This is a genomic window from Pectobacterium sp. IFB5596, from assembly GCF_021432585.1.
GTDB lineage: Bacteria > Pseudomonadota > Gammaproteobacteria > Enterobacterales > Enterobacteriaceae > Pectobacterium > Pectobacterium punjabense.
Genome location: NZ_LXFY01000029.1, coordinates 57,672 through 115,342, shown reverse-complemented (window position 1 = coordinate 115,342; position 57,671 = coordinate 57,672). Strand labels below are relative to the sequence as shown.

Below are 57,671 nucleotides of genomic sequence, written 5' to 3'. Positions count from 1 at the left end.
AGTGTTTGATAATCCCCCTGCTGAACCAGTCGACCTTCTTCCATCACCCAAATTGCGTCATAGTCGGTGATATCGTTGAGCTGATGCGTGACCAGTAGCGTGGTCTGAGAACGTGCTGCTGCGTTCAGCGCGCTCATAACCAACTCCTCGCTGTGGGCATCAAGGCTGGCTGATGGCTCATCCAGCAGTAATAAGTTGCAAGGGTGGATAAGGGCACGGGCAACGGCGACGCGTTGCGCCTGCCCGACGGACAAGCGGGCAGCGCCATCACCGAGCGTTGTTTCCAGACCCTGTGGGAGTTGCGGCAAAAATTCCTGTACATACGCGTGTTCAATCGCATATTGCAATTCCAAAGGACTGGCCTGCGGATTACCCAGCAGAATATTGCTGCGCAGCGTTGGTTCTGGTAAATGGGGATTTTGCCCGACCCAGCTCAACTGTTTCCGCCACGATTCAGACGTAAGTGAGTTGAGTGCTTTGCCATTGACGGTTAATGAACCGCGATAGGGCAGGAACCCTAATAGCGCATTAAGCAGAGAACTTTTTCCTGCTCCGCTGATACCGACTAACGCGATACGTTCGCCTGCGCGGATATCGAATGTTAACGGTTGGGTTAACGGCGTGCCATTGGGGGCGAGGACAACCAGATCTTCAGCGCGGACAGCAATGGCGGTATCGCTGCTGAATTTATATGTGCCAAAGCCTACTGATTCGCCTTCCTCGGCTAAAAAGGTTACCAGGGATTCCGCTGCGCCAATAGCTTGAGCTTTGGCATGGTAAAAGGTGCCGAGATCGCGTAAAGGTTGAAAGAATTCCGGTGCCAAAATAAGGACGAGAAAACCGGCGAAGAGCGTCACGCCCATTCCATAATGACCAAAATCGAGTTCTCCGAGATAAGAGAAACCGAAATAGACGGCGACAACTGCGATAGAAATGGAGGCGAAAAATTCCAGCACGCCCGAGGAGAGAAATGCCATGCGCAGCACTTCCATGGTACGGCTACGGAAATCTTCGGAGGCATGGCGGATTTGTTCGGTTTCAGCCTGGCCGCGATGAAACAGGCGTAGCGTTTCCATTCCGCGCAGGCGATCGAGGAAGTGTCCGCTTAGGCGAGCCAACGCCAGAAAGTTACGCCGGTTGGCATCCGCTGCGCCCATACCGACCAATGCCATAAACAAAGGGATGAGCGGTGCGGTGAGAAACAGAATCAGCCCTGCGGCCCAGTTGATCGGAAAGAGGGTGATCAAAATAAGCTGCGGGATCAGCGCGGCAAGATACATTTGCGGTAGATAGCGGGCGTAATAGTCCTGCATATCATCCACCTGCTCAAGAATCATCGTTGCCCAACTACCCGCGGGTTTACCCTGAACCCAGGCCGGGCCGAGCTGCTGTAATCGATCCAGTACCAGCTTACGAATATGCTGTCGAACCGCTTGCCCGCAAAGAAAGCCGACACGCTCGCGTAACAGGCTATTAAGCGCACGCAGAATAAAGGTGGCGATCAGCAGAAGGAAAGGAGAGAACAGGGATTCTCGGGGGGCATGCTCGATGATCAAAGCGTGGAGCAGAGTGGCTAAGAGCCAGGCTTGTGCGACGATTAGCGCGCCGCTCAGGAATCCGAGCAGCAGTGAAAGCCGTAACCAACGTTGTGCCAGCTTACTTTGCTGTTTCAGCCAAGCGGTTAGTTCTTGCTGTCTGGTTTTTTTCATCGGGCACCAGTTCGTTATGTTGCAGAAGTAGACTTAACAGAAAATAACGCTTATGTAACTGTTAGGTAACAAAATTATCTTCTATCATGCAGAATGTCGTCATGTTACCGCGACAGGGACGCGCTGAAAACGAAAAGGAGAGGTGAAATCGGTGAGACGATCAATTTTTGTGTTGCGGCAGGCAAATCGGAAGGAAGAAAACGGAACGGCTGCTGCCGCTCCGTTCCCGCATCGTACTATTTGCTGATGGTGAGCCCATCCAGGTAACGTTCAGCATCCAGCGCAGCCATACAGCCTGTACCGGCCGAGGTAATGGCTTGACGGTAAATGTGATCCATCACGTCGCCTGCGGCAAAGACGCCAGGAATGCTGGTTTGTGTCGCGTTGCCATGAATACCGGATTGCACTTTGATATAACCGTTTTCCAGTGCCAGTTGGTCGCCAAACACGGCGGTATTCGGGCTGTGGCCGATAGCGATAAACACGCCAGCCAACTCAAGCTCTTCTGCCGCGTCGCTCTGTGTATCGCGGATACGCACGCCGGTTACGCCCATATCATCACCCAGCACTTCGTCCAGCGTACGGTTAGTATGCAGGATGATGTTGCCGTTTTTAACTTTGTCCATCAGACGGTCGATCAGAATCTTTTCTGAACGGAACGTCTCGCGACGGTGAATCAAATGCACTTCCGCAGCGATATTAGACAAATACAGTGCTTCTTCTACGGCGGTATTCCCGCCGCCAACGACGGCAACTTTCTGATTCCGATAGAAGAACCCATCACAGGTTGCACAGGCGGAAACGCCTTTGCCTTTAAACGCTTCTTCAGACGGCAGGCCAAGGTAGCGAGCCGATGCGCCCGTAGCGATGATCAGTGCATCACAGGTGTATTCGTCGCTATCGCCAAATAGACGGAATGGACGGTTCTGCAAATCAACACGTTCAATATGATCAAAAATCACGTCGGTATTGAACTTGGTCGCATGTGCGTGCATACGCTCCATCAACAGCGGGCCGGTTAAATCGTCGGCGTCGCCTGGCCAATTTTCAACTTCAGTCGTGGTCGTCAACTGACCGCCTTTTTCCATACCCGTGATTAATACTGGCTGTAAATTCGCGCGTGCAGCATACACTGCGGCAGTGTAGCCAGCTGGGCCTGAGCCCAGAATCAATAACTTGTGATGTTTAACGGTACCCATGCTTTCCTCATTTCATGACGGCGAATGATGTTCATATAACCAGCCTTTACGACCAACTCGTTTCTTTAACGACGAACATATCTACCACGAACAATGAGAACGATTGTAAGGAAATTACAAGAGTAAAAAAAGTATGCAGAAAAGTTGCTAGCTATTTGTTTAATCGTTAATGGCGATGGAGATAATAAATTGCTGAAAAATCAGCCACATTCATAAGTAAAATGATTGAACCCACCTCGGAAGATGGCTCTGGCTTATCGAATCTGGCAGTTTCTTCTGATTTTCGTTGTTTTACTTTGACAATCGGCTGTGCATTTGCGAAAACATCTGGGTAAGAGGAAATTTTTTGTATGTGAACAGTTAAAAGCTCGGCTTTTTATTCGTTTTTGCGCAGGCAGGCCTTTAGGCCACGGATATGACGTGATGGCCTTCTTCGTTGGTTAGTAATACGTGGGGCGAGAACGGGAAGTTAATGACTGTTGATAGACAAAATAAGCAGCGTGTCTTCTTTAAGGGTAACTCTGATACATGAGGTCTATCGGGGTAAAGCGGGGGCAGGGAAAAGTGAAGAGAGACAATAATAATGGTAGACACTAAAAAGCGACCAGGAAAAGATCTCGATCGTATTGATCGTAACATCCTGAACGAATTGCAAAAAGATGGGCGTATTTCCAATGTCGAGCTTTCCAAACGTGTTGGGCTGTCGCCGACACCGTGTCTGGAGCGTGTGCGCCGTCTGGAAAGACAGGGTTTCATTAATGGCTACACAGCGCTGCTAAACCCGCATTATCTGGATGCGTCACTGCTGGTTTTTGTTGAAATAACGCTAAACCGTGGTGCGCCTGATGTGTTTGAACAGTTTAATTCTGCGGTGCAGAAGTTGGAAGAGATTCAGGAATGCCATCTGGTTTCCGGCGATTTTGACTACCTGTTGAAAACGCGAGTTCCGGACATGTCCGCTTACCGTAAACTCCTGGGCGAAACGCTGCTGCGTCTGCCGGGTGTAAACGACACCCGTACATACGTGGTGATGGAAGAAGTGAAGCAAAGTAACCGTCTGGTCATTAAGACTCGATAAACGCGTGGGTGCAAAACCCGATAAATTCAGCTACACTCCTGTGAATTTATACAGTCCCAGCGCCGGGTTTTCTCGGCGCTTTGTCATAAACCTTACAGGCCCCTGGAGAGACTCTTGAGCCAGGAATATACAGAAGATAAAGACGTTACCCTGAAAAAACTCAGTGGAACACGTCGTTTGCTTGAAGCGATTTTAATCGTTGTGGCACTTTTTGCGGTTTATCTCAGTGTCGCATTGCTCAGTTTCAGCCCTTCCGATCCCAGTTGGTCGCAAACTGCGTGGCATGAACCTATCCATAACCTTGGTGGTGTGGCGGGTGCCTGGTTGGCCGATACGCTGTTCTTTATTTTTGGCGTTCTAGCCTATGCTATTCCGCCGATCATGCTATCCCTGTGCTGGGCGGCTTTCCGTCAGCGTGATAACCATCAATCTATTGAATATTTTACTTTTTCGCTTCGTCTGATTGGAACGTTGGCGCTAATCCTGACTTCTTGTGGTCTGGCTGCGCTGAACATTGACGATCTCTACTATTTTGCTTCCGGTGGCGTATTGGGAAGCCTGTTGAGCAGCTCAATGATCCCGCGTTTTAACAGCATGGGCGCGACGCTGGTTCTGTTGTGCGTGTGGGGGGCTGGGCTAACGCTGTTTACTGGCTGGTCATGGTTAACCATTGCCGAAAAAATTGGCGCTGGAGTGTTGGGCTGTCTGACGTTCATGTCAAACCGTTCACGTCGCGATGAAGAGTATCGTGAAGAAAACGATCGTGAAGAGGATGAGAGCGATGTGCTTAACCTGCATCACGATGACGCATCAGATGAGGCGACAACACAACTGCGTGATGACGATGACGTCCTGTTTTCTGCACCTTCTGTTGCTAATGCCGTACACGATACGATGGCAGATCGCACGATAGAAGAGGTATCACCTTCAACGGAAAACGTGCCAGCCGCTACACAACCGATACTCTCAGCAGAAAGGCCCGCGGCAGCATTGTCTGACGCACCATTGTCTGGCACGGTGTCGCCAATTGTCCCCTCTGAGAGCGACTCGACGCCGACGCTGTATTCGTTTGAGGTTCCTGAACCGCCTATAACGACGCCAGACCCCCATGGCAGTGCGTCTATTCCTTACGGGAATGCTTACGAGAATCATGTTGTACCGCCGATCGTAACGCCATCAGTGATTCAACCGTTTGCTGAGCCAGCACAATCTGCACGCGATACCGATTTCAACGCGAATAACACCTTTATGCCGGCGTTTAGTGCTGATGCGGATGATAACCCGCAGATTAAACGCGGTGTAGGGCCGGAGCTGCCGCGCCCTAATCCGGTACGGATTCCTACTCGCCGCGAACTGGCGTCATATGGAATAAAACTACCGTCGCAGCGGCTGGCCGAAGAACAAGCAAGGTTACAGGCTCAGAGCAATAGCGCAGAGACGGAATTGACGAACGACGTGTATCAGGAAGAGACACCGGATGATATCGCCCTGCAAGAAAATGCGTTACAACAAGCGTATTTGGAGCAGCAGCGTCAGCGTTATGGCGACGAGTATCCGTTACAGGAAGACGATGAAGACGCACTCCTACAAGCGCAGCTAGCCAGCGATTTCGCTGCACAGCAGCAGGCTCGTTATGACGCCCGCGCGTCACAGCCTGATGAGATAACGCCTGTACCGACAGTATCGCCTGCGGGCAGTGAGTCGGTTCGTCCAACACCCGTGGCACCACATAACGCCTTTTCGTTTTCGCCGTTTAGTGTAGAGAATGAGCGCGAATCTGAACCGCATGTTTTTAGTGAGTCCCCGTATTCACCGCCGTCTTATCGCCCAGAACCCGCGCTTCCGCCGATGCATGCTGGTGAAGATGAGGACGACGACGATGAGCACGCTCCGCTGATGTTTGGCCAGCCTGTGCAACCGCCGTCAGCGCCTGTTGAGGCTGTAAAACAGGAAAATGCGGCGGCGCCAGCGCATCATCCGGCAATGGATGGCCTGATTCATCCGTTCCTGATGCGTAACGAACAACCGTTGCAGAAGCCAACTACGCCACTGCCAACGTTGGACTTGTTGACCCCTCCACCGGCAAGTGAAGCACCTGTTGATAATTTCGCGTTGGAACAAACCGCTCGATTGATTGAAGCGCGTCTGGCTGATTTCCGGGTAAAAGCGGATGTCGTTGACCACTCTCCAGGGCCGGTTATCACGCGCTTTGAACTAGACTTGGCTCCGGGTGTTAAAGCCGCGCGCATTTCGAATCTATCACGCGATTTGGCTCGTTCATTATCGGTTGTCGCGGTGCGTATTGTTGAGGTGATTCCCGGTAGGCCGTATGTCGGGCTGGAATTGCCGAATGCGCATCGCCAGACCGTTTATCTGCGAGAAGTGCTGGACTGTGACGCGTTCCGGGATAATCCTTCGCCGTTGTCGATCGTCTTGGGGAAAGATATCGCGGGTGAACCCGTGGTTGCCGACCTGGCGAAAATGCCGCACCTGTTGGTTGCCGGTACCACAGGGTCGGGTAAGTCGGTCGGCGTCAATGCCATGATCATCAGTATGTTGTATAAAGCCACGCCGGAAGACGTGCGCTTTATCATGATCGACCCCAAAATGCTTGAGCTCTCGGTGTACGAAGGCATTCCACATTTGCTGACGGAAGTCGTAACCGACATGAAGGATGCCGCAAATGCGTTACGTTGGTGTGTTGGCGAAATGGAGCGCCGCTACAAGCTGATGTCGGCGCTTGGCGTGCGTAATTTGGCGGGATACAACGAGCGGGTCATGACGGCAAATGCGATGGGACGTCCGATTCCCGATCCGTTCTGGAAGCCGGGCGACAGTATGGATATGACACCACCAGTGCTCGAAAAGCTGCCATATATTGTTGTCATGGTCGATGAATTTGCCGACCTGATGATGGCGGTAGGTAAGAAGGTTGAAGAACTGATTGCTCGACTGGCACAAAAAGCGCGAGCTGCGGGTATTCACCTGGTACTGGCGACGCAACGTCCTTCAGTTGATGTGATCACCGGGCTTATCAAAGCGAACATTCCGACGCGTATCGCGTTTACCGTTTCCAGCAAGATCGATTCACGGACTATCCTCGATCAAGGGGGCGCTGAATCGCTCTTGGGTATGGGAGATATGCTGTATATGGCCCCTAACTCCTCGATTCCCGTCCGCGTGCATGGCGCTTTTGTACGCGATGAGGAAGTGCATGCCGTGGTCCAAGACTGGAAAGCGCGGGGTCGCCCTCAATATATCGATAATATCGTCAGCGGTGGCGATGATGGAGAAGGTGGAAGCCTCGGCCTTGATGGCGATGAAGAACTCGATCCACTGTTCGATCAGGCGGTAGAGTTTGTGGTCGATAAGCGCCGCGCATCCATTTCCGGCGTACAGCGTCAGTTCCGAATTGGCTATAACCGCGCTGCGCGAATTGTTGAGCAAATGGAAGCGCAGGGCATCGTCAGTTCTCCTGGACATAATGGTAACCGTGAGGTACTGGCGCCACCATCAATGGAATAACAACACGGTATCCGTTGACATCACTCCATCATAAGGGCTGCGTGTGCAGCCCTTATGCAAAGAAGCGTAAAAGCGCTAATAAGCAGATAATTCACCTATCACTGTCCGAGTGGGTTCAGATAACATAGATTCATAAATCACAGTGCTTCACAAGTAACCGTGATCTACAAAGAACATCGACGCAACATTAAGCGTTTGGCCTTGATAGACAAGGCCTGTTATATCAGGAAATTCAAAGGATTATGCGTATGAAAAAGTGGTTAGCTATCAGTTGCCTGATTACGGGAATGACGTCAACCGCTGTCTATGCGGACGCAGCAAAAGATTTGCAGGGGCGCCTTAATAAAGTAAACAGTTTCCACGCAAACTTCAGCCAGACCGTCACCAGCGCGGATGGCGCAGCGGTGCAGGAAGGAGAAGGTGAACTGTGGTTAAAACGCCCTAACTTATTTAACTGGAAAACAACATCACCCGATGAAAGCGCATTGATTTCTGACGGAAAAACACTCTGGTTTTACAATCCGTTTGTTGAGCAGGTCACGGCAACCTGGTTGAAAGATGCAACAGGCAACACGCCGTTCATCCTGATTACGCGTAACGATACCAGCGACTGGGATAAATACGATGTGCTTCAGAAAGGCGATGATTTCGAACTTACGCCGAAGTCAGCCAGCGGCAATCTAAAGCAGTTCGCGATTAATGTGACGACAAACGGCACGATCAAACAATTTACCGCGACGGAACAAGATGGGCAACGCAGTACCTATGTGCTGAAAAATCAGCAAAACGGCGCTGTTAATGCCGCTCGGTTTACGTTTACGCCACCGAAAGGCGTCACGCTGGACGATCAGCGTCAGTGAGGCCAGCGTGAGTAACCTGTCACTTGATTTTTCCCATAATGAATTCCAACCGCTGGCCGCGCGTATGCGGCCAGCAACATTGGCGCAGTATATCGGTCAACAGCACCTGTTAGGTGTTGGTAAACCACTGCCACGAGCCATTGAGGCAGGGCAGTTGCACTCAATGATTCTTTGGGGGCCGCCAGGAACGGGAAAAACGACGCTGGCAGAATTAATTGGGCATTACGGGCAGGCGGATGTCGAGCGTATTTCTGCCGTAACGTCCGGCATCAAAGAAATTCGTGAAGCGATTGAACGCGCTCGGCAAAATCGTAATGCGGGTCGCCGCACTATCCTGTTTGTCGATGAAGTTCATCGTTTCAACAAAAGCCAGCAGGATGCGTTTCTGCCACATATCGAAGATGGAACGATCACCTTCATTGGCGCGACAACGGAAAACCCTTCTTTTGAACTCAATTCTGCCTTGTTATCGCGCGCCCGCGTCTATCTGCTAAAAGCATTAACGGCAGAAGATATCGAACAGGTGTTATTACAGGCGATGAGTGACCGCGAGCGCGGATATGGTGAGCAGAATATTGTGCTGCCTGCTGAAACGGGTCGAATGCTGGCAGAGTTGGTCAATGGGGATGCCCGACGTGCGCTGAATAGTCTGGAAATGATGGCGGACATGGCAGAGATTGATGCGCAGGGTATGCGTGTCCTGACGCCGGCTCTCCTCAATGAAATCGCAGGTGAACGCAGTGCCCGTTTTGATAACAAGGGCGATCGCTATTACGACCTGATTTCGGCTTTGCATAAATCGGTGAGAGGCTCTGCGCCGGATGCAGCACTTTATTGGTACGCGCGAATCATTACCGCTGGCGGCGATCCGCTGTATGTTGCGCGACGACTGCTGGCGATTGCCTCTGAAGATGTCGGCAATGCCGATCCGCGTGCGATGCAAGTGGCGATCTCTGCCTGGGATTGTTTCACCCGCGTTGGTCCGGCAGAGGGGGAGCGTGCGATTGCACAGGCTATCGTTTATCTGGCCTGCGCCCCTAAAAGTAACGCGGTATACAGCGCTTTCAAAGCGGCAATGCAGGATGCTCGCGATAAACCTGACTATGATGTCCCCGAACATTTGCGCAATGCACCGACTCGGCTGATGAAAGAAATGGGTTTAGGGGCTGAGTATCGATACGCGCACAATGAACCTAATGCCTATGCGGCGGGTGAGAGCTACTTTCCGCCTGAAATGGCGGATACGCACTATTATGCGCCTACCTCGCGCGGCCTTGAGGGCAAAATTGGTGAAAAGCTCGCCTGGCTTGCGACTCAGGATCAAAATAGCCCGACAAAACGCTACCGTTGAACTAAGCGTTGCGGTAAGGTTATCAAGGTATTTTCTGAAGCAGGCGCGCCTAGCGCGCCGTGTTCGCCATCATTTCATTTGATAATCATAAGCACAGGATTAGCATGCTCGATCCCAATTTACTGCGTAATGAGCTAGACGCAGTCGCCGAAAAGTTACTGGCTCGCAGAGGCTTTAAGCTGGATGTTGAGACCCTGCGTAAGCAGGAAGAACGTCGTAAAGTATTGCAGGTAGAAACCGAAAACCTGCAGGCAGTGCGTAACTCCCGATCGAAAGAGATTGGTGCAGCGAAAGCACGCGGTGAAGATATCGAGCCTTTGCGTCGTGAAGTTAACACACTAGGCGAAAAACTGGATGCTGCGAAGGCAGAGCTGGATCAGTTGCAGAATGAAATTCGCGATCTGGCGTTAACGATCCCGAACCTGCCAGACGACGCAGTACCGCTTGGTAAAGATGACTCGCAAAATCAGGAAGTTACCCGCTGGGGTGAGCCACGTAAATATGATTTCCCCGTGCGCGATCATGTCGAACTCGGCGAGATGGCTGCCGGACTGGATTTTGCCGCCGCGGTGAAATTAACCGGTGCGCGTTTTGTGGTGATGAAAGGACAGATCGCTCGTCTGCATCGTGCACTTTCCCAGTTCATGCTGGATTTACATACGCAGCAGCACGGTTATCAGGAAGCGTATGTGCCTTACCTGGTAAACCATGCCACGTTATACGGTACGGGTCAGTTGCCTAAATTTGGCGAAGATCTGTTCCACACCAACCCTTTAAGCGAAGAAGCAGAAAGCAGCCAATATGCGCTGATCCCGACGGCTGAAGTTCCGCTGACGAACCTGGTGCGTGACGAGATTCTCGATGAAGAATCCTTGCCATTGAAAATGACCGCACACACGCCGTGTTTCCGTTCTGAAGCGGGGTCGTATGGCCGCGATACGCGTGGGTTGATTCGTATGCACCAGTTTGACAAGGTTGAACTGGTACAAATCGTCCGCCCTGAAGATTCCATGCAGGCGTTGGAAGAATTGACGACTCATGCTGAAACCGTGCTGCAACTGCTGAAATTACCTTATCGTAAGGTCTTGCTGTGTACGGGTGATATGGGTTTTGGCTCCACCAAAACTTACGATCTGGAAGTCTGGTTGCCGGCGCAGGACACGTACCGTGAAATCTCTTCTTGTTCAAACTGTTGGGATTTCCAGGCGCGTCGTATGCAGACTCGCTGCCGTAGCAAGTCCGACAAGAAGACCCGATTGGTTCATACGTTGAACGGTTCTGGTCTGGCAGTTGGCCGTACGCTGGTGGCGGTTCTGGAAAACTACCAGCAGGCTGATGGCCGTATTGAGATTCCTGAAGTGCTGCGTCCGTATATGGGCGGGCTGGAATTTATTGGTTAATCGCCGATGACCTGAAAAAAGCGCCCGTTTAAAGGCGCTTTTTTTACGCCTCCGGTTCGGTAATATTTTTTCATCGTAAAAATAGCTTCTCTATCTTAAACAACCTGTACGACTTAATTTTAAAGTTAAAACTGATTTAAAATCAATCGAGTAAATTCTTTCTGTTTTCAAGCGTAGCGGTATTTCTGTGGACGTTGATGAATACTTTCAATCCATAATTTGGGAAAGGACTTTTAGCACTTTTTGCCCGGATTGACTTTTATATACGCAGTGTCATGATGCGCTCACTCTTCTCCGGTTGTTTGGTTATCCACTTCGCTATGTCTGCTTATTCCCGCCCAGTGCTGTTATTGCTCTGCGGACTTCTGCTGCTGACGGTTTGTATTGCGGTATTAAATACTTTAGTTCCACTTTGGTTAAGTTATCAGGCTCTGCCCGTCTGGCAGGTGGGTCTGGTTGGTTCATCCTATTTCGGTGGCAATCTGGTTGGAACGCTATTAGCCGGTAAATTAATCAAACTTTATGGGTTTAACCGCAGCTATTATCTCGCAGCTTTATTATTTGGCGTTGCGATTGTCGGGCTTGGTATTTCTACGGATATTGGCAACTGGTTATTCTGGCGTTTTCTTGCTGGGGTAGGCTGTGCATTGATCTGGGTTGTGGTCGAAAGTGCCTTGCTGTGTAGCGGAACATCGACGCAGAGGGGTCAACTGCTGGCTGCTTATATGATCGCTTATTACCTTGGTAGTGTGATTGGGCAACTGCTGCTTGGTGTGTTGCCTACGTCATTATTGAGCGTGCTGCCGTGGATGGCTGCATTAGTTATTTTAGCCGTATTGCCATTGCTGTTTACTCATCTCCCGACTCCACCAGAACAGCACGAAAAACCTGTCAATATGTGGAAAATGCTGACATATCGCAGTGCGCGTTTAGGCGTACACGGCTGTATTATTTCCGGCGCAATTCTAGGTTCGTTGTACGGTTTGATGCCGCTGTACCTCTCCCATCAGGGAATGAATGATGCGCAGGTTGGATACTGGATGGCGCTGTTGATCAGCTCAGGTATCATCGGCCAATGGCCTATTGGGCGCATGGCGGATCGTTATGGCCGATTGTTGGTTCTTCGGGTGCTGGTTTTTGTGGTGATTATCGGTTGTATTGCCATGCTAAGTATCAGCCACTATGCCATGGCTCCGTCACTGTTCCTGCTGGGATGCGCAGGATTTACGCTGTACCCCGTTGCTATGTCGTGGGCATGTGAAAAAGTGAGCCCTGATGAACTTGTGGCAATGAATCAAGCGTTGCTCCTCAGCTACACGCTTGGCAGCCTTTGTGGGCCAAGCGTTGCTGCGGTATTGATGCAGAGTTACTCCGATCGATTGCTGTTTGTACTGATCGCGGTCATTGCTATGATCTACTTGATGCTGTTGCTCAGAAAAGTCAACCACCATCCAACGCCATTAGCTGCCGCCTGAATTAGCGGTTTCGAGGCTGGCTAGTGAGCTTTGTCCTGCTTCAACCATGTTATTCCATAGCGCTTCGGCTACTGGGCTAAGGCGCTGTTTTGCGTTTCGCACCAGATAAAATATGCTGGTTAGCCCGAGTTTTTCTGGTGAAATGGCTGTAAGCTGCCCATTTTCAACCCATTTGGCTGCGTAGTGGTCGGGAAGAAAACCAACATGTGTGCCCGCTAACAAGAGTAATAAACTGCCTTCTACGTTCCATGCTGTATTTTGCAGACCTTTCTTTGCTACTGGGCCTAGCTGTTTACTAATTTCGTGCAGTGCGTGGCCACCAATCAGTAATCTGTTCGGATTAAGTGTCCCATCTTGCCACTCTTGTTCTATCCTTGCCGCATTTTCCGACGCGGAATAAAAATAGCTTTTCTCGACAAAAACAGGTTGGAAATAAATATCTGCTGGAACATCATCCGGCAAGACGCTAAGAATAATATCGATATGCCCATTTTTTAAACGTTCCATCAGCGGGGTGTAATCACCTATTTCCAACTCAACGGCGACGTCAGGGCTCTGAATGTACAACTGCCCAATCGCGTTGGAGATAACTTTAGCTGGGTGAGTGACGGTGTTATCCAGGCAACCAATACGAGCTTCGCCAATGAGTTGATGTTTTATCCTGGCTAATCTATTTGCAAAATCATCCAATGTAGCAATAACGGATTTGGCTTCCTGATAGACCACCTCGCCTTCCGTTGTGAGAGCAAATCCTCCACGTCCACGTTCACACAAAACAAGCCCAAGCGTGTCTTCAAGGCGAGACAAGTAGTGGCTAAGGACTGGCTGGCTTAAACCCGTTGCCACCTGTGCATTAGTAATCCCTTGCTTTTCAACGATTTTACAAAAAAGTTTTAACCAGCGAATCTCCAGCTTATCTAAGCGCATAGCATTTCCTTCGCATACATTACATATCTGAATGTTAACATCAAAATATATCTGTATTAATCGATATGAAACCCATTTATCTTGTTGTCACGCCACATCATTGATGTGGTCGCCACAAAAAAGTGTGGTTTTATGCGTCACATCAGGGTCTCTTATAAGCATAATGGTGTTGTTAGCTTGCTGGCGACACCATTGTTCTATACGTCGTCAGACAACCTCTATAAAATATCAGAACGCTAAAATAATTATTTGCTGTTTATTTGATGGAGGGGTTATGTCTCAAGGGAATGCTGTGCCTGAAAAACAACCACAGGGTCGGCAAATCTATGATTACGAATATGAACCTGTGCCTGCCGAAGCCAGAAAAAGTTGGTATGTCATTGCCTTAATATGGCTGGCAATGGGAATTGATATATCGGGTCTTTTCCTCGGTGCTTTCTTAAGTGGCGGGTTACCTTTTTCTCATGCCGTCAGTGCCACACTTATCGGATCTGCCTTTTTAGGCGTGCTGGCAGCATTATGTGCTAATGTCGGCTACGGCAGTGGATTATCAACAACCTTACTCAGTATTTCCGTTTTTGGACGCCTTGGTGGAAAAATCATCGGTGTTTTCTCCGCTGTCTCATTGATTGGTTGGTTTGCCTTTCAACTCGATTTCTTTGGTGTAATGCTGCAAAAGGCACTCCTACATTATCAATTTGAACCAGGTCGTTTTCTTATTTTAGTCTTTGGTATGGTGCTAATGACCTCTACTGCTATTTGGGGAGTCAGGGCATTGGGGAAACTGAGTATATTCAGTGTCCCGCTCATGTTGATATTGATAATTACAGGTCTGGTTCTGGCGGCCAATAACCACCCTGAAATACCTATTCAGATAATTAAAGCGCCAATTAGCATGGGGAGCGCGATTTCCTATGTTGTCTCTATCTGGATAGTCTCGGCAGTAATGTCGCCGGATATTGCTCGCTATGCTAAAACTCGTAAAGATGCGCTTCTTGGTGCAGGGCTAGGCTTCTTTTTAGGTAATAGTTCAACGATAGTCGTTGCATTAATTCTGACTCACTTGGTGGGTACAGAGGATTTGGTGGAAGTGTTCTTCAGTATTGGTTTGGGTATGTCCGCTATTGTGGTGCTTATTTTTGCTCAGTGGACCACAAACAGTACCAACCTTGTTTCTGCCTCACTGGGATTATCCGTTGTTATTCGAGCGCTATCACGGCCAATATTGGTTGTGTTAATGGCTATTGTTGGGTTGCTGTTAGCGTATAACGGCATGATTAATAATTTTACTCAATTCTTGTCATTGCTCGGCGTATTGATTTCCCCTATCGCGGGTGTCTATCTTGTCGAATATTATTTTATTAAGTCCTCGCGCTTGCAGAAAAATGTATCAGAAGCATCATTCTTGAATGTGGCGGCGGCTATATCTTGGTCACTTGGCAGTATTGTGAGCCTGTTAACCTCCCCAGATTTTTTCGATTTATTTACGATAAGCTCAATCTCTGCCTTGGATGGCGTAATTGTGAGTATGGTGATTTATATCGGCATACATAAAATTTTTCCTCAATTGGCAGATTGAACGTGTTACGCAGATAACACGAGATCTTGGATAGGGTATGTCTCGTTATATTAATGAACAAGCAATTGATGATATAGCACTAGGGGCTGCTGTTCTTGGTACTGGAGGCGGCGGCGATCCGTATGTCGGTTCCTTAATGGCAAAATATGCATTAAAGACGGCGACGACAGTATCTATATTCAGTTTAGATGAAATCAACGATGACGATGTGTTTGTGCCTTGTAGCATGATAGGTGCAACGACGGTTGTTGTAGAAAAAATAATGTCAGCGAACCAATTTGTTCAGGCATTTGATGCGATGGAGAAGGTACTTGAGCGACCTATATCCGCAACATTTCCAATCGAGGTTGGCGGCATTAACTCGCTAATGCCGTTTGTCGTTGCGGCTAAAAAAGGGCTGCCGGTTATTGATTGTGACGCAATGGGGAGAGCCTTCCCCGAAGCACAGATGGTGACCTTTTTCCTTGATGGTTTACCTTCGGCACCCAATACGCTGGCTGATGAGAAAGGTAACTCGGTTATCCTTAATCCGATTGATGGTGTGTGGTCTGAACGGTTAGCCAGAGCCATTACAGAACAGATGGGGGCCGCCTGTGCGATGTGTGATTATCCGCTCCGTGGGCACGAACTCAAGCGTAGCGCGATTAAAGGGACGCTGACACTAGCGCAGAATATCGGGAAAACATTGCGGGAGTCTCATCAGTCGGGTAGCCATCCGGTACAGTCTCTGCTCACCGTGTTGAATGGTCATATCGTTGCATCAGGAAAGATTGTTGATGTTGCTCGGCGCACAACCGGCGGCTTTGCTCGAGGTAAAGTAGTGCTGGATGGCATGGGGAGCGACAAAGGCGAATCGTTTACGGTGCTTTTCCAGAATGAGCTCTTGCTGGCTTATCGTTCTTCACAGACGGCAGAACCTACGCAGGATAATTTGCTGGCCGTCGTGCCTGATTTAATCTCCATAGTAGATAGTGAAACCGGACGTCCGATCATCACGGAACATTTACGTTATGGGCAACGAGTCGATGTTATTGCCTATCCGTGCAATGACAAATGGCGAACGCCGAAAGGGATTGACGTTGCGGGGCCGGGGTATTTTGGTTATCCGGTGCAGTATGTGCCGATAGAACAGCTTGCAAATCGCTGAGGCTTTCCCGATGTTACATAAAAATGATTACCGGCTCGGGATTGATGTCGGCGGCACCAACACGGATGCGGCAATTTTAGATGCGAATCTGCACTGTGTTGCGACGGCCAAATGTCCTACCAGCCTGGATATCTACAGTGGTATAGAGCGGGCGATTGCTGAGGTATTGGCTAAGTCTGGCATCGCGCCGCAGCATATTCTCTATGCGATGTTGGGCACAACCCAATGTACCAATGCGATTGTTGAGCGGAAAGGGCTGGATCGTGTCGGATTATTGCGCCTGAGCCTGCCAAGTAGCGATAGCGTCCCACCGCTGTTTGGCTGGGATGACGAGTGGCAAAAGACATTAGGCGAACATTTCTACCAGATTCATGGCGGCTATGAGTTTGATGGCCGAGAGATCCATCCTGTACTACACAATGAAGTACTCGCGGTTTGTGACAAGATGCGCGGGCATGTCGATAGCGTGGCGATCTGTGGCGTATTTTCTCCAGTAAATAGCGAGCAGGAATTGCAGGTTGCCCAGTGGGTGAATGCAGTATTACCGGATGTCTCCTTGTCGTTATCTCACCGGATAGGCAGTACGGGGTTACTGGAAAGGGAAAACGCGACCATCCTGAATGCATCGTTGCAAAGTACTGCGAACCGCTTTGTTAACGGCTTTACGCAAGCGCTAGTTCGGCACGGGATTAACGCTACGCCGTTCTTCGGGCAAAATGATGGCACATTGATGTCCGAGAGCATGGTGAAGCAATATCCCATTTTGACGATGGCCTGTGGGCCAACGAACTCGATTCGCGGGGCATGCCACCTTTCGGGATTGGATAATGCGCTGATTATCGATGTCGGCGGCACAACAACGGATATTGGCGTCTTGGTGAATGGCTTCCCGCGTGAATCGGCAATTGCTGTTGAAATCGGCGATGTACGGACGAATTTCAGAATGCCAGACATTATTTCTATCGGCATTGGTGGCGGAACCTGTGTGCGGCAGTCTCAGGATGGGACGCTCACCCTTGGGCCTGACAGCGTTGGCTATCGTCTTCTTGAACAGGGCGTCAGTTTCGGCGGGGAAACGTTAACGCTCAGCGATATTATGCTGCAACTTCATCGTGAGCGATGGACATCAGCGCTTTCTCACCCGTTGCCTGAGTTGGATAAAATACTTTGCCAGCAAGCTTATCGTCAGATGATTGATAAAGTGGAAAGTGCTATTGATCGGATCAAATCGTCAAGCGCGGCTATTCCCGCAGTGCTTGTTGGTGGTGGAAGTATTTTGTTGCCTGAGGTTTTATCTGGCATCAGCCAGGTTGTGCGTCCGCTGAACTTCGATGCGGCAAATGCGGTGGGTGTTGCGTTAGGGAAGGTTGGGGCGCAGATCGAGCGTGTGGTTAAAATGCCAGATCACGATCGTGAAAAGGTAAAAAGCGAATTGCAGCAGCAAACTATTTGTCTGGCTGAAGAGACGGGCGCTATGTCGGGCAGCGTTGAAATTATCGACTATCAGGAAATTCCTTTGGCCTATCTGCCAGGGAATGCGGTACAGGTGAAAATCAAAGCGGCAGGTAATCTGGCTTAGCACCGCATAACGATTTAGTGATGTTAGTCTGCTGAAATGAAAATAGCGCGCCGTGAGCGCGCTATTTTTGCAGAAAGCGTCCGAGATTAGTAGATGACCTTGTGACCGTAACTTTCAAGAATTGATTTAACGCGATCCATTGTATCGGCCTTCGGCGGTTTAACACCGTCTAATTTGTACTCTTCGCCCATTGCGATCCACTTGTGTTTACCAAGCTCATGATAGGGCAGAAGTTCAATTTTCTCGATGTTCGTCATATCCTTCGTAAACTCGCCCAGTTTATGCGCGGACGCGTCGTCGTCAGACCAGCCGGGCACGACCACATAACGTATCCAGGTACGCTGGTTACGTTTTGCCAGATAACGAGCGAAGTCCAGAGTACGATGATTCGATACGCCAACTAAATTCTGATGTATATCATCGTTCATTTGCTTTAAATCGAGCATCACCAAATCGCTGACGTCCAATAGCTCGTCAATAACGGGGTCGTAACGGCGCACGAACCCATTGGTGTCCAGACAGGTATTGATACCTTCTGCCTTACAGGCGCGGAACCAGTCGCGCACAAACTCGGCTTGCAGTATGGCCTCACCGCCTGATGCGGTTACGCCGCCGCCGGATGCATTCATAAAGTGGCGATAAGTCACGACTTCTTTCATGAGTTCTTCCACTGTCACTTCTTTGCCGCCGTGTGTATCCCAGGTATCACGGTTATGGCAATACAGACAGCGCATCAGGCAGCCCTGGAAGAAGATGATGAAACGGATGCCTGGGCCATCGACGGTGCCGCAGGATTCAAAGGAGTGGATGCGACCGATTACTGACATTGCGAGGTTTTCTCCAAATTTGACCGGACAATAGCGGTCTTTATGAGCGCAGTCATGAGAAAGTTGGCATCGATCTGGCAGACGTTTCTGACAGAAGAACACCGTGTGACAGATGCTGCGTCGAATCTGTTTTGCAAGCCATCCACAGAGTGGGGCAGCATAGCTGGCTGGCAAAACAGGCTAACAATTTGAACTACAAGCAAGGGTAAGAAAAAGGCCCCACTGACGTGGAGCCTTTATTTTACGCCTTTTCAGACAGCCATGGAAATTAGATTGACTGTGTGAAAGTACGGGTAATAACGTCTTGCTGCTGTTCTTTCGTCAGTGAGTTGAAACGCACTGCATAGCCAGATACACGGATAGTCAACTGCGGATATTTTTCCGGGTTTTCCATCGCATCAAGCAGCATTTCACGGTTCATGACGTTGACGTTTAAGTGCTGGCCACCTTCGATGCTGGCTTCATGATGGAAATAACCATCCATCAGACCTGCAAGGTTAGCTTTACGCACGTTATCGTCTTTACCCAACGCGTTAGGTACGATGGAGAAGGTATAAGAAATACCATCTTTCGCGTAAGCAAACGGCAGTTTGGCAACAGAAGTCAGAGACGCAACAGCACCTTTCTGGTCACGACCGTGCATTGGGTTAGCACCTGGTCCGAATGGTGCACCTGCACGGCGACCGTCTGGGGTATTACCTGTTTTCTTACCATATACCACGTTAGAGGTGATGGTCAGAACAGACTGCGTCGGGGTTGCGCCACGGTAGGTATTCAGTTTCTGAATTTTCTTCATGAAACGTTCAACCAGGTCGCAAGCCAGTTCATCTACGCGAGCATCGTTGTTACCGAATTGCGGATATTCGCCTTCGATATCAAAGTCGATAGCCAGGCCATCTTCATCACGAATCGGCTTAACTTTGGCATATTTGATGGCAGACAGGGAGTCAGCAGCAACAGACAGACCCGCGATACCACACGCCATGGTACGGAACACGTCACGATCGTGCAGTGCCATCAGCGATGCTTCGTAGCTGTATTTGTCATGCATGTAGTGGATGACGTTCAGCGCGGTGACATATTGCTTAGCCAGCCAATCCATGAAGTGATCCATACGATCCATCACTTCGTCGAAGTTCAGAACGTCGCCTTTGATTGGTTCTGATTTAGGACCAACCTGCATTTTCAGTTTTTCGTCCACGCCGCCATTGATCGCGTACAGCATGGTTTTCGCCAGGTTTGCACGAGCACCGAAGAACTGCATTTGTTTGCCAACGATCATCGGGCTTACGCAACAAGCAATCGCGTAGTCATCGTTGTTAAAGTCAGGACGCATCAGATCGTCATTCTCGTATTGCAGAGAAGAGGTATCGATGGAGACTTTAGCCGCATAGTTTTTAAAGCTTTGTGGCAGTTTTTCAGACCACAGAATGGTCATGTTAGGCTCTGGAGACGGCCCCATGGTGTACAGGGTGTTCAGGAAGCGGAAGCTGGTTTTACTTACCAGCGTACGGCCATCCAGACCCATACCAGCCAGAGATTCCGTTGCCCAGATTGGGTCACCAGAGAACAGCTCATCGTACTCAGGAGTACGCAGGAAACGCACCATACGCAGTTTCATGACCAGGTGGTCAATCATTTCCTGAGCTTCTTCTTCCGTGATTTTCCCCGCTTTCAGATCGCGCTCAAGGTAGATATCCAGGAAGGTGGAAACACGCCCGAAGGACATCGCTGCACCATTCTGTGATTTAACCGCAGCCAAGTAACCGAAGTAAGTCCACTGAACGGCTTCCTGAGCTGTTGCGGCTGGGCCAGAAATGTCACAGCCATATTTAGCAGCCATTTCTTTAATTTGGCTCAGCGCATGGTGCTGATCGGCAATTTCTTCACGCAGACGGATTGTTGCTTCCAGATCTTCGCCGTTTTCCAGTTTAGTTTGCAGAGAAGTGAACTGAGCAAACTTGTCTTTCATCAGATAGTCGATACCGTACAGCGCAACGCGACGATAGTCACCGATGATACGGCCACGGCCATAAGCATCTGGCAGACCAGTCAGAACGCCAGACTTACGACAACGCAGGATATCTGGGGTGTAAACATCGAACACGCCTTGGTTGTGCGTTTTGCGATATTCAGTGAAGATTTTTTTCAGTTGAGGGTCCAGTTCACGGCCATAAACTTTACATGAACCTTCAACCATTTTGATGCCGCCGAACGGAATCAACGCACGTTTCAACGGCGCATCAGTCTGAAGACCAACGATCTTTTCCAGACCTTTGTTGATGTATCCCGCGTCGTGAGACGTGATAGTCGCAGCAACATGGGTATCAAAATCAACAGGGGCGTGAGTACGGTTTTCCTGTTTGATGCCTTCCATGACGCTGTCCCACAGCGTTGAAGTCGCTTTGGTTGCGCCAGCCAGGAAAGACTCATCACCTTCATACGGCGTGTAGTTTTTCTGGATAAAGTCACGAACGTTGACGTTATCCTGCCATTCACCTTTGCTAAAGCCTTGCCATGCATTGGCCAATTTTTCATTCAGCTCGGTCATTTTACACCTACCTTTGATATGGATTTCTTAAAACCCGACGTTGCGGCCGATTGCACCTTAGTGGTGCTTGTCTCCACCGCGCAAATAAATTACCCAATATGTTAAACCGACCATTACGCCGCCGCCGATGATGTTCCCTAGGGTGACGGGAATCAGGTTATCGGTAATGAAGTGGCTAACGGTTAAATGTTCAAACTGAGACGGCGCCATGCCAATGGCATTCCAGAATTCCGGGGCCGCAAAATTTTTGATAACGATGCCCATAGGAATCATGAACATGTTGGCGATGCTGTGCTCAAAACCGCTGGAAACGAACATGGCGACAGGCAGAATCATGGCAAACATTTTATCGGTAAGCGTACGGCCAGAATAACTCATCCACACCGCCAGACAGACCAGCAGGTTTGCCAGGATACCCAGACACAGCGCTTCAACGAATGTATGTTCAAGTTTGTGTTCAGCTGTTTGCAGAACGTTCAGACCCCACGCACCGTTTGCGACCATATGCTCTCCCGAGAACCAGATAAGTCCAACGAAGAAAAGCGCGCCAATCAGGTTGCCGACATAAACATTAGCCCAGTTACAGGCTAGTTGTTTCCAAGTGATACGTCCACTGGCTTTGGCAATCACGATGAGAACGGTTGAGGTGAACAGGTCTGCGCCGCAGACGACAACCAACATAAGGCCAAGGGAGAAGCAAATGCCCCCGATCAATTTTGCGATACCGAAAGGAATCGTCGCTGTCCCTGTGGTGGCCGTAATATAAAAGACGAAGGCGATCGAAATAAATACACCCGCAGTGATCGCTAAATAAAACGTCGTGCACGGTTGTTTGGTAGCTTTATAGACTCCGGCGTCTTCAGCAACTTTTGCCATAGCGGCCGGTAGTAATAGAGTGAAGGGGTTGTCAGCTTTCACACTAACTCTCTCTTAAAAATTATCAGCGTTGAGATACTAACAAAGCAGTATACGGTAAAATTTGACGTGGATCATATTGCAAGAAATTAACAGGTCGGCGGGGAGGGGGGGATACCGTGATTTTATGCTTAATTTATTGAATTTTATGATAAAAAAATATTTTAATTTTTGCAAAAAGAGTTGAATGACAGACGTTAAACCTACCGATTTAGCGTTAATAAAAATCATGTTTTGTAGAATTTCAGTACCACCTTGTCGAGGTAATTTAATTAAAAATTCACCATTCAATAACAATATTCTGATTATGCATCACGAATAATAAATTATTGTCCCTTGGATAATAAAATAGCCCTTTAAAATAAAGGGCTATTAGGGTTGTTAACAACAGAGCGTAGCCATCAATATAAAATTGTACGATGGCTGTATCGCGTAGACATTATTTTGACTGCCAATAACGACGTTTAGCTTGTTGCAGCTTTTCATAGGCAGCCAGCAACGACTGATGTGCAGGTAAAGAGGCAAAGGTATCGTCTACGGCAAACAGGCCGTAGAAGCACGCTTCTCCAGCAACGGCGGCACTGGCGACATCAACTGTTTCCTGACCGTACATTTTAGTAAAGGCATCGTAGTATTCAGCGGGATCGCGCTCAGGCTCGAGTGCCAGCAGCAGCAAGGTTTGCAGGCAACGATAGTAATTGCTGCGCTGTGCGCTGAAGACGGAGTCGTTGAAATCCTGCGTCCATTCTGTCCAGGTCAACGCCTGATCCAGGTCACCGCCGGCCAGTGCCAACATCGCTTTCAATTCGCCAACGCGCAGAGTGAACCAGCCGTTATCTTTACCAGTGGCAATACCAAGCAGTTCGCGTACGCGGGTGAAATCGTCCAGCCCTTCGTCATCCAACTGTTGCAACAGGGCCAGATAGTCTTCTTGTTCCCACTTGCTATCAGGCAGTGCCAGCAGCGTGTCACGCAGGTGAGCGCCCATGCTGTTATTAGCCAACAGCAGATCGTCGGCAGGGTAGATGTCTGACATGCCAGGTACGATGATGCGGCAGGCATAAACGGCCAGATGCTCATAGTCAGCAATGTAGACTTCTTTATCTTCCTGCTTGAAGATCGCCATCAGCGTGGCGAATTCTTCTTCCGTTGAGCCTTTAAAGCTCCAGTCGGCAAATTCATAATCTGCTTCTTTCTTGAACATATCCCAGGAGATCAGACCGCTGGAATCGATAAAGTGGGTTTCCAGATTCGCGTGCTCGGCCACTTCTTCATCATCAAACGTTGGTGGAGTAAACACATCCAGATCTTTCAAACCGCGGCCTTGCAGCAGTTCGGTAACGGTACGTTCCAGTGCCACGCCGAAATCAGGGTGCGCGCCGAAGGAGGCAAAACAGGTACCGTTAGCAGGGTTAAACAGCACCACGCAGATGACCGGATATTTCCCGCCCAGCGAGGCATCGTAAGAGAAAATCGGGAAGCCTTCTTTTTCCAGTGTCGCAATCGCTTCGACCACGCCTGGGTAGCGGTTTAGCACCTCTTGTGGAATTTCCGGCAGGCTGATGGATTCTGCAATGATGCGATTTTTGATACTGCGTTCAAACACTTCTGATAGCCCCTGAACGCGGGCTTCGTTGGCCGTGTTACCTGCGGACATCCCATTAGAGACGTACAGGTTACCGATGATATTCATCGGAATATAGACGGTTTGCTGATCGGACTGGCGGGTAAACGGCAGCGCGCAAATGCCTCTGTCGACATTGCCAGATTGCAGATCGATCAGATCGCTAGCGCTCAGTTCCTGTTCAGGATCGTAGAACTGGTGCAGGCGGGCATCCAAAATCCCTTCCGGCAGGGCATCGTCTTCTGGAATAGGGAACCATTTTTCATTTGGATAATGAACGAAATCATCGTTAGCGATCGTTTTGCCGAGGTAGAAGTCAGCAAAGAAATAGTTGGTGGACAGACGTTCGAAATACTCGCCTAACGCAGAAGCCAGAGCCGCTTTCTTACTGGCACCTTTGCCGTTAGTAAAGCAAAGTGGGCAATCGCGGTCTCGGATATGGACAGACCAGACGTTTGGCACCGGGTTCAGCCATGACGCTTCTTCGATGTTAAACCCCAGGTCCTGGAGTTGCTGTTGAAAACGGGCGATGGAATCTTCCAGGGCGGCGTCTTTGCCTGGGATAAACGTTTGAGTCATGGTGTTCACTCTTGTCGAGATTAGCGGAAGCGGCATGATACGGATTTTTCTGTCTGGACTCTATTTATTCATAACAGATCGGCAACAGTGAAAAAGTACAGGCTGAGTAACGTGCCGTTTTGCATGATGAAAGCGCAATAAGCGTTGCAGCCGCGATGGACGAGTGATAAAACCGATAGCAGGGTAAAAGTAGTGTGGTTATGGCGGTCGTTCCGTTATAACTACAATCGTGTAACAGCGGTGTTTTTATAATCGGCAGGTTTATAAAAATGACATTTGTAACAACGGTGATAAAAACAATCGCTATTTTTCAGGTGTGGTGAGGGGAAATGACTCAGATTTTTAATTTTAGCGCCGGTCCAGCAATGCTGCCGGTTGAAGTACTACGTCGTGCTGAACAGGAATTATGTAATTGGAATGGCCTGGGTACATCGGTCATGGAAATCAGCCACCGTAGTAAAGAGTTTATGCAGGTTGCTGCTGAATCCGAACAAGATCTGCGTGACTTGCTGAAAATCCCCTCCAACTACAAAGTGCTCTTTTGCCACGGCGGCGCTCGTGCGCAGTTTGCGGCAGTGCCGTTAAATCTTCTGGGTGAGCGTTCAACGGCGGACTACATCGACGGTGGATATTGGGCTCACAGCGCAATCAATGAGGCAGAAAAATACTGCACGCCTAACGTGATTGACGTGAAAACGCGTGTAGGCGATTTGCGCGGTGTTAAGCCAATGCGTGAATGGCAATTGTCTGATGACGCTGCGTTTGTACACTATTGTCCAAATGAGACGATTGACGGCGTTGCGATTGAAGAAGAACCCGATTTCGGCGATAAAATTGTGGTTGCCGACTATTCTTCCAGCATCCTGTCCCGCCGCATTGATGTCAGCCGTTATGGTGTAATCTACGCCGGCGCGCAGAAAAATATCGGCCCGGCCGGTCTGACGTTGGTTATCGTGCGTGAAGATTTGCTGGGTAAAGCGCGCCGCGAGCTGCCATCGATTCTGGATTACAAGATCCTGGCGGACAATGACTCCATGTTTAACACGCCGCCGACCTTTGCCTGGTATTTGTCCGGCATGGTCTTTAAATGGCTGAAAGAGCATGGCGGCTTGGCTGAAATGGAAAAACGTAACCAAGAGAAAGCCGATCTGCTGTATAGCGCGATTGACGGTAGCGACTTCTATCGTAATGACGTCGCGGTGGCGAATCGCTCTCGTATGAACGTGCCATTCCTGCTGGCGGATTCTGCACTGGATAAAGTCTTTCTGGAAGAGTCGGTTGCTGCTGGCTTGCACGCATTGAAAGGCCATCGTGTTGTAGGCGGCATGCGCGCTTCTATCTACAATGCTATGCCGTTGGAAGGTGTGAAAGCGCTGACTGAATTTATGGCTGACTTCGCGCGTCGCCACGGTTAATTAAGACCGCCCTTCGATACATTTTGATCAGCCCCGGCCTTTCCGGGGTTTTTATGTCCACGTTGAAAGAATAGGCTTTACATGCAGGAATCCCTGACCCTACAACCCATCAAGCTGATTAACGGTACCCTTAACCTTCCAGGATCAAAAAGCGTCTCTAATCGTGCGTTGTTACTGGCCGCCTTGTCTGAAGGCAAAACCCGGCTCACTAATCTGTTAGACAGTGACGATGTTCGCCACATGCTTACTGCGTTAACGGCGCTAGGCGTGGAATATCATCTGTCATCTGACCGAACTGTCTGTGAGATTATCGGTCTGGGAGGCGCGTTTACGGCAACACAACCGCTGGAGCTGTTTTTAGGGAATGCGGGCACCGCGATGCGCCCGCTGGCTGCGGCTCTGTGTCTGACGGTTGGCGATATTGTGCTCACAGGCGAACCTCGAATGAAAGAGCGTCCGATCGGGCATCTGGTCGATGCACTACGCCAGGGGGGGGCAAAAATCGATTATCTGGAGCAGGAGAACTACCCACCGCTTCGTCTGCACGGTGGTTTTCAGGGCGGTGAAATCAGCGTAGATGGTAGCGTATCCAGCCAGTTTTTGACTGCACTGTTGATGACGGCGCCTCTGGCCGTGCAGGATACGCAAATCAGCATTCAGGGCGATCTGGTTTCTAAACCGTATATCGATATCACGCTGCATATGATGAAAGCGTTTGGTATTGAGGTGCGTAACGAGAATTACCAGCGCTTCTTTGTCACAGGTCGCCAGCAGTACCGCTCACCGGGTGATTATCTGGTTGAAGGCGATGCGTCGTCGGCTTCTTACTTTCTGGCGGCTGCGGCGATCAAAGGCGGTGTTGTACGCGTGACTGGCGTAGGCCGTAATAGTGTACAAGGTGATATTCGCTTTGCTGATGTCCTGGAAAAGATGGGCGCGACCGTGCGCTGGGGTGAAGATTATATCGAATGCGAGCGCGGCGAGCTGCGCGCGATCGATATGGATATGAACCACATCCCTGATGCTGCAATGACTATCGCTACAGCGGCACTTTTTGCCCAAGGCGGTACGACCACGCTGCGTAACATTTATAACTGGCGCGTGAAAGAAACTGACCGTCTGGCAGCCATGGCGATTGAATTACGTAAAGTGGGGGCGGAAGTTGAAGAGGGTAACGACTATATTCGCATTACGCCGCCTGCGAAACTGAAAGCGGCAGAAATCGGTACCTATAACGATCATCGTATGGCGATGTGTTTCTCGCTGGTAGCGCTGTCGGATACGCCAGTCACAATTCTCGACCCGAAATGTACGGCTAAAACTTTCCCTGACTACTTCGAGCAACTGGCGCGTCTCAGCGAGCTTGCTTAATTCCTTTCTAAGGCACGGTTTCCGTGCCTTTTCTCCCATTCTACGCGCTATTTTTTCTTTTGAACTTGCGTACTACGTTCAGAGAATGTCTTATTTTCCCGCCATTCCGGCATTAGGGTAACCTTTCTCTGTATTGATGCGTATAATAAGGCTCCGTAACGCCATAAAACGGCGTAAGCGGAACTTCCCAGTATTAAAGGAGAGAGAAATGACGGTGATGGCACCGGTAGTTACGGTTGACGGACCGAGCGGCGCAGGCAAAGGTACTTTGTGTAAGGCATTGGCTGAGGCTTTACAATGGAACCTGCTGGACTCGGGAGCTATCTATCGTGTTTTGGCTCTGGCAGCGTTACACCACCATGTAGATATCAGCTCAGAAGACGCGCTGGTTCCGCTTGCTTCTCATCTTGATGTGCGTTTTATTGCAGAAGATGGGCAACTGAAAGTTATCCTTGAAGGCGAAGATGTTAGCCACGAAATTCGTACTGAAGCGGTAGGTAATACGGCTTCTCAGGCGGCGGCTTTCCCACGCGTTCGTGAAGCATTATTACGTCGGCAGCGTGCTTTCCGTGAGGCACCGGGGCTGATTGCCGATGGCCGTGATATGGGAACCGTGGTCTTTCCTGACGCACCTGTGAAGATTTTCCTGGATGCCAGCGCGGAAGAACGAGCACAACGCCGCATGCTACAGTTGCAGGGAAAGGGCTTTAATGTTAACTTTGAACGTCTTTTATCTGAGATAAAGGAACGGGACGAGCGCGATCGTAGCCGCCCTGTTGCGCCGTTAGTGCCTGCTGCCGATGCGTTGGTGCTGGATTCAACGGAAATGACGATCGATGAAGTGATAGCGCGCGCGTTGGCTTATGCCCGCGAAATTTTAGCGTAATCACAGAAAATTGAATTTTTACCTCGCTGTAAGGATGCACAGCGGGGCATGTTAAACAACCCCATCGAGCAGGATGCCAGATGGACGTTAAATTGAAACCCTTAAGATTATCAAACATGACTGAATCTTTTGCTCAACTCTTTGAAGAATCCCTGAAAGAAATCGAAACCCGTCCTGGTTCCATCGTACGTGGTGTTGTTGTTGCTATTGATAAAGATGTCGTACTGGTTGACGCCGGTCTGAAATCTGAATCTGCCATTCCGGTAGAGCAATTCAAGAACGCACAGGGCGAACTGGAAATTCAGGTTGGTGATGAAGTTGACGTTGCTCTGGACGCTATCGAAGATGGCTTCGGTGAAACGCTGCTTTCTCGCGAAAAAGCTAAACGTCATGAAGCATGGCTGACGCTGGAAAAAGCTTACGAAGAAGCTGCAACGGTTACTGGTATTATCAACGGTAAAGTTAAAGGCGGTTTCACTGTTGAGCTGAACGGCATTCGTGCGTTCCTGCCAGGTTCTCTGGTAGACGTTCGTCCGGTTCGCGATACGCTGCATCTGGAAGGCAAAGAGCTTGAGTTCAAAGTTATCAAGCTGGATCAGAAACGCAACAACGTTGTTGTTTCTCGCCGTGCAGTTATCGAATCTGAAAACAGCGCTGAGCGCGATCAACTGCTGGAAAACCTGCAGGAAGGCATGGAAGTTAAAGGTATCGTTAAGAACCTTACTGACTACGGTGCATTCGTTGATCTGGGCGGCGTTGATGGCCTGCTGCATATCACTGATATGGCTTGGAAACGTGTTAAACACCCAAGCGAAATCGTCAATGTGGGCGACGAAATCACTGTTAAAGTGCTGAAATTCGACCGCGAGCGTACCCGTGTGTCTCTGGGTCTGAAACAGCTGGGCGAAGATCCATGGGTCGCTATCGCTAAGCGTTACCCAGAAAGCACGCGTCTGACTGGCCGCGTAACCAACCTGACTGATTACGGCTGCTTCGTTGAAATCGAAGAAGGCGTTGAAGGTCTGGTACACGTTTCCGAAATGGATTGGACCAACAAAAACATCCACCCATCCAAAGTTGTTAACGTTGGTGATGTAGTGGAAGTTATGGTTCTGGATATCGATGAAGAACGTCGTCGTATCTCCCTGGGCCTGAAACAGTGTAAATCCAACCCATGGCAGCTGTTCGCAGAAACCCACAACAAGGGCGACCGCGTTGAAGGTAAAATCAAGTCTATCACTGACTTCGGTATCTTCATCGGTCTGGACGGCGGCATCGACGGTCTGGTGCACCTGTCCGACATCTCCTGGAATGTGGTTGGCGAAGAAGCCGTTCGCGAATACAAGAAAGGTGATGAAATCGCCGCTGTTGTTCTGCAAGTTGACGCAGAGCGCGAGCGCATCTCTCTGGGCGTGAAACAACTGGCTGAAGATCCGTTCAATAACTACCTGTCTGTTAACAAGAAAGGTGCTATTGTTACTGGTAAAGTTACAGCTGTTGACGCCAAAGGTGCTACAGTTGAATTAGCGGATGGCGTAGAAGGCTACCTGCGTGCTTCTGAAGCCTCTCGCGATCGCGTTGAAGACGCAACGCTGGTACTGAACGTTGGCGACAGCGTTGAAGCGAAATATACTGGTGTTGATCGTAAGAACCGCGTTGTTAGCCTGTCTGTCCGTGCGAAAGACGAAGCTGATGAGAAAGATGCAATCGCAACTGTTAACAACAAGCCGGAAGAAAACAATTTCTCCAGCGCGATGGCAGAAGCGTTCAAAGCAGCTAAAGGCGAGTAATCACAACGGTAGAATGAGCAATGTAAGTTGCTCATTCTTGTAACGGTAGTCAGTTATCCTGGCTATTGATAGCCACGCATTTGGAGGCGCTATGACCAAGTCTGAACTTATTGAAAGGCTTGCTGGACAGCAATCTCATATCCCGGCCAAAGTGGTTGAGGATGCAGTGAAAGAAATGCTTGAACAAATGGCGTCTACGTTAGCCGAAGGCGACCGTATTGAAATCCGTGGGTTTGGCAGTTTTTCACTTCACTACCGTGCACCGCGTGTAGGTCGTAATCCGAAAACAGGTGATAAAGTTGAGCTGGAAGGTAAGTACGTCCCTCACTTTAAGCCAGGCAAGGAACTTCGCGACCGCGCTAATATTTATGGCTAATTATTAGTCCTAGATACCAGCCTTATAAAAGCACCCATTTGGGTGCTTTTTTACATTTATCGATATCGTCTTTTCGCGTAACGCGTTACCAATTACTGATAACGCGGGGAACGGCTTATTTATTGTGACGTTCTTTCAGGCGATTGATGATAGTCGCCAGATCTAAATCCTGATCCTGTAACAGCACCAGCAGGTGATACATTAAATCCGCCGCTTCGTTGGTCAGCTCTTCACGGTCATGCACCGTTGCCGCTAATGCCGCTTCCAATCCTTCCTCACCGACTTTTTGCGCAATGCGCTTAGTGCCGCTGGCGTATAGGCGTGCGGTGTAAGAGCTATCCGGGTCGGCATGCTTGCGCTCGGCCAACAGTTGCTCTAACTGATAGAGGAATGTCCAGTCGCTGGCAGCAGGCGAGAAACAGCTGCTGGTGCCCAGATGACAGGTTGGCCCGATAGGATTAGCCAGGATTAGCAACGTGTCGTTATCGCAGTCTGGCGTGATAGAAACGACATTGAGGAAATGGCCGGAGGATTCGCCTTTCGTCCACAACCGCTGCTTGGTTCGCGAGAAAAACGTAACCTTGCCGCTCTCTTCGGTAGCCTGCAACGCGTCCTGATTCATGTAGCCCAGCATCAGTACTTCACCGGATACTGCATGTTGCACGACAACCGGCAGCATACCATCCGTTTTTTCCCAATCGAGTTGGTTTCGTTGTTCGTCGTTTAGAAAGCACTCTTTGCTTAACACACTCGAATCTCCACGCCTTGTTGCTTAAGATATTGTTTCAGTTCGCCAATATTAATAATTTGCTTGTGAAACACCGATGCTGCCAGCGCGCCATCCACGTGGGCGGTTTGGAACGCATCCAGAAAATGCGCCATGGTGCCTGCGCCACCGGAAGCAATCAGCGGAACGTTGCAGACATCACGCACCAGATTTAACTGGTGTAAATCATAGCCGTTGCGTACGCCGTCCTGATTCATCATGTTCAGGACAATCTCACCCGCACCGCGCTTTTGCACTTCTTGTACCCAGTCCAGTGTTTCCCAGGTGGTGACCTTGGTTCGCGTTTCATCACCCGTATATTGGTTTACATGATAGCGGCCAGTAGCAGTATCATGCCAGGTATCAATCCCAACGACGATGCACTGCACGCCATAGCGATCGGCCAGTCGAGTAATTAACTCAGGGTCGGCCAGCGCCGGTGAGTTGATGGAAATTTTATCTGCGCCGAAAGAGAGAATCTGGCCTGCTTCTTCCACGCTTTTAATCCCGCCCGCCACACAGAAGGGAATATCAATCACTTCCGCAACGCGGGATACCCAGCTTTTGTCGACCACGCGACCGTCGGAAGAGGCGGTGATATCATAAAACACCAGTTCATCAGCGCCTTCTTGCGCGTAGCGCTGCGCTAGCGGCACGATGTCACCGATGATTTCGTGGTTGCGGAACTGAACGCCTTTGACGACCTGACCGTTACGCACGTCCAGACAGGGAATTATCCGTTTTGCCAGCATGAAATCGCCTCCGTGACATTAAATTTACCTTCTAACAGCGCACGTCCCACGATAACGCCCTGCACGCCACTGCCGCGCAAATTGGCGATATCAGTCAGATTACCGATGCCGCCGGATGCCTGAAAGGCAATCTGCGGGTAGCGTTGGCTGATTTCACGATAGAGCTCGACGTTGGAGCCGCTCAGCGTGCCGTCACGGGAAATATCGGTGCATAGAACGTGTTTCAGACCGAAGGGCAAATATTGTTCGACGACCTGCTCAAGCGTAGCGTCCGAATTTTCCTGCCAGCCGCTGATGGCGACGAACTTGGTGCCGTTGGCATCGATACGCACGTCCAGCGCCAATACCAGCGCTTCTGCGCCGTAGCGAGTGAACCATTGTTGGACGAGTTCTGGCTGCTTAACTGCGGTGGAACCGATGACGACACGGCTGGCACCGGCTTTTAGTAACGCTTCTACGTCCTGCTCAGTGCGGATACCGCCGCCAATCTGAACGGGTACGCTAACGCCAGCTAACAGTGTTGTTAATAGGGGAATCTGGCGGGCGGATGGATCTTTTGCTCCGGTCAAATCCACTAAATGCAGCACGCCAGCCCCTTGTTGCTGGTAATCCTGTAAACGGGGGAGCGGATCGCTGCCGTATTGGCGCTGTTGGCCATAATCACCCTGATGCAGGCGGACAACCTGTCCATCGATCAGATCTAATGCGGGAATAATCATGACGCTCTACATCTCCAGAAAATTTTTCAGCAACTGCGCGCCCGCAGCACCAGAACGCTCAGGGTGGAACTGCACGCCAAAGAAATTATCTTTCTCCAGCGCAGCGGTGAAGGCTTCGCCGTAGTTGGCTTGTGCAATCGTGTTTCCGCAGACCGGCATGGCGTAGCTGTGAACAAAATAGAAATAAGCGCCGTCATCGATATCACGGAACAAACGATGCCCTGCTTTCGGCGTCACCTGATTCCAGCCCATATGCGGCAGCGGCAAGCCGTGATCAATCATCTTTTTCACGGGAGCATCGACAATCCCCAGCGTGGGGATGCCACCGTTTTCGTCGCTGTTTGTGCCCAGCAACTGCATGCCGAGGCAAATACCGAGAACGGGCTGGGTACAGGCCTTGATCAACGCAATCAGGTCACGCTCTTCCAGTTGATTCATTGCCGCCTGCGCAGTGCCAACGCCTGGCAGAAATAACTTATCCGCTTGCAGGACAATCTCGGCCTCACGGCTCACAACGGGCGTATACCCCAACCGCTGCACGGCGTAGGTCACCGAAGAGAGGTTAGCGCAGCCAGTATCAAGAATGACGACCTTCATCAGAGCACTCCTTTCGAACTCGGCAGCGTATCACCCTCAACGCGAATTGCCTGACGCAGCGTGCGTCCGAAGACTTTAAACAGGCTTTCCACACGGTGATGATCGTTGCGCCCTTTGGTTTTCAGGTGCAGCGTACAGGCCATTGAATAAGACAGTGAACGGAAGAAGTGTTCAACCATTTCCGTACTCAGATCGCCAACGCGCTGGTAGCTGAACTCTGCTTTATATTCCAGATGCGGACGCCCTGAAATATCCAACGCACAGCGTGCCAGGCACTCATCCATCGGCAGAACGAAACCAAAACGGCCAATCCCGCGTTTGTCGCCCAATGCTTTATTCAGGGCTTCGCCCAGTGCTAAACCGGTATCTTCTACCGTGTGGTGATCGTCAATGTACAGATCGCCTTTCACTTCAATGTTCATGCGGAAACCGCCGTGCGTGGCGATTTGATCCAGCATGTGATCGAAGAAACCGACGCCGGTGTTAATTTTGCTGCCGCCTTCCTGATCCAGCCAGACGTTCACATCAATCGCGGTTTCACGCGTGACGCGGTTGACGTGCGCATGGCGGTTACGCTTGGTCAACTGGTTGGTGATCGCTTGCCAGTTCAGCCCGCCACGCTGGTAGAGCAGGCCCGTGATGCCCATATTTTGCGCCAGTTGGATATCGGTCTGGCGGTCGCCGATGACGTAGCTATTCGCCACATCCATCAGGCCGTTGTTCAAATAGGCGGTCACCAGTTCGGTTTTTGGCTTGCGGCAGGTACAGTTATCTGCGGGCAAATGCGGGCAAATCAGCACTTGCTCAAAATTGATGCCCTGAGATGTCAGAATTTGCATCATCAGATTGTGCGGCGGATCGAAAGTTTCCTGCGGAAAGCTCTCGGTGCCCAGCCCATCCTGATTCGTAATCATCACCAGCGTATAACCAGCCTTTTGCAGCGCCAACAGCGAGGGAATGACATCTGGTTCCAGCGCCAGTTTATCCAGACGGTCAACCTGAAAATCCTCAGGTGGTTCAGCAATTAATGTTCCGTCACGGTCGATAAAGAGGTATTTCTGGCCCACGTGAGCTCCTTAAAATTAAGCGTTGATGCCCGGCAATGATTGTAATGCAGCAACAACGCGTTCACATTCGTAGCGGTTGCCGATAGTAATGCGCAAACAGCCTGCGAGGCTGGGTTGCTTGTTTTGGTCACGTAGAATAATGCCCTGATCCCACAGCGTTTTAAATACCGCAGGAGAGGCGGTAAAGCGCACCAGCAAGTAATTACTCTCGCTGTGGAATACCTCTTCAATGCAGGGAATATTTTTCAGGGTATCGCTTAACCAGCGGCGATTGGCGGTAACCTCTGCAACATTCGCCTTCATTTTGGCGATCCCTTCGTGGCTCAGCGCCTGCGCGGCGATATCCGCTACCGGGGTGGACAGCGGATAAGGGGCAATGACTTTAAGAAGGAGTTGAATCACTTCAGGGTTTGCCAGCGTAAAGCCACAGCGCAACCCGGCGAGTGAAAAGGCTTTGGACAAGGTACGCAGAATCACTAAATGAGGAAACTCGTCCAACCAGTCAGCGGTTGTCGCCTGCGGACAGAATTCAATATAGGCTTCATCGATAACGACCAGCGCTTTTCCCTGTGCTAATGTGAGTAATTGACGTAAATCTTCCCGTGCAATCAGGTTGCCGGTCGGATTATTCGGGCTGCATACGTAAATGACTTTGGTGCCATCCAACTGTGCCTCAATTGCCTCAAGATCCAACTGCCAGTCTGATTTGCTTGCCGCCGTGCGGCGTTCCACACCAAATGTTTCGGCGCTGACGGCGTACATGCCGTAGGTTGGTGGACAGAACAGGATGGCATCTTTCCCCGGTTCGCAGAACGCGCGGATCAGCAGCTCGATACCTTCGTCGGCACCGCGGCTGACCAGAACCTGTTCCGGCTGAACACCCGCATACTCGGCGTAGCGGTTGATGACCAGTACCGGCTGACATTCTGGATAGCGGTTCAACGTTTGCAACGTTAACTGAAATTCCGGTGCTTCAGGATATTCATTGGCATTCAGCCAGACATCACCGTTACCGCCCAGACGACGGGCAGATTGATATGGGGTCAACGCACGGACATTTGCACGTGCCAGTTCTTCAATGCTGCTCATGCTTGCTCCTTCAGTGCTGCAACACGCAGGGTAACGGCGTTTTTGTGGGCGGTCAGCTGTTCGGCCTGTGCCAAGGTTTCGATTGTCGGTGCCAATTGCAGTAACCCCTGCGGTGTGAGCTGCTGTACGGTCATGCGCTTCTGGAAATCGGCCAGCCCCAAGCTTGAATACGTCGAGGTATAACCATAGGTCGGCAGAACGTGGTTAGTACCAGAGGCGTAGTCGCCAGCGGACTCCGGTGACCAGTCGCCCAGAAATACGGAGCCGGCGCTGGTGATGTTATCAACCAGTGATTCGGCATCGCGTGTTTGGATGATCAGGTGCTCTGGGCCATATTGATTGCTGATTTCAACACACTGCGCCAAATCACGCGCGACGATGACGCGGCTGCTGGCTAGCGCCTGACGTGCGATGTCTGCACGAGACAGCAGGGTGAGCTGCTCTTCAACGGCATCCGACACGGCTTTTGCCATTGTCGCGTCTGGTGTAAGCAGAATGACCTGTGAATCTGGACCGTGCTCTGCCTGCGACAGCAGGTCGGAGGCGACAAACGCTGGCGTCGCACCGCTGTCGGCGATCACCAACACTTCGGATGGGCCGGCGGGCATATCAATCGCTGCGCCGTCAAGCTGCTGGCTGACCTGACGCTTGGCTTCCGTGACGTACGCATTGCCGGGGCCAAAAATTTTGTCCACTTTCGGCACACTATCGGTGCCAAATGCCATCGCAGCAATCGCTTGCGCGCCACCAAGCTGAAAGACTTCTTTAATGCCGCACAGCTGTGCAGCGTACAGTATTTCATCGGCAATCGGCGGCGGTGAACACAGCACCACACGACCGCAACCAGCGATGCGTGAAGGTGTTCCCAGCATCAGCACGGTTGACGGCAGCGGAGCCGACCCCCCCGGAATATACAGGCCGACAGTCGCGATAGGACGAGTGAGCTGCTGGCAACGTACGCCTGGCTGCGTTTCGATATCGACAATCGGCAGTTTTTGCGCGTTGTGGAATGTCTCAATGTTACGTACGGCGATCGCCATCGCCTGTTTGACGTCATCGCCCAGACGGGCGGAGGCAGCGGCAATCTCGGCCTCGGTGACGCGAATCGTATTTACCTGAACCTTATCGAACTGTGCACTGTAGTCGCGTAACGCGCTATCACCGCGGCTTTTTACGTTTGCCAGAATATCACTCACGACGGCGCTAATGCGGTCTGAGGCGGAAATGGCCGGACGTGTCAGCAACTGACGCTGCTCTTCTGCTGAACAGCGCTGCCAGTCAACGATCGTGCTGAAACTGCCGATGCTTTTGGTGTTGTCAGCCATCGCTATCACTCCATCATTTTTTCAATAGGTAGGACCAGAATAGAGCTGGCGCCTAACGATTTCAGCTTTTCCATGGTTTCCCAGAACAGCGTTTCGCTGCTGACCATGTGCATTGCAACACGGCTTTGATCGCCAGCCAGTGGCAGGATGGTTGGGCGTTCGGCACCTGGCAGCAGGGCAATGACTTCTTCCAAACGTTCGCTGGGCGCGTGCAGCATAATGTATTTGGATTCACGCGCCTGAATCACGCCTTGCATGCGGGTCAGTAATTTATCGATCAGTTGCTGTTTCTCGGCCGGCATTTCGCCGTCGCGTTGAATCAGACAGGCTTTGGAGCGGTAAATGACTTCGACTTCGCGCAGGCCGTTGGCTTCCAGAGTGGCGCCGGTTGATACCAAATCGCAGATGGCATCGGCCAGACCCGCACGCGGTGCCACTTCGACGGAACCGTTAAGCAGACAGGATTTGAAATTGACAGATTTTCTGTCGAGGTATTGTTTGAGCAGGTGAGGATATGAGGTGGCGATACGTTTGTTTTGCAGGCATTCAGGGCCGGTATAAGCCTCATCCAGCGGCATCGCCAGCGACAGGCGGCAACCGCCAAAGTCCAGCCGGCGCAGCGTGAAATAACGTGGATCTTCGCCCTGTGCACGACGATTTAACAACTCTTCTTCCAGCACATTTTCACCGATGATACCCAGGTCGACCACGCCATCCATCACCAGACCAGGGATATCGTCATCACGCACGCGCAGGATATCAATCGGCATATTTTCTGCGAACGCGATCAGGCGCTGTTGCTGTAAGTTGATTTTGATACCGCAGCGTGCCAGCAGCTCGCGTGAATCGTCGCTCAGGCGGCCTGACTTCTGCATTGCTATCCGTAAACGTGTTTTATCCAGCATGGAAACCTCATTAACCTGTCAAATTTAAATTTTTGGAAATAGAGCGCGCATAAAAAAACCCTCGGAAGATGATCTTCCGAGGGCTCTCTTTGTGTTCTGCGCCACTGGAAGATCTGAACGTCTTCCAGCACCAACTGCCCGAAAGACTAATCAGGATGATGGTGATGATGGTGGTTAAACAGAACGCGTGTCATAAGATGTCTCTTTGTTGTGTCAGTATTTATTAAACGAATATCGGTTTGTCTGCCGAATAACCTAAACCATGTGCGGGCTGTTGTGCAACATTTTTTTAGCAGTTCTGGGAAGTTCGTTTTGGTTGGTAGTATCACCAGCATAATCACGTTGGATATCGGCTCTTGATAGGCTGAAAACCTGTTGAAATCGGGTCGACTCCGTCAAGACGGGCATAAAAGCCGTTTACTCTGTAGGTGTAGGTGTAGGTGTAGGTGTAGGTGTTAATCACAGATCCCTTGCAAGAGAGAACGGCAGAGGAAAAAGGTATCGACTGTGGGATTGGGATGGCTCGGTGTGTCGCTGGCTCTAACACATTGAAAATATATTCATGCTAATAAATATTATTTTATATGATTTTTTGTGACTCAATTAAATATCGATTAACGATGACTGGTAATCATTATAAAATAATGAAGGTTTTATGTTTCTCTATATATCATTTTATTTTTTTATCGGAAAATATTTGATTTCTATTTGGTTGGTCGTAGTATGTTTTAGATTTTAGAGGTAATCGAATCCCAATGTTGCTACGTGCCATTTATCGCTAACCCAAACTCAGCGGTGAAATCATATCCTTAAAATAAATTGAGGTTCATGACGGAGTGTATTTATTTTCAACAACGCGAAGTGTCAGCCCTTAAGACGATGCCAATTATGGGACTCGTGCCGTGAAAAAGAAAGAGAAACTTCGCAGAAAATGAATCTGACTAGCCAGAAAATTACCTTCGGCGAGAGAGATGATGCCTATATCTGTTTTACGTCTTAACACGAAATAATGGAGTGTTACATGAATGGTATCGGTAATATAAGTTTATTTACGATGCTGCAACGTGCAAGGAGTCAATACTTTAATGCAAATGTTAGTCGTTCTTTTAATCTAAGTCAGGTTATTTCTTCCAATCAAGGTGGTATTGGCGTAAAAGTGTCACTATCGGATGAATCAATATATAAAAACCTAATCACAAGCATTCAAACTAATACGGTTGAAAGTATTGATGGCATGAATAAAAAAGGAATTAAAGAAATCTGGGAGATTGTCGCAAATGGTAAGGGAAACGCGGAGGCAGATTATCTAAAGGATAGCCCGAAAAGTGATGATGAAGCCCGATTAGCCTTGGCCAAACAAGCGGCGGATTATGTCGCTTCTGGTGAGAGCGGGCGTAATCCCTTTGAAGGTGTTGAGAGAAAAACGCTATCGGCAATCGCCTATGATGAGTCTGGCTCCTTTACGACATCGGAGCGTTATGCCGCTTATCTTCAGCTAGGGAAACAAGATAATTCATTTGAAAATTCTGTTTATTCAGCAACATCGATGGGGTTAGACGGTGATGACATTGTCGCATTGAAATCTAAACTCATCTTAATATCAGGAATGAGTGATGCTGAAAAATCTGCGAAGGGCATCACCCAAAACGCTATTGACCTCAATGAATTTGAACTCACGGAAATGGAATCAAAGACGGAAAAAACATATCAAGGATTAAAATATGACAATCTTAAACCAGATATTGCGTATGATTTGTTGGCAGCAGTGAAAAATGCAGACGGAAACTTTAGTTGGCAATCTCAATCTTCGCTGACACTTTTTTTCGCTATAAAGTCAAATGATGAAATACCTGCAATAAATAGCATGATTTACATAGCAGAGTAATTTTTTATTGGATGGCGCAGAGCTGAATTTTTTTTCCGCTCTGTAATCAATCGTAAAAAGCACAGTCGATAATAAATACAAGGAGATAAAAATGAAAAATCATCTACGTTTCTGGTTGTTAGGTGGGGTGCTGGTTCTGCCAGCTATGGTCGTGGTGGCCGATGCTACCGCAGCAACAACAAGAAAAGCAGAAATTAAATACTCGGTCTATGGTGGAGAAGCGCTAACAAAAGTTGCTCAGGAATGGAATGCGACATTTCCTGATTTCGTCGGGAAAGGCGCGACTCAAAACGGCAGTTTTCCGATGTATAATGCCTATAGCCAATATTCTACAAGTGTGACGTACCGGAACACCAGTGGTGAAATATGTAAATTTACCGCCGGATATGTATTAAATAGTACTGGCCCTACTTTTAGCTCATCAGCAGAAAAAATAACGCCGAATGCCTATTGTTCTATTAGTATTTACCCCAGATATAGTCAACCGTATGAATTTACTATGAATATATCAATGTATTAGTAGGTAGTCTCGTTTATATGCACGTTGGGGCAGTGCTTTCAGTATTGCCTCAACATTTGCGTTTTAAACGGATATCGCCCCGATAGGATTCTGTTTCAATCTGTTATTCCTTTTTTCATTAAACATTGCCATCATCTCACTAAATAAGGTGTGTATGCAGAATGCGATCGTCTGGCGTGTGTCGTTAACGCTTCTATCTGAAAATGCCAGAGCAACCTAATATGAGATGATATGCCATAGAGAGAAGAGCCGCAGATGAAAAAAGTATCGATTGTGGGATTGGGTTGGCTAGGTATGCCATTGGCTCTGGCGTTGAATGGGCACGGTTACCATGTGGTGGGATCGAAAACTACGTCTGATGGCGTTGAAGCCGCGCGGATGAGCGGGATTGAATGCTATCAATTGGCTCTGACGCCTGAACTGGAATGTGACGCTGACGAGCTTGGCGCATTACTACAGGTTGACGTATTAATTGTGACGCTACCCGCCAGCCGAACGGCGGAAGGGGGCGAGGGGTATGCGCAAGCGGTACAGCAGTTGGTGAATATGGCGCGGGTGTATCATGTTCCGCGTATCATCTTTACCAGTTCCACCTCGGTATATGGCGACGGCAGCGGTACAGTAAGAGAAACCTCTCCGCTACAGCCGACGACGGTAGCAGGTAAGACGCTGGTGTCCCTTGAACAGTGGTTGCAACATTTACCGGATATCTCCGTGGATATCTTGCGCCTTGCGGGACTGGTCGGTGGCGATCGCCACCCTGGACGTTTCCTGGCCGGAAAAATCAACCTGCCGCGCGGCAATCATGGTGTGAATCTGGTCCATCAGGAGGATGTGCTGTCGGCGATCCTATTGCTGCTTAAGCTACCGAACGGAGGGCATGTCTATAACCTGTGCGCGCCGGAACATCCTGCCAGACTGGACTTTTATCCTGAACAGGCACGCAGATTACAGGTATCTCCGCCGCAGTTTGCACCGGTGACCGATAGCTCGCAGGGTAGGATTGTTGATGGGCAGCGTATCTGTCATGAGCTTGGGTTTGACTATCAGTATCCTAATCCTTCAACGATGCCGCTGAATGAGTGTTTACCGCGTTAAGAACTCGCGTTGTGATGCGCCCGGATGCGCGAGGCTATCCGGGCGGGAGGCGTTAGAAGGATGTCCAGTCGCTTTCTGATGAAGGCGTTTTTTTGTCTGTCGTTGACACGCGTTTTGGCAACGCGTGGCGTGGCGTTGCAGGTGACGCGAGTGAGGCTGCGCGATTGTCGGATTGAGACACGCGGAAGTGCTCAAGTAATCTTTCTAACAGCACGGCCTGCTCTTCCAGCGAATTGGCGGAAATAGAGGATTCCATCACCAGCGAGGCGTTTTGCTGTGTGGTGGTGTCGAGCTCGCTGATAGCCTGCGCGATTTGCCCAATACCCCGGCTCTGTTCCTCAGAAGCGGATGAAATTTCCCCCATAATGTCGTTCACGCGGGAAACGGAATCGACGATTTGCTCCATGGTTTCTCCGGCAACGGCAACAAGATGGCTACCCGCATTGGTGCGTTCGACCGATTCTGATATCAGTGCTTCGATGTCTTTGGCTGCCTGAGAGCTGCGCTGCGATAAACTGCGTACTTCGCCTGCGACCACAGCAAAACCACGACCTTGTTCACCAGCGCGAGCGGCTTCAACTGCGGCGTTCAGCGCCAGAATGTTGGTCTGGAAGGCAATGCTATTGATGACTGTGGTGATATCGGCAATTTTCCTGGAACTGGCTGCGATATTGTCCATCGTCGTCACCACCTGTTTCACGACCTCGCCGCCTTTAAGCGCATTTTTGGAAGCATCGGCTGCGATCTGGCTGGCATGCTTGGCATTGTCGGCGTTGTTTTTCACCGTTGAGGTGAGTTCTTCCATACTGGCCGCGGTTTCAACGACTGCCGCCGACTGTTGCTCGGTGCGTGACGACAGATCGCTATTGCCTGTGGCAATTTTACTTGCCGATTGGCTGACGCTGCCTACGCTGTCCCGTACTTCGGAAATAACGTGGCGTAACTGTTCATTCATTGTCCCCATTGCGTGGGTGAGCCTTCCCAGTTCATCGTGGCGATCGGTATGAATCGTCGTGGTTAGGTCGCCACTGGCAATGCGTTCTGCCAGCGCAAGGTTATGGATGATGGGTCTGGTGATAATCCGGGTAATATAGATTGAAATGATGATACCGATAATGACGGCAATGAGGCCGATAATCATCGTGATGGTGGCAGAGTTATAGGCTAATTCATCGTTTTTCGCCTTGATAATGGCAGTGAGCGCGTTGATGTCCGAGCTGCTTTTTGTTCCTGCTCTCATGACCAGATATTCTGCTTTTTTCACGTCATCGAAAGCGGTGTAATAGTCAGCATTAAGCTGTTGGTATTGTTTAATGTTGTTTCGTAATGCATCAGCCAGATCTTTCAGGTCGGCAGGTAAAATCGGTAATGCCTGGTAGGCTGATTCCGTCTCTGCATAACGCGCATTCAGCGCAGTTAATGTTTTCTCATCTTTTGTTATTTGCAGCTCATAACTCAGCTTTTGCACTTCACTTAACAAGAAAGCCTGTTTGCTAATAGCGTAATAAGCCTCATTATCGGGGAATGCGCTGGTGTTATGAATGGTCTGAGCTATACGCTCTAATGTAGCTTGCGTGTGCAGTTGATTCACTTTCCCCTGAATCTCAACCGCTTTTTGTGTTGCAACGGACATGGCGGAGACTGCTGTCTGAAAACCTTCTAAATTTTCTTTTAAGCTGTTGATGTGGCCTAATTCATCGGTGCTCCAGGCCAGCGCTTTTGCACTGTCTGTTAAGTCCGTGGCGCTTTTAACAAATTTAGCCAGAATATTTTTTGTATTTTCATCGGGTGCGTAGAAATATTTAACACGATTTATCTTTGCCTGAAAGACCTCAATGTTTACGCTATAAATAAGATTCGTTTTCTCATAAATATCTCGAATAGCAATGAATCTGTTCATACTAAGCGATGAGGCAATAATCACGAGTAATAAAATAATGCCAAATCCCGCATACAGTTTATGTGCAATTTTTGTGTTACGAATTCGACTAGCAAGATGCTGCATTATAACTCTCCATGTATGACGCTTTTTAGTAAAAAAATGACTACGATTACACTTTTACCTACTAGGAGTTATCGGGCTTTGTTATCCCTATGTTAGTGTCAACGTCGGGGATAATAACGTTCTGTGATGAGCATCAAGATGGACTGTGCAAATGCATAGTTTTTTATGTAAATACTGCCAAAATAACGTAGCTTACTGATTATTTAACGATTTATTTGTTGGCTAAATATCACTAACGTATTGGTGCCAGCCCTGACACAATATCAGGGCTAAAAGGCCAAATGTGACTATGTTGTCTAACTGGCACCCGGCGTTTATTTTGGTGCGGGTGGATGTTTGCTATTCCTCATTTTGTACGTGCACTCGTTGCCAGAAACACATCGCTGAGTGGTTGCCTCACCTAGTTGGCGATCTTTGTGCGGTATAACCGACGCGGATGACCAATTTTGCCGTAACGCATTTCGATATCGAGGAACTGGTTCTCGACGCAGAATTCAAGATAGCGGCGCGCCGTGGTTTTACTGAGTCCTGTCTTTTCGACGATATCGTCGACGGAATACAGTGTCTCGTCGCTATCATTGGCAAAAATCTGTTTGATCAATCCCAGCGTGTTCTCCTCAATACCTTTTGTGGAGGCGGAGGGGACCGCGCCAGACGATTGCAACTGATAGAGAATATCGACATTCTGCTGATCGACAACTTTGTATGTGTGCTGGGTCTTTACAAATTGAATAAAGCGCTCCAGCGAAGAACGCAGTCGTGGGTAAGAGAGTGGTTTGATTATGTAGTCAAAAGCCCCGCAGCGAATCGCCTGAGCGCAAGTATTCATATCGCTGGCGGCGGTAATAAAAATGACGGAACAGTCCATTCCTTTGAGTAATTGGCTTTCAATCAGCGAAACCCCTTCACCATCGGGCAAATAGTTATCAAGCAGGATAAGACGCGGTTTATGCTGCTGAAGGAGCTTTTTGGCTTCAAAAAGCGTAGCGGCAATGCCGACGACATGCAGATTGAAGTTTTTTTCAATAAATTCAGCATGAATATTTGCCAGCTTACTTTCATCTTCAACGATTAAAACATCGAAATGTTCAGTGTGCTGCATGGTATGAATCCCTGTTAGTATCTGAAAGATAAGTAAAATATAGCGCCCGTTATACTGCGATCTGCCTAATCTACGGCAACGCGAATTATTTAGGATCTAGCGGTATAAATAGGGAAAATATGCTGCCATTCGGCTGGTTGGCCGAAACTTCAATGATTCCCCGGGCCTGATTAACGTAGCTGGCGACCAGATGCAGTCCTAGCCCGTGATCGCCTTGTGTTTTACTGGTCACGCCCATTTCAAACAGGCTATCGGCAATCGCCGGCTCGATCCCTGTTCCCTGATCGGCGACTTCAATAACCAGCTCTTGTTCGCTGTCATAAATGTACACTTCGACAGGATAATGCGGCGTAATCATGGCCAATGTGGCTTCCATCGCGTTATCCAGCAAATTACCAATAATGGACATCAGCTCCGTTTCACTCAGTGCGGCAGGAATATGGGTGAGCTGGCAGCGTGAGTCGAAAACAATCTCAATGCCTTTTTCCCGCGCTGTCGCGTACTTGCCCAGCAGCAGCCCGCACAGCGCGGGCGAACAGAAACGACGGGAAACAAAGTCCAGCACCACCTGTGCGCTTTCTGACTGTGCCTCAATATATTTGATGGCTTCGTCGTAGCGTTTTAAGTGCAATAGTCCGGCCAGCGTTGCGGTCCAGTTCAACTGCTCATGCCGCAGAATGCGCAGGCTGTTAGCGTAGCGTTTCACCTGGCTGAGCTGCATGCTGAGCGTATGAATGTCGTTTTTACTGCGGAAGCTGATCACCCAGCCTTGAAGCTCATCTTCCAGCATAATTCGTACCCGGCTGGCAATCACCGTGGCGTGGTTAAAACGACAGACTTCATCGTGGGTATCGCTGCTCCACATCGCTTCGCCAGAAAAGAAGGGCACGGGTTTAATGACGTCATCGACAGGTTTCCCACGTAATAGATGAGAAGGGGCGCTCAGTCCGAGGATCTCTTTGGCAGCATGGTTAATGGCGGCAATGCGGTGCTGTTTGTCGATCGCGATGACCCCTTCGTAGATCGATTCGAGTAATGCTTTCTGCTGCCTGACCAGCATGCGGATCTCAAGGGGTTCGAGGCCAAACATCTGTTTTTTCAGATTACGTGAGAACCACCAGGAGAAAACAAACAGTGCGACAAACATCGCCAGAATGGCCAGCAGAATACGCGCCAGTTTACTAAACGTTAGGCTATCGATGTGAGTTTTCAGATAGCCCACGGAGACAATACCGATCACCTGACCATCAGCAATAATGGGTGCTTTACTGCGTAGTGAGACGCCGATGCTGCCGTGGCGCACGGTGATAGCGCTTTTTCCCGCTAATACGTCGAAATTGTCTCCACCGACCATCTGTGTGCCGACGAGTTGATCATTTTCCGCATACTCAGAATGAAACAGGTGGCGCGCTTGATTATCACCGATCACGATATAACTTGCATCGCTGCGCTGTTTTAATTGCTGGGCGAGGGTATATATCTGTTTGATATTTCTATTTTTCACCGATTCAACCAAGGTTGGAATGATGGCGATCTCTCTGGCCTGCACCTGTGCTCGTGTACCCAATTCCGAATAGAGCTGTTTATCGATATCATGATAATAATAGATACCCGTCATTAGCAGTAGCGAAGAGAAGAAGACGATCAAATAGATAAATAATTTGATATGAAAGGAAAGTCTCAATCTCATGATACACGTGAGCCTGTGGGTTAACTAAAAAGTGACTGAATTTATCATGAATGCTATTAAGAATGGACTGAGATAAAAAGACTTGTGAGCAATAACACGTTTAAATATGTTGTTACCAATAAGGCGATAGAAATAAATAGATAAAATTAAACGACTCTGTTTTGTTTAATAAACAACTTAATTACTTTTCATCAACATAATCATATCTAGGAAATAAAAACCATAAACACCATAGAAACCTTAAAATTTATCGTGAGTGTAAAATCATCTAACTGCCTATCTAATAAACAAATTATTAATATAAACCATAAAAACCATAAACGCCTTTAAAACTCAATTTTTAATTTGAAGGTAATCACATAATAATATTCACCAGCTCCTTATGATGCGCTGACAAAATAAAACGAGGGCTGGGTTATGAGTACGACTGATGATTCATATATTGTTGTAAATAATGAAACGGCTGGGAAGGTTTCATTAAAAGAGAAATGGTGGCACATTCTGGATACCTATAAAGTCGGTATTATTCCCGTGCCGCTGTTTGTGCTGGCAGGGGTATTAATTGGTATCGACTGCCTGAATGGCAAACTGCCAAGTGACATCGTTGTCATGGTGGCAACGCTGGCATTCTTCGGGTTTGCCTGTGGTGAATTTGGCAAGCGTTTACCGATTATCGGCAAGATGGGGGCGGCGGCAATCTGTGCAACCTTTATCCCTTCGGCGATGGTGCATTATGGCCTGCTACCAGACGTTGTTGTTGAATCCACGACCAAGTTCTACAAAAGTACCAACATTCTGTATCTCTATATCTGCTGTATTATTGTCGGCAGCATAATGAGCATGAATCGGCAGACGCTGATTCAGGGTTTCCTGCGTATTTTTTTCCCTATGTTGTGTGGTGAAGTTGCGGGAATGCTGGTGGGTATGGGCGTGGGTATTGCGCTAGGCCTGGACCCGTTCCAAATATTCTTCTTCCTGATTCTGCCTATTATGGCTGGTGGGGTGGGTGAAGGTGCAATCCCGCTGTCTATCGGCTATGCCGCGATTCTGCATATGGATCAAGGTGTCGCTCTGGGGCGCGTATTACCTATCGTGATGTTGGGTAGCCTGACGGCGATCATCATTGCCGGTATTCTGAATCAGTTGGGTAAACGCTATCCACACCTGACTGGTGAAGGTGAGTTGATGCCGAATAAAGGTAATAGTCTGGGCAACGGTGAGAGCAGCGCACCTGCTTCTGCCTTTAGCGGTAAAGCCGATGTGACGACCATTGCTTCTGGCGCGCTGCTTGCCATCCTGCTGTACATGATCGGTATGCTGGGCCACAAAGTGATTGGCCTGCCTGCACCAGTTGGGATGCTGTTTGCCGCTGTGTTGGTGAAATTGGCTCACGGTGTTTCACCGAAAATGCTGGAAGGTTCCCAGGTCGTTTATAAGTTCTTCCAAACGTCGGTAACGTACCCGATTCTGTTTGCTGTTGGCGTGGCAATTACGCCGTGGCAGGAATTGGTGAATGCCTTTACGATTCAAAACCTGCTGGTGATTATTTCTACTGTTGTGACGTTGGTTGCGACTGGCTTCTTTGTCGGTAAAAAGATCGGCATGCACCCGATTGATGTTGCCATTATTTCCTGCTGCCAGAGTGGGCAGGGTGGTACTGGTGATGTCGCAATTCTGACAGCAGGTAACCGCATGGTGTTGATGCCATTTGCGCAGATTGCCACACGTATCGGCGGTGCGATTAATGTTTCGATTTCACTACTGATACTCGCCAACTTTTTAGTCTGATGTCATTGAGGAAATAAAAAGAGTCTGAGCTAAAGAAATAATGTTTCGAGACAGACGGCATTGAAAACTCACATGAGTTAACGAAATAAAACCGCTATTACACGTAGGTTTATTTTGCACAGGAAATATTATGAAACTTGCAAGCTATCGTTATAACGGTAAGGACAGTTACGGCATTTATACGGCAACGGGGTTAATCGATCTCGGCAGTAAAATTGGCCACCTTTACCCCGATCTGAAAACATTGCTGGCGCAGAATGCGTTACCTGTTGCACATGAATTTAGTACGAATGTGTCGGATATCCCAGTTGCAGATGTGACATTCCTACCGGTTATTACCACACCAGGGAAAATATTGTGCGTAGGTATGAACTATGCCGCTAAGCGTCAGGAATTTAATGAACTGAATCCTGCGCCAACATTATTTGTGCGTTTTGCGGATTCACAAACTGGACACGCGACACCCGTTATCAAACCGCATTATTCCAGCGAATTTGATTATGAAGGGGAACTGGCGGTCATTATCGGTAAAGGTGGGCAACATATTTCTCGGGATGTCGCGCTCTCTCATGTCGCAGGCTACAGCTGCTACATGGATGGCTCTGCGCGTGACTGGCAGCATAGCTGGTTTACCGCGGGCAAAAACTGGCAGAAAACCGGTGCGTTCGGCCCCTGCTTAACCACCACGGATGAAATTCCCGATCCGCATGTGCTGGCAATCCGCACGTATCTGAATGGCCGCATGGTACAGGATGACAATACCAGCAGCATGATTCACAAAGTCGCTGAATTGATTGAATACATCAGTACCTTCACCGAACTGAGTGCGGGCGATGTGATCATCACGGGCTCGCCGGGCGGCGTGGGTAAAAAACGCAATCCGCCGCTGTTTATGAACGCAGGTGACTGTATTGAAGTTGAAATCGAAAACATTGGCCACTTGCGTAACACAATAGTGGATGCTGCGGTGCCAGTGAAATCGGTTCCGACTGTTGCCGAAGTCGCTGTGCACTAAGTTCAGGTGCCTGGCGTGCTGGTGTGAAAACCGGCACGCCTGCAATGAATGTCCTAACTAATTCGAGTCGCAGGAAGAACCGTGATGTATGCCAATGATTCCGTCTTTTTTGACACGCTGGATGTGCGCCTTCGGGAACAGGAGAGGGACGGAGTACGACAGTTCCTTGCGCACTGCCAGCTCGGCATGGATGACGATATTGACATCGTTGTTGTGGGTAAACGGGGCGGGCGATTGATCGCCTGTGCGGGTCTTGCCTCCAACACCATTAAGTGCGTTGCGGTCGATCCTGAATTCAGACACCTCAATCTTGGCGTGCAGGTAGTGAATGAAGTGATGCAACAGGCGGCGCAGCGCGGCTTGTTTCACCTGTTTCTCTATACCCGACCGGAAAATGTCGACGTCTTCCGGGGATGTGGTTTTTACCCGCTGGTGTGCTATCAGGACAGTGCGGTGCTGATGGAAAACACACCGATTGGCATTCAGCAATATTGTCAGTCTTTGGCGACGTTTGCGCAGCCCGACGTGCTCGCGACGCAGGCAGAGAAAAAGATCGGTGCGATTGTCATGAACGCGAATCCTTTCACGTTAGGCCACCGTTACCTGGCGGAACATGCGGCGCAGTCGTGCGATTGGCTGCACGTATTCGTGGTACGGGAAGACGTTTCTTTTTTCCCGTTTAGCGAGCGTCTGAAGATGGTGCAGCGCGGTGTGGAGCATATTCAGAATCTGACGGTACATACCGGTTCGAACTACATGATCTCTAAAGCCACGTTCCCCGGTTATTTCCTGAAGGAAGAGAAACTCATAACCCGCGCTCATGCGGCACTGGATTTGATCATTTTCAGGAAATACATCGCGCCAGCACTCGGTATTACCCAGCGCTTCGTCGGCACAGAACCCTTTTGCCCGGTGACGTATCAGTACAATCAGGATATGCACTACTGGCTGGAGAAAGACCAGACGGTGTCTTCCCCGGCGCTCAGCGTGATTGAAATTGAGCGGAAACGGCAACCCTCAGGATTAGCCATTTCCGCCTCAGAAGTCAGGAAATTACTCAAACTCCGGCAGTACAGCCATATTCGGGACATCGTGCCACCCTCAACCTTTGAGCATTTACAGCACTATTACGAACCCGAGTACGCATAATTAAAATTAATCAGGATAAATCTATGAAGATTGTTAAGGAGTCCCTGGCGGGCACCTTTGAGTCCAGCGATTTGCTGGTCAAAGTGGCACCGGCAGAGGGGAAGCTCACCGTGGTTATCAACAGCGAAGTCATTAAGCAGTTCGGTCATCAAATTAAACAAGTCGTGGATGACACGCTGAAAGCGCTGGGTGTAGAGGAAGGGACCATCATTGTGGATGACAAAGGCGCATTGGATTGTGTCATCCGCGCTCGCGTGCAAAGTGCGGTATTGCGCGCCACAGACGGACAGCAGATAGAATGGGAGATATTATAATGAATAAGCTTCGCCGCAGTATGTTATTCCTCCCAGGCGCAAACGCCGCCATGTTGTCCAATGCGTTCATCTATAAACCTGACTCCATTATGTTCGATCTGGAAGATGCGGTATCCCTGCGGGAGAAAGATACCGCGCGCCTGCTGGTTTTCCATGCGCTCCAGCATCCGATGTACCGTGATATTGAAACCGTGGTGCGTATCAACCAGCTCAGTACGCCGTTTGGCCTGCTGGATCTTGAAGCGGCCGTACGCGGTGGTGCTGATGTGATTCGTCTGCCAAAAACCGATTCCACTGACGATGTGAATGAACTGGAACACCATTTGGTGCGTATCGAAAAGGCCTGCGGTCGTGAAGTCGGTTCTACCCGCATTATGGCGGCGATTGAGTCTGCGGTGGGTGTGATTAACGCCGTTGCCATTGCACGCTCTTCTGAACGCATGATCGGGATTGCGCTGGCCGCATTTGACTATGTGATGGATATGCAGACGGAACGCGGTGATGGCACAGAACTGTTTTATGCCCGCTGCGCGGTGCTGCATGCGGCTCGCGCTGCCGGTATCGACGCCTTCGATGTGGTCTACCCCAACGTTAACGACGATGCTGGCTTCCTAAAAGAAGTTGAATTGATCCGCAAGCTGGGCTTCAACGGTAAATCCCTCATTAATCCGCGCCAGATTGAGTTACTGCATAACGCTTATGCCCCGACGCAGGATGAAGTGGACTATTCCCATCTGGTGATCAACGCCGCCGAAGAGGGCGAACGTGCCGGTCTGGGCGTCATTTCCCTGAATGGAAAAATGATTGACGGACCCATTATCAACCATGCCAGAAGCGTGTTGGAACGTGCTCAGGCCTCCGGCGTTCGCAAATAGCTATTGCGTGGTGACACCGCAATAGCCGTTCTCAGGAATTACAGGATTAGACAATGAGTCATTTTATTGAAGCACTGCAACAGCAGTACCCGGAAAAACGTCATTTGCGAGCCTTCGCTAACGCCAATCAAAATACGCCGTGGCTGAATGATGTTGCCCAAAAACATGAACGCAAACTGTGTACCGATCTGGAAGAGGCGATTCGTAACAGCGGACTGGAAAATGGGATGACAATCTCTTTCCATCACCACTTCCGCGAAGGCGATAAGGTGATTAATCGGGTGATTGATACACTGGCACGCATGGGCTTTCGCGATCTCACGCTGGCATCCAGTTCGCTGATGAGCTGCAACGCGTCGCTGATCGACCATATCAAGGCGGGCGTAGTTAGCCGAATTTACACCTCTGGGATGCGCGGCAAGCTGGCTGATGCCATCTCCCACGGATTAATGAAAGAACCGGTACAGATTCATTCTCACGGTGGCCGCGTCCATCTGCTGCAAAGCGGTGAGCTGAATATCGATGTCGCTTTTCTGGGCGTCCCGTGCAGCGATGAATTCGGTAACGCCAACGGCACCACTGGGAAATCCAGCTGCGGCTCGCTGGGCTATGCCATGGTTGATGCGCAGTTTGCTCGCAAAGTGGTGCTACTGACGGAAGCGGTAGTGCCGTTCCCAAATATGCCTGCCAGCATCGTGCAAGATCAGGTGGATTATATCGTTCAGGTCGATGAAGTGGGCGACCCGGCCAAAATCAGCGTCGGTGCGGCGCGTGTTACCAGCAACCCGCGTGAATTGCTGATTGCCCGTTCAGCGGCGGACGTGATTGAACATGCCGGTTATTTCACCAACGGTTTCTCGATCCAGACCGGTTCCGGTGCGGCTTCTACGGCCTGTACGCGTTTCCTTGAAGATAAAATGCGTCAGCAGAATATTGTGGCACGCTTCGCCCTCGGCGGTATCACGGGCGGTATTGTCGATCTTCATGAAAAGGGGCTGATCGAAAAACTGATCGATACCCAGTGTTTTGATGCCAATGCGGCCGCATCGCTGGCGAAAAATCCTAATCATGTCGAGATTTCCACTAACGTTTATGCCAACCCAAGCTCTAAAGCGGCCTGCTGCGATCAACTGGATATGGTGATTCTCAGCGCGCTGGAAATTGACACCGACTTCAATGTCAACGTGATCACCGGCTCTGATGGCGTGATGCGCGGTGCATCTGGCGGACACTGTGATGTTGCGACGGCAGCGAATCTGACCATCGTCGTTGCGCCGCTAATTCGTAGCCGCATCCCGACCGTGGTGCGTCAAGTGACGACGCGGGTTACGCCGGGAGAAAGTATTGACGTACTGGTGACCGATCACGGCATTGCCGTTAACCCGGCACGTCCTGAGGTTGCTGAACGCTTGAAACAGGCGGGGCTGAATGTGATGACGATTGAAGCACTTTATCAACGTGCGATTGCACTGGTCGGCGAACCACGCGCTATTGAGTTTCACGATCGCATCGTCGGTGTTATTCGCTATCGTGACGGCAGCGTGATTGACGTCGTTCGTCAGGTGAAAGAAGCCGACGAATAAGCGCTAAATACATGAGGGAATCGACGATGACAAAGGCTGTTTCCATCTCGCTGGAAACCTTACTCGCGGCGAAGGAACGCCGCGCAGTTCGTCAGCAAGAATGGCTCGCCCGGCACGGTGCGACGCTGGTGTCACTGACGCTGGTTACTCCGGGGCCGATAAAAGATAGCGAAGGCTACCGGCAGGTGATGGCCGAAGCCATCAAGGCATTTTCCTCGTTATGTCAGACGCGAGGCTGGACGGTGTTGGAGCAGCAGACATTCTGGTTGGCAACCGGTGCAGAAGGGCTGTGGGCCATCACCAAAGACGCGTTGTCGGTGAAAGCAGCCACCATTGCGCTGGAAGATAGCCATGAACTAGGACGGTTATGGGATTTCGACATCTTCAGCCCGCAAGAAGGCGCGATTAGCCGGTCAATGTTGGCGCATAGTGGACGCGCCTGCCTGTTGTGCGATCGGATGGCACACGCCTGTAGCCGTTCGCGCCGCCATTCGTTGTCTGAGCTGCTTGAGCACATAGAGGAAAGGGTCAATGCCTACTTTACGTCAGTCTGACGGTGTGCTGTCTGCCACGGCATCTCATTCTGCACTGCGTGAATATCGGGAACGCTACCCGTTGCCCGATATTGGGCTACGGGTGGCGCGTGCGCTGACGATGGAAGTCATGTTGACACCAAAGCCAGGTCTGGTGGATCGCGCTAATAACGGGTCCCATCGGGATATGGATGTGGCGTTGTTTCAGACCAGCATTCAGGCAATTGCTCCCTGGTTTGGACATTTTACCGACGCAGGCTATCAGCATACCAACGTACCGCGAGAGCAACTGTTGTTTCAGGTTCGGCCTATTGGCATTGCCTGCGAACAGGCAATGTTGTCAGCAACGAAAGGCGTGAATACCCATAAAGGTGGAATTTTTGCGTTTGGCCTGCTGTGCACTGCCGCGGGTTGGTTGGCGGGGCAGGGAAAGCGTGTCACGCAGCGTAGCCTGTGCGATAGTGTTTCCGTTATGTGCAGCGATCTGGTGCGTAATGAGCTGGAAACGTGTTCTGGGGCGGCAACGGCGGGTGAACATCTCTATCAGCGCTATGGTTTGACCGGTGCGAGGGGAGAAGCTGCCAGCGGTTTTAATACCGTATGCCAGTATGCGTTACCCACCTTGCAGCAGGCGATTGCTGCCGGTTTGGATGAAGAAACCGCGCTGTTACGAACGCTATTGGTGTTGATGGCTCACAATCCTGACACCAACGTGGTCTCACGTGGTGGAATGGACGGATTGGCATTTGTGCAGAATTATGCGCAGAAATTACTGGCTGGCCCGCTGGATCGTCAGGCGCTGATAAGAATGGATGAGGCGCTGATAGCCAGAAATCTTAGCCCTGGCGGCAGTGCCGATCTATTGGCTGTAACCTGGCTGTTGTATCACTATCCTGCCGAATAGTGACCGAATGTGATAAAGGAGCGGACTCGCGTCGATAAATTTCATCATTTGACCGCTCTTGAAAACTTTTCTATTAATACGCTAAAGTTGTTGAGGAAATTGTCGATACCGTTTCCACCTATTTATATCATGTAATTTCAAGCGCCCGCGTAATCGTTTTTAATAGGCCGCCAGAGTGTCATTGTATTAGCACTTATGGGACTTGAAAGATAACGGAGAGGCGTGCATCAATATAAGCCATTGACACATAATCCATGTAAGTAATGGTGGGGATGAAAGCGGTGAATGAAACTTTGAAAGAGCAGTTTGTTAAGCGCAACAAACTGGCTATCTGTGCAACGCTGCGCGAATTAAAGAAGAATGATACGTCTCTGATGGTGCATCATCCTCACGGACAATTCATCAGTAAAATTCTTGATGTCGTACCCGACAGCAACCTGTTTGTCTTCGATTTAGGTGGCATTGCGCGTGAAAACAACCGTGCGCTATATGCCGGAGCGCTGTCTTTCGTCGCCGAACCTGCGGGTGCGAAAGTTGAATTTAATGCTGAAATTGCAAAAACCGTGACTTACGATGGGTTACCCGCTTTCAGTGCGCAAATTCCTGAACTCCTTTATCTTATCCAGCGTCGAACCTATTTCCGTATCAACACGCCGCTGTGGCCGCCGTTGACGTGCCGTGGCGAACTGCCGGATGAGAGTGTTTTCACGTTCACCATCAAAGATCTCTCTCTGGGGGGATTGAGCTTGTATACCGACCGTGATACCACGGGGTTGCTGACCGAAGGCGATATCATTAAAAGCGTGGAAATGGATCTTGCCGATCACGGTTTCTTCTGCGTTGATTTGCAATTTGTCGGCCAGGCGATGGTGAAGGTTGTCGATAACAAAGGGGAAGTGAAACTCACGCAGCGTCTGAGCTTCAAATTCCCTGCACTGAACGCGGCGCAGGAGCGCGACCTTCAGCAGGTGATTTTTGAGTTGGAAAGATTACAAAACGAAAAGAAAAAGCGGTTCCAGGAGTTGTAATTTTTAAACGCAACCCTTTTTTTGGGCTTCACACATAACAGCAACGTTTTTCATTACGAATATTAACGTATTACCTGACTTATTTACGCCTAACTAATGCGAGTCGCAGGACAAAATGTGATTGTTTTGAATGCGAAAGCCAGCGTACACGCGGCTTGAAGTATATTGGGGATAAATAAATGGTTTCCAACGTTCTCAGAGCCTTGTCAGATGAGATCGTCTGGTGCAAAATACGCGCCTTGCAAAATAACCGACGTCTAATAGCGTCGGTTATTTTTTTACATTTATGCTCGTCATACTTCAGTTACAGAGGTATTGGTGTGGTTTCGTACCTTCTTCTCTGTAGTTTAGGTTTGCTGGGTATAGGGTCTTCAACGAAAGAGGCCGGACAACGATCCGGATAGATAATTTTGTGTGTGCCTGTGAGCACAGTGAGGAAAGGAAAGATGGGGCAATCAGTAAGTTTCGCACCGGTGCCCGCCGGTTTGTGCTGTAAAGGTATTGGTTATGGCGCGACGTTGTCGCAAGTTATCTCTGGTGCTGTTTCAGCCACCTCTTCTCATCGTGATTCAGGCGAGTCCTGTATCCACTCCCGTATTTTCAGTACGTTTGCGTACGACAGCGCTGCTGTAGCCGTGATGAACGGAGGTGTGCGTCATGTCGCTTGATACGCATCTGTCTACTTCTGGCACGACTTCTGCAAAACGCGCTCAGTTAAAAAGAACGCTCACGTTGTGGCCCGTGGTCATGATGGGGCTGGCCTATATGCAGCCGATGACCATTTTTGATACGTTCGGTATCGTGTCTGGCTTGACTGACGGTCATGTGGCTACTGCCTATGCGTTTGCGCTGGTCGCCATTCTGTTCACGGCGTTGAGCTACGGCAAATTGGTAAAACGTTTTCCGTCCGCCGGTTCGGCGTATACCTATGCGCAAAAAGCGATTAGCCCGCACGTTGGGTTTATGGTTGGTTGGTCGTCACTGCTGGACTATCTGTTCATGCCGATGATTAACATTCTGCTGGCGAAAATCTATCTGGAAGCGATTTTCCCCGGTGTTCCGTCATGGATTTTTGTGGCGGCACTGGTTGGGTTAATGACGCTGTTCAACCTTCGTGGCATTAATCTGGTTGCTAATCTGAACTCCATTATCGTGGTCGTACAGGTTGCTATCATGGCGGTGTTCCTGGGGCTAGTGATCCACGGTGTGTATCTGGGTGAAGGAGCGGGTACGTTGACCAGCACGCGTCCGTTCTGGTCTGAGAACGCGCACGTCGTGCCGATGATTACCGGGGCAACCATTCTCTGTTTCTCGTTCTTGGGATTTGACGGCATCAGCTCTCTGTCGGAAGAAACGCAGGATGCTGGTCGAGTGATTCCCAAAGCCATCTTCCTGACGGCGCTGATCGGCGGCGTGATTTTTGTTGCTGTGGCCTACTTCCTGCAACTGTACTTCCCTGATATCTCGCGCTTTAAAGAGCCGGATGCGTCTCAGCCGGAAATTATGCTGTATGTGGCAGGTAAATTCTTCCAGTCCGTTATTCTGGTGTTCTCCTGCGTTACGGTTCTGGCATCCGGTATGGCCGCACACGCTGGCGTGTCGCGTCTGATGTATGTGATGGGGCGTGATGGCGTGTTTCCTGAGCGTTTCTTCGGCTATATTCATCCCAAATGGCGTACGCCATCGTTGAACGTGTTGCTGGTTGGCGTGATTGCGCTGTCTGCGGTGTCGTTCGATCTGGTGACAGCAACGGCGTTGATTAACTTTGGTGCGCTGGTGGCGTTTACGTTCGTGAACCTATCGGTTATTTCACAGTTCTATATTCGTGAACGCCGTAACCGTACCGTGAAAGATACCATTAACTTCCTCGTGTTGCCTGTACTGGGCGCGTTAACGGTGGGAGCGCTGTGGGTGAATTTGGAAGCCAGTTCGATGACGTTGGGTCTGGTGTGGGCGACGATCGGATTGCTCTATCTGGCGTTTGTGACGCGCAGCTTCCGTCAGCCAGTGCCGCAATGTAGTGAAGAGCCAGTATAAGCTCGTTGATGATTTAGCTATGAAAAAGCGGAGCCTGTGTGCTCCGCTTTTTTATGTCCTATCCCACCAATTCCTGCGCATAAGCGTACAGCGCTTTGAGCTGCGCCATCTTCTCTTTATCGTCTTCATGAAGCTGATACAGATCGCTGAGTTCTGACAGGTAAGACTGCAATCGTTCCGGCGTAAATACCGTACGCCGATGTTGCAGCCAGCGCTGCTGTTCGCGGTCATCCAGCGTGCCGGGGAAATTGCGGGCACGATAGCGAAAAAATAGCGGTTCCAGCCGATTATCGGCAAACGTGAGATCCAACGCGGGGAGATTCTGCGGCGCGGTCTCCTGAATAATTTTCATCGCCATACGGTCGGCATCGCCAAAGAAGCCATCATAAAGCCGTAAATCAACATCATCAGACGCGACAAATGCGGGGGCTTCGGCAAACAGCTCGACCACTTTTTCCCTAACGCTCGCGTCGTTGCGCAGCAGCGCCAGATTATCCAGGCAGCGTTGACGGTCGATGCCCAATCTTTCCGCGTCTTCGGGCCGTAAAGTATTGGCAGGTGCTAATACTGGACATTTATTGATGTGCACCAGCTTGAGTGGAACCGCGCTCTGATCGGCTTCAAGCGCATCCCGACGGGTATATAACCGTTCACGCAATGTCTCGCTGTCCAATTCCAACAGCGGTGTCATATCCCCTGCCAGATCGCACATGATGACCGCATTACGGTTGTCCGGGTGCCAGGCGAGCGGTACAACCCAAC

General features: G+C 49.8%; 48 protein-coding genes and 1 other annotated feature (2 of these 49 cut by a window edge). Of the genes, 28 read left to right on the top strand and 20 right to left on the bottom strand.

Annotated features, from left to right (window positions below):
* Both cydD and trxB read right to left on the bottom strand, forming a co-directional pair.
* A protein-coding gene (gene cydD, locus A6301_RS16680) for a cysteine/glutathione ABC transporter permease/ATP-binding protein CydD (RefSeq protein WP_234258293.1) crosses the window boundary here: on the bottom strand, positions 1–1,709 show its 5' portion. It extends 58 nt beyond the left edge of the window; only the first 1,709 of its 1,767 coding nucleotides appear in the window; the start codon lies at positions 1,707–1,709; the stop codon falls past the left edge of the window.
* Between the two features lie 236 nt (positions 1,710–1,945).
* Positions 1,946–2,908, bottom strand: coding sequence for a thioredoxin-disulfide reductase (gene trxB, locus A6301_RS16675; RefSeq protein WP_205542182.1), 963 nt, complete (start codon positions 2,906–2,908; stop codon positions 1,946–1,948).
* Positions 2,909–3,491: 583 nt separating this feature from the next.
* On the opposite strand from trxB, the gene lrp reads away from it, so the two are divergent.
* From lrp to A6301_RS16645, 6 genes are all read left to right on the top strand, one after another.
* On the top strand, positions 3,492–3,986 hold the full coding sequence (lrp, locus tag A6301_RS16670) for a leucine-responsive transcriptional regulator Lrp (RefSeq protein ID WP_005967536.1): 495 nt from the start codon (positions 3,492–3,494) through the stop codon (positions 3,984–3,986).
* 114 nt (positions 3,987–4,100) lie between these two features.
* The gene (locus tag A6301_RS16665) at positions 4,101–7,511 is read left to right on the top strand and encodes a DNA translocase FtsK 4TM domain-containing protein (protein WP_215482483.1); all 3,411 of its coding nucleotides are present in this window, start codon (positions 4,101–4,103) and stop codon (positions 7,509–7,511) included.
* 248 nt (positions 7,512–7,759) lie between these two features.
* On the top strand, positions 7,760–8,371 hold the full coding sequence (gene lolA, locus A6301_RS16660) for an outer membrane lipoprotein chaperone LolA (RefSeq protein ID WP_137740443.1): 612 nt from the start codon (positions 7,760–7,762) through the stop codon (positions 8,369–8,371).
* 7 nt (positions 8,372–8,378) lie between these two features.
* Positions 8,379–9,722 (top strand): replication-associated recombination protein A, encoded by a 1,344-nt coding sequence (locus A6301_RS16655; RefSeq protein WP_205543332.1) that lies wholly within the window; start codon positions 8,379–8,381, stop codon positions 9,720–9,722.
* 104 nt (positions 9,723–9,826) lie between these two features.
* Positions 9,827–11,122 carry a serine--tRNA ligase gene (gene serS / locus A6301_RS16650; RefSeq protein ID WP_215482482.1) on the top strand — a complete coding sequence of 432 codons (1,296 nt, stop codon included), beginning with the start codon at positions 9,827–9,829 and terminating at the stop codon, positions 11,120–11,122.
* A gap of 320 nt (positions 11,123–11,442) precedes the next feature.
* Entirely contained in the window at positions 11,443–12,597 is a 1,155-nt protein-coding gene (locus tag A6301_RS16645; RefSeq protein ID WP_234258390.1) for an MFS transporter, read from the top strand.
* Here A6301_RS16645 and A6301_RS16640 read toward each other — a convergent pair.
* Positions 12,583–13,524 (bottom strand): LysR family transcriptional regulator, encoded by a 942-nt coding sequence (locus tag A6301_RS16640; protein ID WP_107169754.1) that lies wholly within the window; start codon positions 13,522–13,524, stop codon positions 12,583–12,585. The genes A6301_RS16645 and A6301_RS16640 overlap by 15 nt on opposite strands.
* Positions 13,525–13,798: 274 nt before the next feature.
* Here A6301_RS16640 and A6301_RS16635 point away from each other — a divergent pair, with 274 nt between their 5' ends.
* The 3 genes from A6301_RS16635 to A6301_RS16625 are packed head-to-tail and all read left to right on the top strand — an operon-like array spanning position 13,799 to position 17,829.
* Entirely contained in the window at positions 13,799–15,103 is a 1,305-nt protein-coding gene (locus A6301_RS16635) for a cytosine permease (protein WP_234258292.1), read from the top strand.
* Between the two features lie 37 nt (positions 15,104–15,140).
* A complete protein-coding gene (locus A6301_RS16630; RefSeq protein ID WP_205542190.1) occupies positions 15,141–16,250 on the top strand; it encodes a DUF917 domain-containing protein in 1,110 nt (369 codons plus the stop codon).
* Between the two features lie 10 nt (positions 16,251–16,260).
* Positions 16,261–17,829 carry a hydantoinase/oxoprolinase family protein gene (locus tag A6301_RS16625; protein WP_234258291.1) on the top strand — a complete coding sequence of 523 codons (1,569 nt, stop codon included), beginning with the start codon at positions 16,261–16,263 and terminating at the stop codon, positions 17,827–17,829.
* A gap of 86 nt (positions 17,830–17,915) precedes the next feature.
* Here A6301_RS16625 and pflA read toward each other — a convergent pair whose 3' ends face one another.
* The 4 genes from pflA to ycaO form a co-directional block, all read right to left on the bottom strand.
* Entirely contained in the window at positions 17,916–18,656 is a 741-nt protein-coding gene (gene pflA / locus A6301_RS16620; RefSeq protein ID WP_005967552.1) for a pyruvate formate lyase 1-activating protein, read from the bottom strand.
* Positions 18,657–18,924: 268 nt separating this feature from the next.
* Positions 18,925–21,207 (bottom strand): formate C-acetyltransferase, encoded by a 2,283-nt coding sequence (gene pflB / locus A6301_RS16615; protein ID WP_205542193.1) that lies wholly within the window; start codon positions 21,205–21,207, stop codon positions 18,925–18,927.
* Between the two features lie 57 nt (positions 21,208–21,264).
* On the bottom strand, positions 21,265–22,125 hold the full coding sequence (focA, locus tag A6301_RS16610; RefSeq protein ID WP_107169749.1) for a formate transporter FocA: 861 nt from the start codon (positions 22,123–22,125) through the stop codon (positions 21,265–21,267).
* Between the two features lie 436 nt (positions 22,126–22,561).
* A complete protein-coding gene (gene ycaO, locus A6301_RS16605; RefSeq protein WP_234258290.1) occupies positions 22,562–24,325 on the bottom strand; it encodes a 30S ribosomal protein S12 methylthiotransferase accessory factor YcaO in 1,764 nt (587 codons plus the stop codon).
* 329 nt (positions 24,326–24,654) lie between these two features.
* On the opposite strand from ycaO, the gene serC reads away from it, so the two are divergent.
* From serC to ihfB, 5 genes are all read left to right on the top strand, one after another.
* Complete coding sequence (serC, locus tag A6301_RS16600; RefSeq protein WP_205542197.1) at positions 24,655–25,740, top strand: 3-phosphoserine/phosphohydroxythreonine transaminase; 1,086 nt, start codon at positions 24,655–24,657, stop codon at positions 25,738–25,740.
* 81 nt (positions 25,741–25,821) lie between these two features.
* A complete protein-coding gene (gene aroA / locus A6301_RS16595; protein ID WP_205542199.1) occupies positions 25,822–27,111 on the top strand; it encodes a 3-phosphoshikimate 1-carboxyvinyltransferase in 1,290 nt (429 codons plus the stop codon).
* A 208-nt stretch (positions 27,112–27,319) separates the two neighbouring features.
* Positions 27,320–27,997 (top strand): (d)CMP kinase, encoded by a 678-nt coding sequence (cmk, locus tag A6301_RS16590; RefSeq protein ID WP_107169745.1) that lies wholly within the window; start codon positions 27,320–27,322, stop codon positions 27,995–27,997.
* Between the two features lie 116 nt (positions 27,998–28,113).
* Positions 28,114–29,787, top strand: a complete 1,674-nt coding sequence (gene rpsA, locus A6301_RS16585) for a 30S ribosomal protein S1 (RefSeq protein ID WP_107169815.1) — start codon at positions 28,114–28,116, stop codon at positions 29,785–29,787.
* 91 nt (positions 29,788–29,878) lie between these two features.
* Positions 29,879–30,163 carry an integration host factor subunit beta gene (gene ihfB / locus A6301_RS16580; protein ID WP_005967571.1) on the top strand — a complete coding sequence of 95 codons (285 nt, stop codon included), beginning with the start codon at positions 29,879–29,881 and terminating at the stop codon, positions 30,161–30,163.
* 115 nt (positions 30,164–30,278) lie between these two features.
* Here the strand turns inward: ihfB and hisIE are convergent, their stop codons facing one another.
* The 9 genes from hisIE to hisL all read right to left on the bottom strand — a co-directional run bounded on the left by hisIE (position 30,279) and on the right by hisL (position 37,577).
* Positions 30,279–30,911, bottom strand: a complete 633-nt coding sequence (gene hisIE, locus A6301_RS16575) for a bifunctional phosphoribosyl-AMP cyclohydrolase/phosphoribosyl-ATP diphosphatase HisIE (RefSeq protein WP_107169744.1) — start codon at positions 30,909–30,911, stop codon at positions 30,279–30,281.
* Positions 30,905–31,681, bottom strand: a complete 777-nt coding sequence (gene hisF, locus A6301_RS16570; RefSeq protein WP_107169743.1) for an imidazole glycerol phosphate synthase subunit HisF — start codon at positions 31,679–31,681, stop codon at positions 30,905–30,907. The genes hisIE and hisF overlap by 7 nt, the downstream gene beginning before the upstream one ends.
* Entirely contained in the window at positions 31,663–32,400 is a 738-nt protein-coding gene (gene hisA / locus A6301_RS16565; protein WP_107169742.1) for a 1-(5-phosphoribosyl)-5-[(5-phosphoribosylamino)methylideneamino]imidazole-4-carboxamide isomerase, read from the bottom strand. Before hisA ends, hisF begins: the two co-directional genes overlap by 19 nt.
* A 6-nt stretch (positions 32,401–32,406) precedes the next feature.
* Positions 32,407–32,997 carry an imidazole glycerol phosphate synthase subunit HisH gene (gene hisH, locus A6301_RS16560; RefSeq protein WP_107169741.1) on the bottom strand — a complete coding sequence of 197 codons (591 nt, stop codon included), beginning with the start codon at positions 32,995–32,997 and terminating at the stop codon, positions 32,407–32,409.
* Positions 32,997–34,064, bottom strand: a complete 1,068-nt coding sequence (hisB, locus tag A6301_RS16555) for a bifunctional histidinol-phosphatase/imidazoleglycerol-phosphate dehydratase HisB (RefSeq protein ID WP_215482473.1) — start codon at positions 34,062–34,064, stop codon at positions 32,997–32,999. The genes hisH and hisB overlap by 1 nt, the downstream gene beginning before the upstream one ends.
* Before the next feature lie 15 nt (positions 34,065–34,079).
* Positions 34,080–35,153, bottom strand: coding sequence for a histidinol-phosphate transaminase (gene hisC, locus A6301_RS16550; protein WP_234258289.1), 1,074 nt, complete (start codon positions 35,151–35,153; stop codon positions 34,080–34,082).
* The gene (gene hisD / locus A6301_RS16545) at positions 35,150–36,478 is read right to left on the bottom strand and encodes a histidinol dehydrogenase (RefSeq protein WP_234258288.1); all 1,329 of its coding nucleotides are present in this window, start codon (positions 36,476–36,478) and stop codon (positions 35,150–35,152) included. The genes hisC and hisD overlap by 4 nt, the downstream gene beginning before the upstream one ends.
* Positions 36,479–36,483: 5 nt before the next feature.
* A complete protein-coding gene (gene hisG / locus A6301_RS16540; RefSeq protein ID WP_107169737.1) occupies positions 36,484–37,383 on the bottom strand; it encodes an ATP phosphoribosyltransferase in 900 nt (299 codons plus the stop codon).
* Between the two features lie 49 nt (positions 37,384–37,432).
* Positions 37,433–37,554 (bottom strand) — a sequence feature (His leader region).
* Complete coding sequence (gene hisL, locus A6301_RS16535) at positions 37,530–37,577, bottom strand: his operon leader peptide (protein WP_106389040.1); 48 nt, start codon at positions 37,575–37,577, stop codon at positions 37,530–37,532. It overlaps the preceding feature by 25 nt.
* Positions 37,578–38,404: 827 nt before the next feature.
* Between hisL and A6301_RS16530 the strand changes: the two genes are divergently transcribed.
* The 3 genes from A6301_RS16530 to A6301_RS16520 all read left to right on the top strand — a co-directional run bounded on the left by A6301_RS16530 (position 38,405) and on the right by A6301_RS16520 (position 40,886).
* On the top strand, positions 38,405–39,268 hold the full coding sequence (locus tag A6301_RS16530) for a hypothetical protein (RefSeq protein ID WP_234258287.1): 864 nt from the start codon (positions 38,405–38,407) through the stop codon (positions 39,266–39,268).
* 91 nt (positions 39,269–39,359) lie between these two features.
* Entirely contained in the window at positions 39,360–39,788 is a 429-nt protein-coding gene (locus A6301_RS16525) for a hypothetical protein (RefSeq protein WP_234258286.1), read from the top strand.
* Positions 39,789–40,043: 255 nt separating this feature from the next.
* Positions 40,044–40,886, top strand: coding sequence for an SDR family oxidoreductase (locus A6301_RS16520; protein WP_234258285.1), 843 nt, complete (start codon positions 40,044–40,046; stop codon positions 40,884–40,886).
* A gap of 52 nt (positions 40,887–40,938) precedes the next feature.
* On the opposite strand, the gene A6301_RS16515 is transcribed toward A6301_RS16520, so the two are convergent.
* The 3 genes from A6301_RS16515 to A6301_RS16505 all read right to left on the bottom strand — a co-directional run bounded on the left by A6301_RS16515 (position 40,939) and on the right by A6301_RS16505 (position 45,683).
* Entirely contained in the window at positions 40,939–42,891 is a 1,953-nt protein-coding gene (locus tag A6301_RS16515; protein WP_234258284.1) for a methyl-accepting chemotaxis protein, read from the bottom strand.
* A 400-nt stretch (positions 42,892–43,291) separates the two neighbouring features.
* Positions 43,292–43,993: a response regulator gene (locus A6301_RS16510; RefSeq protein WP_107169732.1), complete on the bottom strand. Its 702-nt coding sequence runs from the start codon at positions 43,991–43,993 to the stop codon at positions 43,292–43,294.
* Between the two features lie 85 nt (positions 43,994–44,078).
* Positions 44,079–45,683 (bottom strand): sensor histidine kinase, encoded by a 1,605-nt coding sequence (locus A6301_RS16505; RefSeq protein WP_234258283.1) that lies wholly within the window; start codon positions 45,681–45,683, stop codon positions 44,079–44,081.
* Between the two features lie 417 nt (positions 45,684–46,100).
* Between A6301_RS16505 and A6301_RS16500 the strand changes: the two genes are divergently transcribed.
* The 11 genes from A6301_RS16500 (at position 46,101) to A6301_RS16450 (ending at position 56,909) form a co-directional block, all read left to right on the top strand.
* Positions 46,101–47,471 carry a 2-hydroxycarboxylate transporter family protein gene (locus A6301_RS16500; protein WP_168444500.1) on the top strand — a complete coding sequence of 457 codons (1,371 nt, stop codon included), beginning with the start codon at positions 46,101–46,103 and terminating at the stop codon, positions 47,469–47,471.
* Between the two features lie 130 nt (positions 47,472–47,601).
* Entirely contained in the window at positions 47,602–48,486 is an 885-nt protein-coding gene (locus A6301_RS16495; protein WP_107171159.1) for a fumarylacetoacetate hydrolase family protein, read from the top strand.
* Between the two features lie 84 nt (positions 48,487–48,570).
* Positions 48,571–49,635 carry a [citrate (pro-3S)-lyase] ligase gene (gene citC, locus A6301_RS16490; RefSeq protein WP_234258389.1) on the top strand — a complete coding sequence of 355 codons (1,065 nt, stop codon included), beginning with the start codon at positions 48,571–48,573 and terminating at the stop codon, positions 49,633–49,635.
* Between the two features lie 23 nt (positions 49,636–49,658).
* Positions 49,659–49,949 (top strand): citrate lyase acyl carrier protein, encoded by a 291-nt coding sequence (gene citD / locus A6301_RS16485; RefSeq protein WP_107171157.1) that lies wholly within the window; start codon positions 49,659–49,661, stop codon positions 49,947–49,949.
* Positions 49,949–50,824 (top strand): citrate (pro-3S)-lyase subunit beta, encoded by an 876-nt coding sequence (citE, locus tag A6301_RS16480; RefSeq protein ID WP_107171156.1) that lies wholly within the window; start codon positions 49,949–49,951, stop codon positions 50,822–50,824. Before citD ends, citE begins: the two co-directional genes overlap by 1 nt.
* Positions 50,825–50,877: 53 nt before the next feature.
* A complete protein-coding gene (gene citF, locus A6301_RS16475) occupies positions 50,878–52,407 on the top strand; it encodes a citrate lyase subunit alpha (protein ID WP_234258282.1) in 1,530 nt (509 codons plus the stop codon).
* Positions 52,408–52,433: 26 nt separating this feature from the next.
* The gene (citX, locus tag A6301_RS16470; RefSeq protein WP_205542215.1) at positions 52,434–52,961 is read left to right on the top strand and encodes a citrate lyase holo-[acyl-carrier protein] synthase; all 528 of its coding nucleotides are present in this window, start codon (positions 52,434–52,436) and stop codon (positions 52,959–52,961) included.
* Positions 52,939–53,844 (top strand): triphosphoribosyl-dephospho-CoA synthase CitG, encoded by a 906-nt coding sequence (citG, locus tag A6301_RS16465; RefSeq protein WP_107171153.1) that lies wholly within the window; start codon positions 52,939–52,941, stop codon positions 53,842–53,844. Before citX ends, citG begins: the two co-directional genes overlap by 23 nt.
* A gap of 272 nt (positions 53,845–54,116) precedes the next feature.
* On the top strand, positions 54,117–54,872 hold the full coding sequence (locus tag A6301_RS16460; protein ID WP_107168267.1) for a flagellar brake protein: 756 nt from the start codon (positions 54,117–54,119) through the stop codon (positions 54,870–54,872).
* 446 nt (positions 54,873–55,318) lie between these two features.
* Positions 55,319–55,540: a hypothetical protein gene (locus A6301_RS16455; RefSeq protein ID WP_107168266.1), complete on the top strand. Its 222-nt coding sequence runs from the start codon at positions 55,319–55,321 to the stop codon at positions 55,538–55,540.
* The gene (locus A6301_RS16450) at positions 55,530–56,909 is read left to right on the top strand and encodes an APC family permease (RefSeq protein WP_107168265.1); all 1,380 of its coding nucleotides are present in this window, start codon (positions 55,530–55,532) and stop codon (positions 56,907–56,909) included. The genes A6301_RS16455 and A6301_RS16450 overlap by 11 nt, the downstream gene beginning before the upstream one ends.
* A gap of 58 nt (positions 56,910–56,967) precedes the next feature.
* On the opposite strand, the gene sbcB is transcribed toward A6301_RS16450, so the two are convergent.
* A protein-coding gene (gene sbcB / locus A6301_RS16445) for an exodeoxyribonuclease I (RefSeq protein WP_234258281.1) crosses the window boundary here: on the bottom strand, positions 56,968–57,671 show its 3' end. 724 nt of this gene lie beyond the right edge of the window; 704 of the gene's 1,428 nt are visible here — the last part of the coding sequence; the start codon falls outside the window, past its right edge; its stop codon occupies positions 56,968–56,970.

What these genes read in the sequence shown, in the direction of transcription:
- trxB (WP_205542182.1), bottom strand. Translation starts at nt 2,908, where the DNA reads ATGGGTACCGTTAAACATCACAAGTTATTGATTCTGGGCTCAGGCCCA.
- lrp (WP_005967536.1), top strand. Translation starts at nt 3,492, where the DNA reads ATGGTAGACACTAAAAAGCGACCAGGAAAAGATCTCGATCGTATTGAT.
- lolA (WP_137740443.1), top strand. Translation starts at nt 7,760, where the DNA reads ATGAAAAAGTGGTTAGCTATCAGTTGCCTGATTACGGGAATGACGTCA.
- serS (WP_215482482.1), top strand. Translation starts at nt 9,827, where the DNA reads ATGCTCGATCCCAATTTACTGCGTAATGAGCTAGACGCAGTCGCCGAA.
- A6301_RS16645 (WP_234258390.1), top strand. Translation starts at nt 11,443, where the DNA reads ATGTCTGCTTATTCCCGCCCAGTGCTGTTATTGCTCTGCGGACTTCTG.
- A6301_RS16640 (WP_107169754.1), bottom strand. Translation starts at nt 13,524, where the DNA reads ATGCGCTTAGATAAGCTGGAGATTCGCTGGTTAAAACTTTTTTGTAAA.
- A6301_RS16635 (WP_234258292.1), top strand. Translation starts at nt 13,799, where the DNA reads ATGTCTCAAGGGAATGCTGTGCCTGAAAAACAACCACAGGGTCGGCAA.
- A6301_RS16630 (WP_205542190.1), top strand. Translation starts at nt 15,141, where the DNA reads ATGTCTCGTTATATTAATGAACAAGCAATTGATGATATAGCACTAGGG.
- A6301_RS16625 (WP_234258291.1), top strand. Translation starts at nt 16,261, where the DNA reads ATGTTACATAAAAATGATTACCGGCTCGGGATTGATGTCGGCGGCACC.
- pflA (WP_005967552.1), bottom strand. Translation starts at nt 18,656, where the DNA reads ATGTCAGTAATCGGTCGCATCCACTCCTTTGAATCCTGCGGCACCGTC.
- pflB (WP_205542193.1), bottom strand. Translation starts at nt 21,207, where the DNA reads ATGACCGAGCTGAATGAAAAATTGGCCAATGCATGGCAAGGCTTTAGC.
- ycaO (WP_234258290.1), bottom strand. Translation starts at nt 24,325, where the DNA reads ATGACTCAAACGTTTATCCCAGGCAAAGACGCCGCCCTGGAAGATTCC.
- serC (WP_205542197.1), top strand. Translation starts at nt 24,655, where the DNA reads ATGACTCAGATTTTTAATTTTAGCGCCGGTCCAGCAATGCTGCCGGTT.
- aroA (WP_205542199.1), top strand. Translation starts at nt 25,822, where the DNA reads ATGCAGGAATCCCTGACCCTACAACCCATCAAGCTGATTAACGGTACC.
- cmk (WP_107169745.1), top strand. Translation starts at nt 27,320, where the DNA reads ATGACGGTGATGGCACCGGTAGTTACGGTTGACGGACCGAGCGGCGCA.
- rpsA (WP_107169815.1), top strand. Translation starts at nt 28,114, where the DNA reads ATGACTGAATCTTTTGCTCAACTCTTTGAAGAATCCCTGAAAGAAATC.
- ihfB (WP_005967571.1), top strand. Translation starts at nt 29,879, where the DNA reads ATGACCAAGTCTGAACTTATTGAAAGGCTTGCTGGACAGCAATCTCAT.
- hisF (WP_107169743.1), bottom strand. Translation starts at nt 31,681, where the DNA reads ATGCTGGCAAAACGGATAATTCCCTGTCTGGACGTGCGTAACGGTCAG.
- hisA (WP_107169742.1), bottom strand. Translation starts at nt 32,400, where the DNA reads ATGATTATTCCCGCATTAGATCTGATCGATGGACAGGTTGTCCGCCTG.
- hisH (WP_107169741.1), bottom strand. Translation starts at nt 32,997, where the DNA reads ATGAAGGTCGTCATTCTTGATACTGGCTGCGCTAACCTCTCTTCGGTG.
- hisC (WP_234258289.1), bottom strand. Translation starts at nt 35,153, where the DNA reads ATGAGCAGCATTGAAGAACTGGCACGTGCAAATGTCCGTGCGTTGACC.
- hisD (WP_234258288.1), bottom strand. Translation starts at nt 36,478, where the DNA reads ATGGCTGACAACACCAAAAGCATCGGCAGTTTCAGCACGATCGTTGAC.
- hisG (WP_107169737.1), bottom strand. Translation starts at nt 37,383, where the DNA reads ATGCTGGATAAAACACGTTTACGGATAGCAATGCAGAAGTCAGGCCGC.
- A6301_RS16530 (WP_234258287.1), top strand. Translation starts at nt 38,405, where the DNA reads ATGAATGGTATCGGTAATATAAGTTTATTTACGATGCTGCAACGTGCA.
- A6301_RS16525 (WP_234258286.1), top strand. Translation starts at nt 39,360, where the DNA reads ATGAAAAATCATCTACGTTTCTGGTTGTTAGGTGGGGTGCTGGTTCTG.
- A6301_RS16520 (WP_234258285.1), top strand. Translation starts at nt 40,044, where the DNA reads ATGAAAAAAGTATCGATTGTGGGATTGGGTTGGCTAGGTATGCCATTG.
- A6301_RS16515 (WP_234258284.1), bottom strand. Translation starts at nt 42,891, where the DNA reads ATGCAGCATCTTGCTAGTCGAATTCGTAACACAAAAATTGCACATAAA.
- A6301_RS16510 (WP_107169732.1), bottom strand. Translation starts at nt 43,993, where the DNA reads ATGCAGCACACTGAACATTTCGATGTTTTAATCGTTGAAGATGAAAGT.
- A6301_RS16505 (WP_234258283.1), bottom strand. Translation starts at nt 45,683, where the DNA reads ATGAGATTGAGACTTTCCTTTCATATCAAATTATTTATCTATTTGATC.
- A6301_RS16500 (WP_168444500.1), top strand. Translation starts at nt 46,101, where the DNA reads ATGAGTACGACTGATGATTCATATATTGTTGTAAATAATGAAACGGCT.
- A6301_RS16495 (WP_107171159.1), top strand. Translation starts at nt 47,602, where the DNA reads ATGAAACTTGCAAGCTATCGTTATAACGGTAAGGACAGTTACGGCATT.
- citC (WP_234258389.1), top strand. Translation starts at nt 48,571, where the DNA reads ATGTATGCCAATGATTCCGTCTTTTTTGACACGCTGGATGTGCGCCTT.
- citD (WP_107171157.1), top strand. Translation starts at nt 49,659, where the DNA reads ATGAAGATTGTTAAGGAGTCCCTGGCGGGCACCTTTGAGTCCAGCGAT.
- citE (WP_107171156.1), top strand. Translation starts at nt 49,949, where the DNA reads ATGAATAAGCTTCGCCGCAGTATGTTATTCCTCCCAGGCGCAAACGCC.
- citF (WP_234258282.1), top strand. Translation starts at nt 50,878, where the DNA reads ATGAGTCATTTTATTGAAGCACTGCAACAGCAGTACCCGGAAAAACGT.
- citX (WP_205542215.1), top strand. Translation starts at nt 52,434, where the DNA reads ATGACAAAGGCTGTTTCCATCTCGCTGGAAACCTTACTCGCGGCGAAG.
- citG (WP_107171153.1), top strand. Translation starts at nt 52,939, where the DNA reads ATGCCTACTTTACGTCAGTCTGACGGTGTGCTGTCTGCCACGGCATCT.
- A6301_RS16460 (WP_107168267.1), top strand. Translation starts at nt 54,117, where the DNA reads ATGAAAGCGGTGAATGAAACTTTGAAAGAGCAGTTTGTTAAGCGCAAC.
- A6301_RS16455 (WP_107168266.1), top strand. Translation starts at nt 55,319, where the DNA reads ATGGGGCAATCAGTAAGTTTCGCACCGGTGCCCGCCGGTTTGTGCTGT.
- A6301_RS16450 (WP_107168265.1), top strand. Translation starts at nt 55,530, where the DNA reads ATGTCGCTTGATACGCATCTGTCTACTTCTGGCACGACTTCTGCAAAA.